Origin of the sequence: Mesorhizobium sp. M1295, assembly GCF_040318135.1 — a bacterium.
Classification (GTDB): Bacteria; Pseudomonadota; Alphaproteobacteria; order Rhizobiales; family Rhizobiaceae; genus Mesorhizobium.
The window spans coordinates 57,472-113,396 of record NZ_JAMYLU010000003.1; the positions used below are offsets into that span (position 1 = coordinate 57,472).

The following is a 55,925-nucleotide window of genomic DNA, read 5'->3' on the forward strand; positions in this document are numbered from 1 at the left end:
GATTTCCACCGTCACCGCGTGGCTCGGAACACCGAGCGTATGGCTGACCATGTGCTGGATTTCGCTCGGGTGCTGGGTCGAGGAATAGATGGTGACGTCGTGGTCCTCGCCAGGGATGGCCAAGGCGATATGACCCTCGAGATAGAAATGCTCCTGGCCGCCGATGCGCATCTGCCCTTTCAGCCGGCGTGGCGCTGCCTTGATCGCAGCCGCTGCATCACCGCGCTTCAGGGTCAGCGGCGGCGTGACCAGCTTGTCTTTCCGGGGATCGAGCTCGCCAATATCGGCGACGAACGGCAATTCCTTGTATTCGACCTTGGCCAGCCTCGTCGCCCGGCGCGCCTGCTCGCGGGTTTCGGCGATGACGCAGAAGATCGGCTGGCCGAAGAATTGCACCTTGCCGTCGGCAAGCACCGGCTCGTCGTGGCGGCCGGTCGGCGAAATATCGTTTTCGCCGGGCACGTCGCTCGCCGTCAGCACGTCGATGACGCCGGGTGCGGCGCGGACCCCCGACAGGTCCATGCTGGTGACGGTGGCATGCGTCGCCGCCGAAAGCCCAAGACAGCCGTGCAGCGTGCCGGCCGGTTCCGGCATGTCGTCGATATAGACGGCCGTGCCACTGACATGCTTGTGCGCGGAATCATGGCGCTGATCGGTGGCGACGCCGCCGGCGATTTTTTGCGCCTTCAAGTTCGGAGTGGCGTGCTTGTTCATCATGCCGCCTCGTGCCGTGATACCTGGATCGGCGCCCGGGTGCCCATGGTTTCGGCAAAGAAGCGCAGCAGCAGGTTGCGCGCCGCCAGCGCCCGGTATTCGGCGCTTGCCCGCATGTCGGTCAGCGGGGTGAAATCGCCGCCGTACGCGGCCATCGCCGCCTCGACCGTCGCTTCCGTCCAGGGCTTGCCAAGCAATGCCTTTTCTACGCCAAAGGCGCGCTTCGGCGTTGCCGCCATGCCGCCATAGGCGATGCGTATCTCCGCCACCGTGCCGTCCGCGGCCAGCGTCAGGAAAAACGCGCCTAGCGCTGCGGTGATGTCTTCGTCGCGGCGCTTGGTGATCTTGTAGACGGCAAATTTCGTCTCGCTGCCCGGCAGCGGAACATGCACGGCCTCGACGAATTCGCCGGGCTGCCGGTCCTGTCGGCCATAGGCGATGAAAAAATCTTCGAGTGGGATCGTCCGCCGCTTGTGGCCGCGACGCAGCGTCATGCGGGCACCGAGTGCGATCAGCGGCGGCGGCGTGTCGCCAATCGGCGAACCGTTAGCGATATTGCCGCCGATGGTGCCCATGTTGCGCACCTGATCGCCGCCGATGCGGTCGAACAGCGGGCCTAGCGCCGGGATGCATTTTGCCAGCGTCGAGAAGGCTTCGCTATAGGTGACACCGGCGCCGATCGAGATGACGCCCTTGTCCTCGGACATCCCGCACAGACCATCGAGATTGCCGATGAAAACCGCCGGCGAAATATCGCGCATGTGCTTGGTCACCCAAAGGCCGACATCGGTCGAACCGGCGACGATAGTGGCGCCCGGCTCCTCGACCAGCACGCTGGCGAGATCGTCGGCATTGGCCGGCACGATCAGCCGCTTGTTGCCGGAGCCGATCTCAATGCGCGAACCGTCCTTCATCGCGTCGAGCTTGGCCGTGACTGCCTTGCGCTCGGCCGCCAACGGATCCTTTGCCGCCTTGCCGTAGCTGGAGATGGCACGTGCGGCGCGCATGATCGCCTCGTAGCCGGTGCAGCGGCAGAGATTGCCTTGCAGTGCCTTTTCGATGGCGGCGTCCGACGGCTCCGGCGACCGCATCCACAGCGCATAAAGCGACATGACGAAACCCGGCGTGCAGAAGCCGCATTGCGAGCCGTGGAAATCGATCATCGCCTGCTGCACGGGGTGCAGTTTTCCTGCGTCGCCGCGCAGATGCTCGATGGTCACGACATGCGTGCCGTCTAGCGAGCCAAGGAAGCGGATACAGGCATTGACGCTTTCATAGACCAGTGTTCCACCGGAGAGCCTGCCGACCAGCACCGTGCAGGCGCCGCAGTCGCCCTCGGCGCAACCTTCCTTGGTGCCGCGCAGCGAGCGGTCGAGCCGCAGCCAGTCGAGCAGTGTCTGGTCGGGTGCAACCGTGCCGAGCGCGACGTCCTCGCCATTGAGGATGAACCGGATTTCGTTGCGTGTCTTGATCCCGGCCATCTCAGCTTCCCCGGTAGGTCGAATAGCCGTACGGCGACAGAAGCAGCGGCACATGATAGTGCATCGGCTCGGCCATACCGAAGCGGATGGGCACATGGTCGAGGAAGGCCGGTTCCGGCAGTTTTGTCCCCTGCCGGCGCAGATAATCGCCGGCCGCAAAGACCAATTCGTATTCGCCGGTACGGAACTCCGCGCCGGCAAGCAACGGAGCATCGCAACGGCCGTCATCATTGGTGACGACCGTTTTCAGATGCGTCCGGGCCTGGCCGTCAAGATGATAGAGCTCAATCGACAGACCGGCCGCCGGTTTGCCGGCCGCGGTGTCGAGGACATGGGTCGTCAGGCGCCCGCCTTCGGCTTTCGACGTTTCCGCCACTGGCTGCTCCATTCCCTGCACAGTCGAACACTATTCATGAATTGTGCGCCAATTAAAGGCGATGCATAAGTCCCGGTCGAGCGGAGCGCGACAAAAACACTTTCAAAAATTTCGGGGGAATGCGCAGGCACTCCTTTCGACTATCCTGATCACAATTTCCGGCAGGAGCGAGAATGCGTTACGAACGAGACATGCGCGGCTACGGAGCCAATCCGCCGGATCCAAAATGGCCCGGCGGGGCGCATGTCGCGGTCCAGTTCGTCGTCAATTACGAAGAGGGCGGCGAGAATTGCGTCCTGCACGGCGACAAGGCCTCGGAGGCTTTCCTGTCGGAGATCGTCGGCGCCGCGCCCTGGCCCGGCCAGCGCCACTGGAACATGGAATCGATCTACGAATACGGCGCCCGCGCCGGCTTCTGGCGATTGCTGCGCCTGTTCAGCGCGGCACAGGTGCCGGTCACCTGCTACGGCGTCGCCACGGCCCTGGCGCGCTCGCCCGACCAGGTCGCAGCGATGCAGGAGGCCGGCTGGGAGATCGCCTCGCACGGGCTGAAATGGATCGACTACCGCGACCACGCGCCAGAAGACGAGCGCCGCGACATGGAAGCGGCGATACGGCTGCATTATGAGGTGACAGGCGCGCGGCCGACCGGCTGGTACACCGGCCGCACGTCGATCAACACGGTGCGTCTGGCGGCGGAAGAAGGCGGCTTCGACTATGTGTCGGACACCTATGACGACGAACTGCCCTACTGGTTCGAGCATGTGACACCGAACGGGTCGGCGAAGCCGCAGCTGGTCATCCCCTATACGCTCGACGCCAACGACATGCGCTTTGCCACGCCGCAGGGCTTCAACTCCGGCGACCAGTTCTTTGCCTATCTCAGGGATAGTTTCGACACGCTCTATGCCGAGGGCAAGGCAGGGCGGCCGCGCATGATGAATATCGGCCTGCACTGCCGCCTGGTTGGGCGGCCGGGCCGGGTCGCGGCACTGAAGCGCTTCATCGACTACGTCAAATCACACGACAAGGTCTGGCTGGCACGGCGCATCGACATTGCAAAACATTGGCAGGAGACGCATCCGTTCCGGTTGCCGGCATTGCGCCCGTCGAAAATGGAATTCGAGGCCTTCGTCCACGCATTCGGCGGCGTCTTCGAACATTCGCCGTGGATTGCCGAGCGCGCCTACGAGTTGGAACTCGGCCCGGCGCATGACAGTGCCGGCGGCCTGCACAACGCGCTCTGCCGCGTCTTTCGCGCGGCCAGCGAGGCCGAGCGGCTTTCCGTGCTCAATGCCCACCCCGACCTTGCCGGAAAACTGGCGCAGGCCAAGCGGCTAACCGCGGAATCCTCCAGGGAACAGGCTTCGGCCGGGCTAGACGCGCTGACCGACAACGAGCGCGAGCTGTTCGCAAAGCTCAATGCCGCCTACGTCACCGGTTTCGGTTTCCCGTTCATCATTGCGGTGAAGGGCAAGACCAAGGAGGACATCCTGGCCGAGTTCGAAACGCGTATCGGCAACAGCCGCGATGTCGAATTCGAAACCGCCTGCAGACAGGTCGAGCGCATCGCGCTGCTTCGTCTCAAGGACATGCTTCCACAATAGGCTTTGGCTGCCGCGATGGGCCCTGGCTTCCGCAACAGGCTTGAATTTATGGATATGATGAAAATGGCCGAGCGAACCTATTATGCGCCGCAGGGCGGACATCCCGGCCAGAGTGAATTGCTGACCGGACGCGCCGTGTTCACACAGGCCTATGCCGTAATCCCCAAAGGCGTGATGCAGGACATCGTCACCAGCGCCTTGCCGTTCTGGGATGGGACACGGGTCTGGGTGCTGTCGCGGCCGCTGTCGGGTTTTGCCGAGACGTTTTCGCAATACATCGTCGAGCTCGCGCCCGGCGGCGGCAGCGACCGGCCAGAACCGGATGATGATGCCGAGGGCGCGATATTCGTGGTTGAAGGCGAGCTGAGCGTGTCGCTAGCCGGAAAGAAGCATGTGCTCAGGCCGGGCGGGTTCGCGTTTCTGCCGCCAGCGAGCGGGTGGACGGTGCGCAACGAAAGCGGCGCTGCCGTCCGCTTCCACTGGATCCGAAAGGCTTACGATGCGGTCGACGGCATCGAGCTGCCGCAAGCGTTCTTCGCCAACGAACAGGATATCGTACCGACGCCGATGCCAGGTACCGAAGGCCGCTGGGCAACAACGCGCTTCGTCGATCCTGAAGACATCCGCCACGACATGCATGTCACCATCGTGACGCTCGAGCCGGGCGCGGTCATTCCCTTCGCCGAGACGCATGTCATGGAGCACGGGCTTTATGTGCTGGAGGGCAAGGCGGTCTACCGTCTCAACCAGGACTGGGTCGAAGTCGAGGCCGGCGACTATATGTGGCTGCGCGCCTTCTGCCCGCAGGCTTGTTATGCCGGCGGGCCAGGCAAATTCCGCTACCTCCTCTACAAGGACGTGAACCGCCACGCCAAGCTCGGCGGTGTGGGCATCGAGGGTCGCGCGCGGTGATCCGCATCGTCGCGCGGCCGCTGACCCGCGAGAATTTCGCCGAATTCGGCGACGTCATCGATATGGGCGGCGACAACCATTATCCGATCAATGGCGGCAAGGCCGAGCGCTATCACGATCTCGCCACCGCTGAAGCACGAGGGCCGAATGCGCACGTGCTGATCTCGATGGTACGTGGCACGCCCTATGAGCTGCCGTTGAAGCTTACCATGGTCGAGCGCCATCCGTTTGGCAGCCAGGCCTTCATTCCGCTGTCACCACGGCCGTTCCTGGTCATCGTCTGCCATGACGGCGAGGAAGGCCCGGGCGAGCCGCATGCGTTCATCACCGCGCCCGGGCAAGGCGTCAACTATCCGCGCAATTTGTGGCACGGCGTGCTGACGCCGATCGGCGAGCCCCAGGACTTCCTGGTCGTCGACCGGGGCGGCGACGGCTCCAACCTCGAAGAGTGCCACTTCTCGCACGCTTATGAGATTCATCTTCCCGATGGGAGCCGGTGATGGCTGACATTTCGCTGATCGACCGCCTGCTCGACGTCATAGAGCACGACATCGTGCCGAAGACGGCGAAGGGTGTCGCGCATGGCAACAAGTTGTTCGGCGCGGCGATCCTGCGCAAGGACGACAGCTCGCTGGTGCTTGCCGAAACCAACAATGAGACGGAAAACCCGCTGTGGCACGGCGAGGTGCATTGCCTGAAGCGCTTCTACGAAATGCCGAAGGCCGAGCGCGTCGACACCGCGGATGCCATCTTTCTCGCCACGCACGAACCTTGCTCGCTCTGCCTGTCGGCGATCACCTGGACCGGCTTCGACAATTTCTACTATCTGTTCAGCCACGAGGATTCGCGCGACAGTTTCGCTATCCCGCACGATTTGAAGATCCTGAAAGAGGTCTTCACCCTCGATCCCGGCGGCTACAATGCCGAGAATGCCTATTGGAAGAGCTTTTCGATCCGCAGACTGGTACGATCGCTGTCGGGGCCTGAGCGCGAGCGGCTGGAGGCGCGGATCAGCGCCATCTCTGCAATCTACGACGAACTGTCCGGCGCTTACCAGGCGAGCAAGGCCGAAAACGACATCCCGTTGAATTGACGCGGATTGACCAGCCGAATTCGTTGGCTGGCCCACGACGACATCCTGCGGACTCCATCATCTGGCGCTCCTGGAGTCTGCCGGCATGAAAATCGTCACTGAATTCCCACGAAAGATCGTCGAATTTCCGGATATGGGGATCGTCATGCCGGACGGCTGCCGGCTGTCGGCGCGGGTGTGGATGCCGGCCGATGCCGCCGACGATCCGGTGCCGGCAATCCTCGAACATCTGCCCTATCGCAAGCGCGACGGCACGATCTATCGTGATCAGCTGACGCATCCCTATTTCGCAGGCCACGGCTACGCCTCGATCCGCATCGACATGCGCGGCAACGGCGATTCCGAAGGGCTGATGGACGATGAATATTCCGAGCAGGAATTGCAGGACGCTTGCGACGTCATAGCCTGGGCGGCGGCGCAGCCCTGGTGCAACGGCAATGTCGGCATGATGGGCATTTCGTGGGGCGGCTTCAACTGCCTGCAGGTAGCAGCCAAGCAGCCGGCGGCGCTGAAGGCGGTTATCAGTCTCTGTTCGACAGTCGACCGCTACGCCGACGACATCCACTACAAGGGCGGCTGCCTGCTGATCGAGAATTTCGGCTGGGCTTCGACCATGCTGTCCTATTCGTCGCGGCCGCCGGATCCGTTGCTGGCCGGCGACAACAGATGGCGCGAGCTGTGGCTGACCCGGCTGGAGAACCAGCCCTTCCTGGCGCCGCTGTGGTTGAAGCACCAGCATCGCGACGCCTATTGGAAGCGCGGCTCGATCTGCGAGGACTATTCCGCCATTCATGCCGCGGTGCTGTCGATCGGCGGCTGGCATGACGGTTATCGCAATACGATTTCCCATCTCGCCGCCAATATCGAGGCGCCGGTCAAGGGCATCGTCGGCCCGTGGATCCACAAATACCCGCATTACGCCGCGCCCGAACCGCGCATCGGCTTCCTGCAGGAGGCGTTGCGCTGGTGGGACCGCTGGCTGAAGGACCTCGACACCGGCGTAGAGGCCGACCCGGCCTACCGCGCCTATGTGATGGACAGCGTGCGTCCGGCGCGCTGGCATCCCGAGCGGCCGGGCCGCTGGGTCGCTGAAACGGAATGGCCGTCACCCAACATCAAGACGCAAGAGGTTGAGCTTATCGCTGAAGGCAACCACGCTATCGTCACTTCGCCGCAAAGCTGCGGCCTTGCCGGTGGCGAATATTTCCCCTTCACCTTTGGACCGGAACTGCCGGGTGACCAGCGCCCCGACGATGCGCTGTCGGTGTGTTTCGGCCAGCCGGTGCTGAACGAAGCGATCGACATCGTCGGTGCTCCCGAAGTTGCGGTCAGGGGCTCGGCGGACCGGCGCCAGGCGAACATCGCGGTTCGGCTGTGCGACGTCCATCCGGACGGAGCGTCGGAGCTGATCTCCTACGGCGTGCTCAACCTGACGCATCGCAACTCGCACGAATTTCCCGAAGCGCTGGTGCCCGGCGAAATCGTCAACGCCCGGGTGGTGCTCGACCAATGCGCCTATCGCGTGCCGGCCGGTCACCGCTTGCGTGTGGCCATTTCCAACAGCTATTGGCCGATGATCTGGCCGTCGCCGGAGCCGGTCCGGCTGGAATTGTCGGCCGCGACATTGATGCTGCCGCTGCGCCCGCCGGCGACAGGCGACGAGGTCACCTTCCCCGCCCCCGAAGGCGCCACGCCCTGGGCAACCGAAACGGTCCGCGCCGCCAATTCCGAGCGTCATGTCGATCGCGACGAAAAGACCGGAATGATCACGCTTTCCATCGTCGACGATTTCGGTGAGGTGCGCGACCTGGAACACAGCCTTGCCAATGGCAGCATCGCGAGAGAGACGTGGGCGATCCATCCTGACGATCCGCTGTCAGCCTTGGGCAAGACGCATTGGACCCAGACGCTGTCGCGAAATGAATGGTCGGTGCGCACCGAAACCTTCGCCGAAATGCGCTCCGACGCGCAAAGCTTCATGGTTAGCGCCAGAATTGAAGCCTATGAAGGCGAGAAACTGGTCTTCGAGCGCGACTTCGAGGAGAATATCCCGCGGGTACTGCTTTGAGCACTTATAGCGATTGGTCCAATTGCGACGCACGATTTACGCCACGGCATGTCGCATTCGGTCTTGCTTACCCCTTTCCCTTACGGTCATTATTCTCCCGATTGAAATGAGAAAAAACGACCATAAGGTCGGACCAACAGAGTGAGGAACTCAACATGTCGAACGAACTGGAATATCTGAGCCGGCGCGTTGCGTCCGGCAAGCTGAGCCGTCGCGATTTTCTCGGCCGGGCGGCAGCGCTCGGCGTCACCGCAACCTTCGCCAATTCGCTGCTTTCCAGCGCTTCCCGCGCGGCGGGTCCGGTCAAGGGCGGCACGCTCAAGGCCGGCCTCGTCGGTGGCGAATCCACCAACAGCCTCGATCCGGCGCTGTTCATGACGCAGGTGCCGTTCGCCTTCGGCAAGATGTGGGGCGAACTGATCGTCGAGCTGTCTCCCGAAGGCAAGCTCGAGAACCGCATTGCCGAGGAGATCGGCTCGTCGGACGACGCCAAGACCTGGACGCTGAAGATCCGCGACGGCGTCGAGTTCCACAACGGCAAGAAAGTGACTGCAGAGGACGTGGCCGCCACCCTCGAACGCCATTCGGACGAGAAGTCGAAATCCGGCGCGCTCGGCTATATGAAAGGCATCGAGAGCATCAAGGCCAGCGGCAAGGAAGTGGTGTTGACGCTGAAGGAGCCGAATGCCGATCTTCCCTATCTGCTTAGCGACTATCACCTGATCATCCAGCCGAACGGCGGCAAGGACAAGGCCGATGCCGGCATCTCGGCGGGTCCTTACAAGGTCACCACCAACGAGCCCGGCGTGCGCCATGGCGGCGAGCGCTTCGCCAACTACTGGCAGGGCGACAAGATGGGCCATGCCGACCAGATCGAGATCATCGTCATCAACGACGCCACGGCGCGTACGGCGGCCCTGCAGGGCGGCCAGGTCCACATGATCAACCGCGTCGAGCCGAAGATCGTTGACCTGATCAAGCGTGTGCCCGGCGTCACCATCCGCAACCATTCGGGACCCGGCCACTACGTCTTCATCATGCACTGCAACACCGCGCCGTTCGACAACAACGATTTGCGCATGGCGCTGAAGCTGGCGATCGACCGCGAGGAGATGCTGAACAAGGTGCTGCGTGGCTATGGCTCGCTCGGCAACGACTTCCCGATCAATGCATCGTACCCGCTATTCACCGAGATCGAGCAGCGCAAATACGATCCCGACAAGGCCAAGTTCCACTACAAGAAGTCGGGCCATGACGGTGCCGTCCTGCTCCGGACGTCGGACGTCGCCTTCCCCGGTGCCGTCGATGCCGCACAGCTGTTCCAGCAAAGCGCGGCCAAGGCCGGCATCAAGCTGGAGATCAAGCGCGAACCGGGCGACGGCTACTGGTCGGAAGTCTGGAACAAGCAGCCCTTCTGCGCCTCCTACTGGGGCGGCCGGTCGACGCAGGACCAGATGTACTCGACTGCCTATCTGTCGACGGCCGACTGGAACGACACACGGTTCAAGCGTCCGGATTTCGACAAGATGGTGCTGGCGGCTCGCGCCGAGCTCGACGAGGCCAAGCGCAAGGCAATGTACCACGACATGGCTGTGATGGTGCGCGACGAGGGCGGCCTGATCCTGCCGATGTTCAATCAGTTCATCGACGCGACGGGCGCCAAAGTTACCGGCTGGGTGGATGATCCGCATCAGGAGTTGATGAACGGATATGCTCTCGCGAAGTGCTGGCTCGAAGCCTGAGCCCGGCCTTGCGGATATGTCCTCACCCATCGTGAAACTGGTGGCCCAGCGCATTGCGCTGGGCATCATCCTTCTATTGGCCGTTTCGGTCCTGATCTTCGCCGGCACCCAGATCCTGCCCGGCGATGTTGCGCAAGCCATTCTCGGGCAGTCGGCGACACCGGAGTCGCTCGCCAATCTGCGCGAACAGCTCGGGCTCAACGATCCGGCTTACATCCGTTATTTTCGCTGGCTCGGCGGCATTCTGACCGGTGATCTCGGCACGGCTATGTCGAGCGGTCAGGATATCGCAACCTCTATCAAGGGAAGGCTGTGGAACACACTGTTCCTCGCCTTCTGGGCGGCGGTCGTCGCGGTGCCGCTGGCGATCATCCTCGGGCTGATCGCGGTGCGCTACCGCAATGGCTGGGTCGACAAGCTGATCTCGGGACTGGCGCTGGCCTCGACGTCCTTCCCGGAATTCTTCGTCGGCTATGTGCTCGTCTTTTTCTTCGCGGTGCAACATCAATGGTTTCCCGCCATTTCCACCGTCTATGACGGAATGCCGTTCGGCGAGCGCATCCAGGCCATAGCACTGCCGGCGGCGGCGCTGACCTTGGTGGTGCTCGCCCATATGATGCGCATGACGCGCGCCGCGATCCTCAATGTCATGCAGTCGGCCTATGTCGAAACCGCCGAACTAAAGGGGCTTTCCGCCTTCGCGGTCATCCGCAGGCATGCCTTCCCCAATGCTATTGCGCCGATCATCAACGTCGTAATGCTCAACCTGGCCTATCTCATAGTCGGCGTCGTCGTTGTCGAGGTGATCTTCGTCTATCCGGGTATGGGCCAATATCTCGTCGACCACGTCACCAAGCGTGACGTGCCTGTGGTGCAGGCGGTCGGGCTGATCTTCGCCGCCGTCTACATCAGCCTGAACATCATCGCGGACATAGCGGCAATCGTCGCCAATCCGCGCCTTAGACATCCGAAATGAAGGGGTCGGGTATGCTCGTCATCAAACGCATCCCCATCCCGGCATTGATCGGCATCGTGCTGACGGCGCTGTTCGTTCTGGCGGCGATTTTTGCGCCGTGGATCGCGCCGCATGGCAATGCCGAGATCGTCAGCGACGTCCCTTGGGAACCGATGTCGGCGGCGCATTGGCTGGGCACCGACAATCTGGGCCGCGATCTGTTGTCGCGCATGATCTATGGCGCCCGCATCACCCTGTTCATCGCGGTGCTGGCGACCGCGCTATCGTTCTCGCTCGGCGCCATACTCGGCTTCTCGGCGGCGGTTTTCGGCGGCTGGTTCGACACGCTTCTGTCGCGTCTCGTCGATCTCCTGATGTCGATCCCGACGCTGATCATGGCCCTTGTCGTGCTTTCGGTGCTGCCATCCAATCTGGTGACGCTGATCCTGGTCATGGGCGTTCTGGATTCGACCCGCGTCTACCGCCTGTCGAGGGCGGTCGCCGTCGACATCAACGTCATGGATTACGTCGAGGCGGCCAAATTGCGCGGCGAAGGCAGCGGCTGGATCATCTTCCGCGAAATCCTGCCCAATGCGCTGTCGCCGCTGGTTTCGGAACTCGGCCTGCGCTTCATCTATGCCGTGCTGTTCCTGTCGACGCTGTCCTTCCTTGGGCTTGGCGTACAGCCGCCGGACGCCGATTGGGGCGGTATGGTCAAGGAAAACAAGGATGGTATCGTCTTCGGCATAGGCGCCGCCCTCATTCCGGCGGCGGCGATCGCAGCGCTGGCGATTTCCGTCAATCTCGTCGCCGACTGGGTGCTCAACCGCACGACAAGCCTGAAGGGAGGACGCGGGTAATGGCTGACAAGCAACCGAAGCCCGGGCAACCGAAGCCCGGGCAACCGAGGTCCGGCGTGCTGCTCGACATCCGCAATCTGCGCATCGAGGCCACGGTATATCCGCCGGGCGAGGCGCCGAAGAACATCGTGCTGGTGCACGATGTCTCGCTGACGCTCGAAAAGGGCAAGGTGCTCGGATTGATCGGCGAGTCCGGCGCCGGCAAATCGACCATCGGCCTGTCGTCGATGGGCTACGGCCGCGGCGGCGTGCGCATCACCGGCGGTGAGGTCATCCTCAATGGCCGCGACATCCTGAAGGGCGGCAACGAAGGGTTCCGCAAATTGCGCGGCCGCGAGGTCTGCTATGTCGCGCAATCGGCGGCAGCTGCCTTCAACCCGGCGCACAGGCTGATGGACCAGGTGGTCGAGGCAGCACTGCTGCACGGCACGGCGACGCGGGCCGAAGCCGAAAAGCGCGCCGTGGCGCTGTTCAAGAAGCTCAGCCTGCCGAACCCCGAAAGCATCGGCGAGCGCTTCCCCCACCAGGTGTCGGGCGGTCAGCTGCAGCGCGTGATGACGGCAATGGCGCTGTGCTCGGAGCCCGACCTGATCGTCTTCGACGAGCCGACCACGGCGCTCGACGTGACGACGCAGATCGACGTCTTGGCGGCGATCAAGGATGCCATCCGCGACACGCATGTCGCGGCGCTCTACATCACCCACGATCTTGCCGTCGTCGCCCAGGTATCGGACGAGATCATGGTGCTGCGCCACGGCCGGCTGGTCGAATGGGGCGGCACGCGCCAGATCATCAAGGAGCCGCGCCAGGAATACACCAACGCGCTGGTTTCAGTGCATGAGATCGAACATCAGGAGCAGAAGCCCGGCACGAGCCCGTTCCTGTCGGTCAAGAACATCACCGCCGCCTATGGCCGCAGCCACATCAAGGTGTTGAAGAACGTCTCGGTCGATATTTTCCCGGGCCAGACGCTGGCGGTGGTCGGCGAGTCCGGCTCCGGCAAATCGACGCTGGCGCGCGCCATCACCGGCCTCTTGCCGCCCGAACAAGGCACCGTCACCTTCGACGGGCGGCCGCTCGCCAACCGGCTTGCCGACCGGCCGAAAGAGGATCTGCGCCAATTGCAGATGATCTACCAGATGGCCGATGTGGCGATGAACCCGCGCCAGACGGTCGGCACCATCATCGGCCGGCCGCTGGAATTCTATTTTGGGATGCGCGGGCGCGAGCGCGACAAACGCGTCGCCGAACTGCTCGACAAGATTGAAATGGGCAAAGGCTATATCGACCGCTATCCGGCCGAGCTTTCGGGCGGCCAGAAGCAGCGCGTCTGCATCGCCCGCTCGCTCGCCGCCAAGCCGAAGCTGATCATCTGCGACGAGGTGACCTCGGCGCTCGACCCGCTGGTCGCCCATGGCATACTGGAGCTGCTGCTCGGGCTGCAGAAAGAGGAAAACGTCGCCTATCTGTTCATCACCCACGACCTGGCCACGGTCAAGTCGATCGCCGATTCAATCGCGGTGATGTATCGCGGCGAGGTGGTGCGCTACGGCGCCAAGAGCACCGTGCTGACGCCACCCTTCGATGCCTACACCGATCTTTTGCTGTCGTCGGTGCCCGAAATGGAGATCGGCTGGCTGGAAAAGGCGATCAAGGGACGGCGCATGGCCAGCGCGGGAAATTAGACACTCCCGTGGCGCTCAAGACAAAACTTTTGGTCATCATCCTCGACGGCGTGCCTTACCGGAACTGGCGGCGGCTGATGGGCAATCTCGAAGGCTGGGTGCAATCAGGCGAAGCCCGCGTATGGAAAATGCGCTCCGTCCTGCCGTCGACCTCGGCATCCTGCTACGCCTCGATCCACACCGGCGTGCCGCCCCAAGTGCACGGTATCCTGTCGAACGAGAACCGGTTTCGCGTCGAACAGCCTGATATTTTTTCCGAAGTCAGCAGGGCCGGCGGCAAGACGGGTGCGGTCACCCATTCCTACTGGTCCGAATTCTTCCGGGCCTATCCGTTCGACCTGGTCGAGGACATGGAGTTCGACGAGCCGGGCGGGCCGATCGGCCACGGCCGGTTCCACACCATGACCGGCTATAATGCCAGGAACCAGATGACGCCGAGCGACGTCGACCTGTTCGCTACCTTGACCATGCTGACCAGGCGCTACGGCATCGACTACGGCATCCTGCACAGCTGCACGCTGGACTCGATGGGCCACCGCTTCGGCCATGACTGCCATGAGATGGATCATGCCGTCTATGCAATAGACGCCATGCTCGCCGGCTTCCTGCCGCGCTGGCGGGAGGCCGGCTACGAGGTGATCGTCACCGCCGATCATGGCCAGACCGATCGCGGCCATCATGGCGGCCACGACGAGGAGATGCAGGATTTCGCACTTTACTACTTCGGATCCGGCGAGGGTCCGGAAGCCAAGACGCTGCTCGATCAGCTGCAGCTCGCGCCAACGGTGCTTGCGCGCCTCGGCGTGCCGGTGCCGGCGACGATGAAGGCAAAGCCATTTCTCGACTGATTGGTGCCTGGCCTGCTTTGCTTGCGGAGAACATAAAGCCGGTCGAAATGCGCGACGCCAAATGGAGGCCAGATACAGGAGTCAAAGTTCGAGACAGACCTTGCCAAAATGCTTTTGGGACTCGTAGTGCTTGAAGGCATTGGCGATCTCCTGCAGGGGAAAACCGCGGTCGATCGCAGGCTTCAAACGGTTGGCCTCTATGGCACGGATCATGTCGTTCTGGTCTGCCCTGCTGCCAATCGAGATTCCGCTGATCCTGATCTGATTGGAAAACAGGGCCGGGATCGAAACTTGCCCGGCAAAACCAGTCAAGACACCGATCAGTGCGATGTGGCCGCCCATCCTGCAAGCTGTTATCGACTGCGCCAATGTGCCGGGCCCGCCAACCTCGATCACATGATCGACGCCGCGTCCGTCCGTCAATACCCTTGCCTTCTGGCCCCAATCCGGCACCGCCTTGTAATTGACGACAATGTCGGCTCCAAATCGCTTTAACTTTTCCAGCTTCTCCTCCGATGAGGAGGTGGCAATAACCCGAGCGCCTGCAATTTTTGCGAATTGCAGCGCGAACAGCGATACACTTCCCGTGCCAAGGACCAGCACCGTATCACCAGGCTTCACCTGGCCGCACACCATCAGGGCTTTCCAGGCGGTGACGCCGGCACAAGTAAGCGTTGCCGCCTCCACATGCGTGAAGTCTGCCGGTGCCCTTGTGAAGGCATGCCAGGGCATGCACACATACTCGCGGGCATAGCCGTCAACATCATCTCCCAATTCGCCCTTCTTATTGGCTGGCGTCGGTTCGCCTGCCAGCCAATGGGGCCAATAGGTGCTGACGACGGCATCTCCGACCTTGAATTCTTGGACATCGTCTGAGACCGCAACCACCTCTCCGGCGCCATCGGACAGCGGGATACGGCCATCGGCGCACGGTTTCTTTCCCAGCGCCACCATACTGTCGTGGAAATTCAACGAACACGCTCGTATCCTGACAAGCAACTCACCCGGCCCTGGTTCTGGGCAATCTTCCTCGACCAGCTTGAGATTTTCCAAGCCTCCCGGCGCTTTCAGCCTAATCAATCTCATGGAAAGCTCCTTCCGACCGCGCAAGGCTTCATGCGCCCCACCACTCGCGTGGACGCTTGACCGCGGCGAACACCGCCATGGGCGACTGATCCACGAGAATCGCGGCCGCAAAGCTGTTGTTGGTCATAACATTTCGTTTCTTCAGGCTGGATTGCCATTTGCGATCGGGACCTTAGTCGCCCGGCAGCGGACTGTTGAGTTACAAAACTGTCGGGAATCCCTGCACGGCGATGGCGTCCAATTACGCCTCGCCCGAGGCTGAACGACTGCACCTTACCCGATGGTTATGAGCCGCCTTGTGGCCGCCGTCATTGCGAGCCTGACGGCCGAGACAGTATCGCTAAAAAGGGGGAGAACGGTACACTCTGGCAACCTCTCCGCTCTTCGGTTAGCCTCCGCAAATATCCGGCGGAGGCGGTGAACCCTTTTTGGGCCGATCAGCGACAGATGCCCGAAGTGGAGATCGGCGGGCTGGAGAAGGCGAATCAAGGGACGGCGGATGGCAAGCGCGGGAAATTGAGCACCTAGGGATTCCCTCGCGTCACGGGAAATGCCGAGGATCGGTGCGCGGATCACGTGCGAGAACGGGTACTTTCGGGAGGTCACGTCGCGGCGAGCTTTGCGAGCCGGCGATAATCGCAATCCACCAGATTGGGGAGGCGCTGAAGTTCCTCGACATCAAACCACCGGATCTCGGTGTGTTCCTCGCAAATGTTGCTTGGATCCCCGCCTTCCCAGCCGATGACCTTGAAAACGTGGTGCAACGCCTTCCCATAGAGCTCGGGATGGCGCTCTCCAATGCACCGCATCCAACCGAAATCTGTTGGCGTCACTCCAATTTCTTCCTGAATCTCGCGAACGAGTGCCTCTTCCAGCGTCTCTCCGGCTTCAACGCGGCCGCCGATCGTGTCCCAATGCCCAGGCCACGCGCTCTTCCAGGCAGCGCGAAGACCCATCAAGACCTTCCGGTCGTGGTTCACCAGCAATGCACCGACCGTAACTGTGGGATTCCTGATCATTTGCGGAGCGTATTCGCTGCAGCGATGTTTGCAAAGGCGGCGTCTTCCCTCCCCCGCAGGGAGAAGGAGAAAGCGCACCTCTGGCAACCTCTCCGCTCTTCGGTTAGCCTCCGCAAATATCCGGCGGAGGCGGTGAACCTTTTTGGGCCGATCAGCGACAGAGCAGGCAGGAGCCAGGCGGCTCGACCGGCGATGACAGCCGCGGAGACCGATCGCGCGCTCGTCGAGCGGGTCGCGAAGGGCGACCGTGCAGCCGTGCGGCTCCTGTTCATGCGCCACCACGCGCGGGTCTACCGCTTCGTGGCACGCCAGACGGGATCGGAACTGATGGCCGACGATATCGCGAACGAGGTGTTCCTCGAGCTCTGGCGGCAGGCGCCGGCCTTCGAGGGGCGCTCGGAGGTCTCGACATGGCTGCTCGGCATTGCCCGCTTCAAGGCGCTGTCCCTGCTACGCAGGAAGAAGGAAGACTGGATCGACGACGATGACGCGGCCCAGGTCGCCGACGGTGCCGACACGCCGGAAGTCGTGACGATGAAGGAAGACAAGGCCGCTGCCTTGCGACGCTTCATCGATGCCATGCGGGAAGAGCATCGCACGGTGATCGACCTTGCCTATTATCACGGGCAATCGGTGAGCGAGATCGGCGAGGTGCTCGGTATTCCGGTCGCCACGGTCAAGACCAGGATGTTCTACGCCCGCAAGAAACTCGGCGAAGCTCTCAAGGCCGCCGGTTACGACAGGGGGTGGCCATGAGCGCCGCTGAAAAAATGTCACGCCGCGACGAAATGGAAATGCTGCTGCCGTTTTATCTGAACGGCTCGCTGGAAGGCGCCGAGCTGGAAGCCATCGAGGAATGGCTGGAGAGCGATCCGGCGGCGATGGCCGCGCTTGGCGAGGCCGAGGCCGAATTCTCCGGCACTGCTGCCGCAAACGAGGCAATCCGCCCGCCGGCCGATGCGCTCAGCCGCTTTGCCAAGGCGCTCGACGCCGAGGCCGGCCCGGCCCGCGCGCCGGCGGCGTCGCCCTGGCTGGCGCAGGCCTGGAGCCGCTTCATGGCGGTGCCGGCCGGCGTCGCCTGGGCCGCGGCCGCGGTGCTGCTGGCCCTGGTCGTCGCGCAATCCTTTGTCCAGACCGGCAGCAGAGGTGGCGACTTCAAGATTGCCGGATCGGCAGACGATCTGGCCAAAATGCCGTTTGCACTGGTGAAGTTCAAACCGGATGCGAAGCTGTCCGATATCGTCGCTTTTCTCGACCAGAACCAGTTGAAGATCGCCGGCGGGCCGACCGCCGACGGTGTCTTCCGCCTCGGCGTTCCGGCCAAGACCGCCGCCGACTATCAGAAGCTGCTTGGCCTTATTGCCGCCCAGCCTTTCACCGAAGCTGCCCTGGAGGGAAGGAAACCGGCTGATGGCGGCTAAGGCGGTCATTCGATTGACGGCGGCGATGACAATCTTCGCCACGTCCGCGATGGCGCAGACCAACGACCCGAACCTCACCCAGGCGGAGATCGACTGCCTGAACCGGGCAAGTGCCGCCGGCACCGACTGCGCCAAGGACGGCGACGACGGGAAGGATAGCGGCGGCAAAACGCCGGCTAAGGCTTCAACGGTGAGTGCCGTGTTTCTTCCCGCGCTGATCGTCGACTTGTTCCCCAATCCTACCCTAGTCACCGAGGCGCCGATACCTCCCGGCAATACCGCGGCCCCGCCGACCGCTCCGCCTTCGGGCCTGCCGGCAATACCGGCGGCCGCGCCGGGCGGTCCGATCGTAGCACCCACCGATCTTGTCGCAACCGAGCCGCCGCGCGCCGTGATCGGCGATTTCGTGCCCGACGAGGTGCTGGTCACGGTCAATGGCGATGCCGGCGCGGTCCAGCAGATCGCCGCCTCGTTCGGCCTCGAAATACGCTCGCAGCGGCAGTCGCGGCTGCTCGGCAACACGCTGGTGCGCTTCGGCATTCCCGATGGCCGCCCAGTCGGCGTCGTGCTGGCGCAGCTTGCCGCCGACGGCCGCACTTTGCGGCGTGAGGCCAACCACGTCTATTCGCTGCAGCAGGCGGCCAGCATCGTCAATTATGCGTTCGAGCGCATCGCGCTCGACGCCAAGGAAGCCAGCGGCGAGAATGTCCGCGTCGGCGTCATCGACACCGGCATCGACGACAGCAATCCCGCGCTCTCCGGTGTCATCGCCGAGCAGTTCGATGCCATGCCCGACGTGCCGATCAAGGCACGCGACCACGGTACTTCGGTCGATGGACTGATCGCCGGCACCGGCGCGTTCAAAGGCATGGCGCCGGGCGCCAGGATCTATCACGCCCGCGCCTTCGAGGGCGGCAAGTCGACCATGGACGTCATCCTTTCGGCGCTCGACTGGGCGGCGGAGCAGGATGTCCGTATCATCAATATGAGCTTCGTCGGCCCGAAGAACGACCTGCTCGGCATCGCCTGCCGCAATGCGCGCGCGCTCGGCATCGTGCTGGTCGCCGCCGCCGGCAATAACGGGCCGAAGGCGCCCTATGGTTATCCGGCCGCCTTCGACGGCGTGATCGCGGTGACGGCCACCGATGCCAAGGACGGGCTGATGCCGCAGGCCAATCGCGGCGCCTACGTCTTCATCTCCGCTCCCGGCGTCGAGATGGTGGCGCCAAGCGGCGCCGGCTCGGATGTGGTGACCGGGACGTCCTTTGCAGCGGCGATCGTGACCGGCGCGGTCGCCAACCTGTTGCATGCCGCGCCCGACCGTTCGGCCGACTGGGTCGAGAAAGCACTGGCCGCCACGGCAAAGGATCTCGGCCCCAAGGGGCGGGACAATGATTTCGGCTTTGGGCTGCTGGACACCAAGGCGGCCGAGGCGGCCAAGGACTAAGTCTCGTGTTTGAACCGAGCCGTCTCATAACGCTGTCGCGAAACTTGTCTCACGCCGTGCTATAATGACCAAGCCAACCTGCACTACGCCGCCGTAGGGAAAATGCTTCACCGCTGCGGGCGCACAGAATGTAGACCTGTGGTCGCCAGTCCGGATCAGAAATAAAAACGACAGGGAGGATGACGTGTCCCTCGACGCCAGTGGCTTCGATCAAGCAGTTGAAGAATACCACCTGGCTCTGGATGAGTTCATGAAAGGAAACCCCGCGCCAGCGAAGAAGCTCTTTTCCCAACGAGACGATGTAACACTGGGCAATCCCTTTGGCCCTTTCGCTCATGGATGGAAGCAGGTCGTTGAGACGATGGAGCAGGCGGCATCGAACTACAGGGACGGCGACGCTAGCGGCTTCGAGAACATAGCGAAGTGTGTGACGTCTGAGCTGGCATACATCGTCGAAGTGGAGCGGCTCAGGTCCAAGGTTGGCGGTCGGAGCGATGTCACGCCTCTTGCGTTACGCGCGACGAGCGTCTTTCGCCCAGAAGATGGTCTGTGGAAGATTGTGCATCGTCATGCCGATCCGATAACGACGGCTCAGCCGGCCGATTCGGTACTCCGATAGCGGTTGTGGTATTGGGGAAGCGATCGATCTCCTTTGCTGCTGCAGCGCGGCTATTCTTCAGTCCGTTTTCTGCTAAGGGTTGGCCAGCGTCATCGGGCTCGCAGGGTCGGACGGCCGCTCTGGGTCGAACTCGGTCGCCGGGAGTGATCGAGTTTTGACCTTTACATCGGCGCGCCGGCCCTGGATGCCCTGACCACTGGTCGAACGGCCAGACCTCGCCGCGCGCGGCCTGCTCCGGCCGGAGATTCGCGACGCCAGCCGGTCGGCAATGCGCGCCGGCCAGGCGGATCGACTACGATGGCTTAAGTCGCGTTTTGCCGAGGACGCGCCAGAAAATAGAATGCGGCGATGTGCGTTATCATCAGCAGCGGTACGTAGATGATCGGGATCGCGTAGGTTGCGCCCAGTTCCCCCGCGCGTGCAGGAAGGCCGATCTGAATGGCGTGGTAATAGTCGACGATGAGGTCGACCGTCCCTACGACGTTGAAGGCGACGACCAACGGCCAGAAGAGCGGGCGTATCCTCACTGTGAGCAGCGCCAGCATGGCCAGCACGCCAGTCGCGAAATCGCCGTAGGCGGCAAACACGGCGAAATCGGCGGGCAGATTGGGGCTTACGACGCCCGGAACGATGAAGACGAGCCCGAAGAAGCGGAAGCTGTGCAGCGTAGCGATAGCACGTTGCGCTGCGACCCGGTCCATCGACCTGAGCCACGGCAAACCGTATGCGCCGAAGCAAAGCAGCCACGCGACATAGCCGAGAACAAGATGGGTTTGGAACACTATTTCCGTGGACATTTGGCCTTCTCTCAACAGTTGATTCACGCGGCTTTAAGCCCGCTACCGCAATTCGACTATCCGGTGTAATCACAACAACCTATGAAGCAGAACTACACAGTCCGACATGGTGCGCTGGAGGGCGTCGAGGCGTTCCTGGCCGTCGCCAGGCGCCGCAACTTCCGCCGTGCTGCCGCCGATCTCGGCGTGACGCCGTCCGCTGTGAGCCAAGCGGTGCGCGCGCTGGAAGCTCGCCTGGGTACGGCGCTGTTCGTCCGCACGACGCGGAGCGTCGGTTTAACCGAGCCTGGCCAGCGGTTCCTCGACCGTGCCGGCCCTGCATTCGAAGAGCTCGTCGCGGCCGGCGAGGCTGCCCGCGATATCGGCCAACGGCCGACCGGTCTGCTGCGTCTGTCTGTGCCCCGCGCCATCGTGCCATTGATGTTGGAGCCGGTGCTCGCGTCGTTCTGCCAAGCCTATCCTGAGATCGAACTGGAGATCGCCGTGAGTGACCAGATGGTTGATCTGGCGACCGGCGGGTTCGATGCCGGCATCCGCCTCGGCCAGTTCATCGCCGCCGACATGGTCGCGGTGCGGCTGACTCCGCCGTTCTCGTTCGTGGTCGTCGGCAGCCCTGATTATCTCGAGCGCCACGGCCGTCCCGAGCGTGTCGAGGACTTGCGCCGCCACGCCTGCTTACGCTTGCGCCGCTCGAATGGCGCGATCGCGCCCTGGTCCTTCGTCGACGGCAATGGCGCGATCGAAGCGATCGTCTCAGGCCCGCTGATCGCGCACGACTATTCGACATTGGTCGGGGCTGCGACGCGGGGCGTTGGGCTGGCGCAGACACCACGACCACTCGCCGAAGGTCTGATAGAAGAAGGAAAACTCAAGTCGGTGCTGGACAGCATCGCCACGACGACGCCGGGTGTCTTCCTCTATCATCCAGGCAAGCGCCAAGTCCTGCCGAAGCTGCGCGCCTTCATCGATCACCTCAAATCTGCGGCCTGACACCAGGACGCACTCGCTGGTGCTGGCCAACAGCCGCCAAGAGTCGACCTCGGCCGTTCAGAGTGATTGCCTCTAGGCCGGTGCGCCGGCGACCGATCCCCTGACCACCAGGTCGACCGGCCAGACCTCGCCGCGAGCCCCCTCCTCCAGGCCGGAAATCCGCGCCGCCAGCCGTTCGGCGATGCGCGCGCCGGCCAGGCGGATCGACGAACGCGTCGTCGACAGCGGCACCGAAAAATTCTCCGGCTTCAGCCAGGGAAAGACGTCGTCATGGGCGATCAGCGACAGGTCGCCCGGAATGGTCAGGCCGAGATCGCGCACCGCGCGCACCACGCCGAGCGCCATGATCAGGCTGGAGCAGGCGATCGCCGTCGGCGCGTCGCTTTGTTCCAGCAAGCGCCGGGCAGCGCGGTAGCCATTCTCCTCGGTCATGGTGAGGGAACAGACATGCTGATCACCAAGCACCAGGCCGCTTGCCGCTAGCGCGCGCCGAACGCCGCGCTCGCGGTGGATGGCGAAGGTCTCGCGATCGTCGCCATTGATCAGCGCCAGACGCCTGTGACCGAGCTGGACGAGAAGCCGCGCCGCCTCGTGGAAGGCGCCCTCATTGTCGATGTCGGTGAAGGGAAAGTGGAAATCGAAGCCTTCGCTGCGGCCATGGACGATGAAAGGAATGCCGAGCGTATTGACCAGCGCCACCCGGCGGTCGGCCGGCCTCGGCGACGAGATATAGACCGCGTCGACCTGCCGGTTGGCGACAATACGGCGGTAGGTCGTCTCCTGGTCGTCGGCATCGGCCGGTGACAGCACCAGGTCGAGCTCGTGCGAACGCGCATAGTCGCCGAGGCCGGACAGGAACTCGACGAAATGCGGGTCGATGTCGACGGTCGTCCCCGTCGGCAGCACATAGCCGATCATGCCGGTCTTGCCGGTCGCCAGCCGGCGCGCGCTCGGATTGGGGCGATAGCCGTGACGCTTGGCGGCATCGACCACCCGCCGGCGCGTTTCCTCGTTGACTTCCGGGTAGCCGTTCAATGCGCGGCTGACCGTGGTCTGCGAAAGCGCCAGCATGTGGGAGAGCTGCTTGAGGTTCACCGGAGGCCTCCAAAACCTCAAAGCGCTTTTAATCTGAATCGAGCTGGCCGCTACGAACCGCCTTGCCGAGCGCAATGACCATACGCACGGTTCAGACCGGTTTGAAGCCGAATTTGCTGCTGCACCGCCAGAAAACTGTGCTGCAGCGCACTTTCGCTGGCACTCGGCCGCAGAAATCAAATCGATTAGCGTGGCTTTCTCTTGACTCCGGATCAATTCAGTGGCGTGATCAAAATCACCAAAGCGCTTTGGAAGACTCTACGAAAGCTTGCAGTTCCTTTCCGACTGAGTCACAGTCCTGCAGCGCCGCCGGACGGAATGGAGGTTTCGTTCGGTGTTTGTCACCACTGGGAGGGAATACCGATGAAGAAAATGCTTCTGCTGGGCGCTGCGTTTGCCACGCTCGCCCTGGCCATGCCGGCGCAAGCCGAACTGAAGTTCAAGCCGGGCGAAGATCCCCGTTTCAACTGGGCCAACTACGAGGAGCTCAAGAAGGTCGACCTCAAGGGCGAGACGCTGACGATCTTCGGACCGTGGCGCGGCGAGGACGAAGGGCTTGTCCGCACCGTTCTCGATTATTTCTCCGAAGCCACCGGCGCCGAGATCAAGTACTCCTCGTCGGAGAATTACGAGCAGCAGATCGTCATCGACACGCAGGCCGGCAGCCCGCCCAACATCGCCGTGCTGCCGCAGCCGGGTCTGATCCAGGATCTGGCATCGAAGGGGCTTTTGACGCCGCTCGGCGACGACACCGCCACCTGGGTCAAGGACAATTACGGCGCCGGCCAATCCTGGGTCGACCTCGGCACCTTCAAGGACAAGGACGGCAAGCCCGGTTTCTTCGCGTTCCCCTACAAGGCCGACGTGAAATCGCTAGTCTGGTACTCGCCGGATAATTTCGAGGAAGCCGGCTACAAGGTGCCGAAGACGCAGGAAGAGCTTGCCGAGCTCGAAAAGAAGATCATCGCCGACGGCGGCACGCCATGGTGCATCGGGCTTGGTTCGGGCGGCGCCACCGGCTGGCCTGCGACCGACTGGGTCGAAGACATCATGCTGCGCACCCAGACGCCCGAGACCTACGACAAATGGGTGAAGAACGAAATTCCGTTCAACGATCCGGCCGTGGTCAACGCCATCGACATTTTCGGCAAGATCGCGACCGACGACAAAATGGTCGAGGGCGGTGCAAAGGCGGTTGCGGCGACCGATTTCCGCGACAGCCCGAAGGGCCTCTTCTCGGTGCCGCCAAAATGCTATCTGCACCACCAGGCATCATTCATCCCGACCTTCTTCCCGCAAGGCACCAAGATCGGCGAGGATGCCGACTTCTTCTATTACCCGCCCTACGCCTCCAAGCCCGATCTCGGCACTCCGGTGCTGGGCGCCGGCACGCTCGCCATGATCACCAAGGATAGCAAGAGTGCCCGCGCGTTCATCGAATTCCTGAAGCTGCCGCTCGCTCATGAGATCTGGATGGCGCAGGGTGGCTTCGTGACGCCGTTCAAGTCGGTCAACAAGGACGCCTATGCCAGCGACGCGCTGAAGAAGCAGGGCGAAATCCTGGCCAACGCCTCGACCTTCCGCTTCGATGGGTCCGACCTGATGCCGGGCAAGATCGGCGCCGGCGCCTTCTGGACCGGCATGATCGACCTGGTCGGCGGCAAGTCCGCCCAGGACGTCGCCACCGATATCCAGAAAAGCTGGGACGCGATCAAGTAAGCGGCCGGCTTGCGTTCCCAATGTGATGCGGTCCGGGCCTCAAACGGCCCGGACCTTATCCGGTGCTTGGCGTCGCGTCGATTGTCGTGAGCACAACGCATTCCGGCATGATGCGCGCCCAGTGACCTGCTTTTCGGCTGGTCGCGCTCCAGACAACTGAATCGGCGCATGATCCCGTCGCCAAAGCCATTCTCGACTGGCGGATCCGTGCGCAGGGGGAGGGACCCATGGCGGCTCAGATTTTTTCGGCGATATTCGTCATCATCATCGGCGTGGGCGGCGGCGTCGCCTATTTCTGGGGCGCCAACAAGGCACTCGATACGATCTTTCCGGCACGCGGCGTTTCCGGCAAGGCGGCGATTAACAATCTGCGGCGGCAGGGGGTGATCCGGCCGTGGCTGTTCGTCGGGCCGGCGATGATCATCCTCACCATCTACCTGATCTACCCGGTGGTGGAGACGCTGAGGCTGTCGTTCCTCGATCGCGGCGGTGGCCATTTCGTCGGCTTGGCCAACTATCAATGGGCGTTCGGCGACCGCGAGTTCCGCAACTCGATCCTCAACAACATCATCTGGCTGGCAGTGGTGCCGGCCGCCTGCACCTTCCTCGGGCTGATCATCGCCGTGCTCACCGACAAGATCTGGTGGGGCACCATCGCCAAGAGCCTGATCTTCCTGCCGCTGGCCATCTCCTTCGTCGGCGCCAGCGTCATCTGGAAATTCATCTACGAGTACCGCGGCGACGGCCAGACGCAGATCGGCCTGCTCAACGCCATCATCCAGTATTTCGGCGGCCAGCCGCAGGTCTGGATATCGCTGCCGTTCTGGAACAACTTCTTCCTGATGATCATCCTGATCTGGATCCAGACCGGCTTTGCCATGGTCATCCTGTCGTCGGCCTTGCGCGGCATTCCGGAAGAGACGCTGGAAGCCGCCGTCATCGACGGCGCCAATCCTTTCCAGATCTTCTGGAAGATCATGGTGCCGCAGATCTGGGGCACCATCGCCGTCGTCTGGACCACCATCACCATCCTGGTGCTGAAGGTTTTCGACATCGTGCTGACCATGACCAACGGCCAGTGGAACAGCCAGGTGCTGGCCAATCTGATGTTCGACTGGATGTTCCGCGGCGGCGGCGATTTCGGCCGCGGCGCCACCATCGCCATCATCATCATGATCGCGGTCATTCCGATCATGGTCTGGAACATCCGCCAGGCGAACAAAGAGACGGAGGGACATTGAGATGGCCGTGGCGACCGGAAAGTCCTTTGTCAGCCGTTTCGGCGTCCATATCGCCGTCTTCATCTTCGTTGCGATCTGGACGATCCCGACGCTCGGCATCCTGGTCTCGTCGCTGCGCGACAAGGACCAGATCATCGCTTCGGGCTGGTGGAACTCGTTCACCAGTTCCAGCCAGACGGAAGCCGGACGGCTGCCGCCCGCTTCGGCGCAGGTCGAGAAGGACGGCAAGTTCGTCCTGCAAGGCAATATCTTCGGCGACGGTCCTGCCCGCAACATCAGCGCCTTCGGCGTCAAGTCGGCCGCACCGACGCAATATCCCGCCGGCACGACAGCCGATCTCGGCGACGGCGTGACCCTGCAGCTCAATGCCGACGGCAGTTTCGTCATGACCTCGCCGAAGGCTTTCGAAAGCGAACGCGGCCAGCGCGTCTATTACGCCTCGTCGGCGCCGCCGAAATTCACCACCGACAACTACGACACGGTGCTGTTTTCGGAAGGCATCGGCCGCTCCTTCATGAATTCGCTGACCGTCACCATTCCGGCGACCGTGATCCCGATCCTGATCGCCGCGTTCGCCGCCTACGCTTTGGCGTGGATGCGCTTTCCCGGCCGGGCGCTGCTCATCGCCGTCATCATCGGCCTCCTGGTCGTGCCGCTGCAGATGTCGCTGATCCCGCTGTTGAAGCTCTACAACGGCGTCGGCAGTTTCTTCGGCGTGCCGTCGAAAACCTATCTCGGCATCTGGCTGGCACATACCGGCTTCGGCCTGCCCTTCGCCATCTATCTGTTGAGGAGCTATATCGCCGGCCTGCCACGCGAGATCATGGAATCGGCGCGCATCGATGGCGCCAGCGATTTCGAGATCTTCGTCAAGATCGTGCTGCCATTGTCGTTCCCGGTGCTGGCCTCGTTCGCCATCTTCCAGTTTCTCTGGGTGTGGAACGATCTGCTGGTGGCGATGGTTTTCCTCGGTACCGAGGGCGACCAGATCGTGCTGACCGCCAAGCTCAATGCGTTGCTCGGTTCGCGCGGCGGCGACTGGGAGATCCTGACGACATCGGCCTTCGTCACCATCATCGTGCCGCTGATCGTGTTCTTCTCGCTGCAGCGTTATTTCGTCCGCGGGCTGCTTGCCGGCTCGGTGAAAGGAGGTTGAGATCATGCAATCCGCTTTGAAGGCGACCCCGAAGCCCGATCTCGCGATCGATCGCGACTGGTGGCGAGGTGCCGTGATCTACCAGATCTACCCGCGCAGCTACCAGGATTCGAACGGCGACGGCATCGGCGACCTCAGGGGCATCATCGGCCGGCTGCCCTATATCGCCTCGCTCGGTGTCGACGCCATCTGGATCTCGCCATTCTTCAAATCGCCGATGAAGGATTTTGGCTACGACGTGTCGGATTATTGCGACGTCGATCCGATGTTCGGGACGCTCGCCGACTTCGACGCGCTGACCGCCGAGGCGCATCGGCTTGGCCTCAAGGTGATGATCGACGAGGTGCTGTCGCACACCGCCGACATCCATCCATGGTTCAAGGAAAGCCGTTCGAGCCGCAGCAATCCAAAAGCCGACTGGTATGTCTGGGCGGATGCCAAACCGGACGGCACGCCGCCCAACAACTGGCTGTCGATCTTCGGCGGCTCGGCCTGGCAGTGGGACACCAGCCGCCAGCAATATTACCTGCATAATTTCCTGGCCGAGCAGCCCGACCTCAATTTCCACAGCCGCGCGGTCCAGGACGCGCTGCTCGATGTCACCCGCTTCTGGCTGGAGCGCGGCGTCGATGGCTTTCGCCTCGATACCATCAATTTCTACTTCCACAGCCAAGGGCTGGAAGACAATCCGCCGCTGCCGCCCGAGCAGCGCAACGACCAGACGGCGCCGGCCGTCAACCCCTACAACTACCAGGACCATCTCTACGACAAGAGCCGGCCTGAAAACCTCGGCTTCCTCGAACGCTTCCGCGCCCTGCTCGACGAATATCCGGCGACGGCCGCGGTTGGCGAAGTCGGCGATTCGCAGCGTGGGCTGGAAGTAGTGGCGGCCTATACGGCCGGCGGCAAGCGCGTGCACATGTGCTACTCCTTCGACTTCCTGGCGCCGGAGAAGATCAGCGCGGCAAAGGTGCGCTCGGTGCTGGAAACCTTCGGCAAGGTGGCCAGCGACGGCTGGTCGTGCTGGGCCTTCTCCAACCATGACGTGATGCGCCCTGCCTCGCGCTGGGCTGCCGGCGAGCCCGACCCGACCGCCTACCTCAAGGTCATCTCGGCGCTGCTGATGTCGTTGCGTGGCTCGGTCTGCATCTATCAGGGCGAGGAACTCGGGCTTAGCGAGGCCGAGCTCAGCTTTGAATATCTGCAGGACCCATACGGCATCCGCTTCTGGCCGGAATTCAAGGGCCGCGATGGCTGCCGCACGCCGATGGTTTGGGACGGCGCTGCCCGCAATGGCGGCTTCTCGACGGCAAAGCCCTGGCTGCCGGTGCCCAGCAAGCATCTTGCGCAAGCGGTCAATGTGCAGCAGGGCGACGACGGCTCGCTGCTCGAGCACTACCGGCGCTTCCTGGCTTTCCGCCGCGCTCATCCGGCACTGGCCAAGGGTGATATCGAGTTCATCGAAAGCGACGACGACACCGTCGCCTTCACGCGCCGCGAAGGCAACGAGCAGATCGTCTGCGCCTTCAATCTCGGCGCAAAGCCGGCCGAGGTCGATCTTGGCGGCCGCTCACTGCAGCCCTTGCCGGGGCACGGGTTTTCGGGACAGACTGACGCCGGCACTATCCGCCTGGGCGGCTACGGCGCCTGGTTCGGGCGTATCGACTGAATTCAAGGAAGAACTGGAGGGTACCATGGCCGATGTCACGCTAAGGCAAGTGAAGAAATCATACGGCAATCTCAACATTCTGCACGGCGTCGACCTCGACATAAAGTCGGGCGAATTCATCGTCTTCGTCGGTCCGTCTGGTTGCGGCAAGTCGACCTTGCTGCGCTGCATCGCCGGGCTGGAGGAGATCACCTCGGGCGAGCTCAAGATAGACGGCGAAATCGTCAACGACGTGCCGCCGTCGAAGCGCGGCATCGCCATGGTGTTCCAGTCCTATGCGCTCTATCCGCACATGACCGTCTACGACAACATGGCGTTCTCGATGAAGATCGGCAAGGAAAGCAAGGCCGAGATCGACAAGCGGGTGCGCCAGGCGGCCGAGATCCTGCAGCTGACCAAATATCTCGACCGTCTGCCCAAGGCGATGTCGGGCGGCCAGCGCCAGCGCGTCGCTATCGGCCGCGCCATCGTGCGCAATCCCAAGGTCTTCCTGTTCGACGAGCCGCTGTCCAACCTCGACGCGGCGCTGCGCGTCGCTACCCGCATCGAGATCGCCAAGCTCAAGGAATCGATGCCGGCCACAACGATGATCTACGTCACCCACGACCAGGTCGAGGCGATGACGCTGGCCGACCGCATCGTGGTTCTGAAGGAAGGCCATATCGAACAGGTCGGCACGCCGATGGAGCTCTACAAGCGGCCCGGCAATCTGTTCGTCGCCCAGTTCATCGGCTCGCCGGCGATGAACATCTTGCCGGCAACGATCGACAAGACCGGCAACCCGACGCTCGTCAGCCATGTCGGCGGCCGCAAGGCAACGGTGCCGATCGCAACGCCTGCCTCGGCGAAAGGCGCTGCGGTGAGCTTCGGGGTGCGGCCGGAGGATCTGATGATTGCCACCGGCGCCGACTATTTGTTCGAAGGGACGGTCGATTATGTCGAGCAGCTCGGCGAGGTCCAACTCGTCTATGTCGACATCGGCCGCGCCGACCTGCCGCTGGTGACCAAGCTGCCGGGCAATGTCGAGGTCAAGCGCGGAGCGACGCTGCGGCTGACGGCGGACGCAGGCGACCTGCATATTTTCGACGCCGACGGGCGCTCTTTCGCGCTCCATGAAGCAGAAGCAAAGGCGGCTTGAAGCAGGCGTTTTTCCGCCATGCAAAGACAAGAGCGGCGGGCATGGCCCGCCGCTCTTGTTTGGAATTCCAGTTCGGCTGTTAGTTGTTACCGAAGAGGTTGCGGTCGGCGCCCTGAGGCGCGGACTTGGGCACATCGCCAGACGAATTCAGCAGTTTGTAGATCGGCGAATTGGTGTCACGTACCGAAAACGTCTGCGTCTTGTCGACGTTGACGGTCGACTGCTTGTTGATGTCGGTCCCGCCAACATTGTCGTTGCGGGCATAGGCGCTGCCGGCGGCAATCAAGAGAGCGGCGGCAGTAAGAACAATCTTTTTCATTTGGGTACTCCTGGATTTTCGAATCAAGCGGCGGGCTCACCCGCCGCTTTGATGCTGGGATCGGCTATTAGTTGTTGCCGAAGAGGTTGCGGTCGGCGCCCTGGACGACCGGCTGCTTTTCAGCATGGTCCGACGTCTTGACGGAAGCCGTGTACGAGCTATCGACGAAAGGCGCAGGCTGGTTGGCACCGTTGGAACCATAATTGTCGCTAGCGGCGAAAGCGCTGCCGGTGATGGCCAGAACGGCGGCGGCAGCAAGAACGATCTTTTTCATTTTAATACTCCTGAATTTCTCGGGTCCCAGGCGGCGGATAATGCCCGCCGCCCTGATGCTGGGATCGGCTGTTAGTTGTTGCCGAAGAGGTTACGGTCGGCGCCCTGGACAGGCTGCTCGTCAGCATGAGCCGGCTTCTGAATGGAAGCCGTGTACGAGCTGTCGACCGAAGCGGCAGGCTGGTTCGCACCCTTGGAACCAAAGTTGTCGCTGCCAGCGAAGGCGCTGCCGGTGATGGCCAAAACGGCGACGGCGGCAAGAGCGATCTTTTTCATTTTAGTACTCCAGTATCTCAGTTTTTCCGTCCGGCGAGCGGCGTGTCTTGGGAGGAATTCGCGTCGTCCGGACAGCCCCGATGTGGGAAAGCCAATGGCCAGTTTCCAATCACGAAGTTGTTTGGTGTGGACCAAGAATCTACACCTTGAAATTGTGCCAGAGATTCCCTCCGCCACAATTTTATTGCTAAATATCAAGTAGATAGCCCATAGCATCGGTCTGGCTGCAAGGTGGCTTGGAGAGGCAGCGTTCACAGCGTCCTGCACGCATTGTCAACAGAAACGAACCGTTCGGTTCGATTTTTTAAACCGATAAAAGTAGCAGCAGGGGTTGTTTGTCGAATCGTTAACCATTTCAGCCAAACGCGACCTTGCCGTTCTACCTGTTTTCGGCCTGTTTATGCCGGGCAGCGAAGACTGCAACGGGCAAGCAGAACCGGGTCAGACCCCGTAGCGTTCGGTGCGGATGAGTGCCGCCGGGACGCCGGCATCGATCAGTGCCTCGGCGGCGGCCGTCACGAATGCGTTCGAGCCGCAGACGAAGGCCAGCTTCGGCGGCGCGGGCAGCCTCGTCATGGCTTGCACCATCATCGCGGCGTCGATCCGCCGCGCATAATCCGCCGGACGGCGGGCCGGCTCGCGCGTCAGCGTCAGCACCAGGTCGAAGCCATCCCGGCGCTCGGCGAGGTCGATCAACTCGTCGCGAAAGATCACCTCGTCCCAGACCCGCGCGGAAAACACCAGCGCGGCGGCGACCAGCGACTCCCGCATCGCCCGGTGACGGACCATTGACATCAGCGGCACCACGCCCGACCCGCCGCCGACGAGCAAGAGCGGTCCGCCATCGCTGTCGGACCAGACGAAATGGCCGCCGAGCGGCCCGCGCAATTCGACGTCGTCGCCCACCGCCGCGATCTCGTGAAAGAACGGCGAGACCTCGCCGTCCTCGAGTTTTTCAATCGCCAGCTCGATGGTCTCGCCGGTCTCCGGTGCCGAGGCGATGGAATAGGAGCGGCGCGCCTGATAGCCGTCAGGCGCTGTCAGCCTGACGTCGACATGCTGTCCGGCACGGTAAGCGAAGGGCCGCGATGGCTGTAGGAAAAAGCTGGTGACGCGCGGCGTGCGCTTTTGGATGCGGGTGATGGTGACTGTCTGCCAGGGCGACTGCGCCGCCGGTGCGTCGCTCATGGATCGTTCGTGTAGCGCTGTTCGCGCCACGGGTCGCCATAGATATGATAGCCTCGCAGCTCCCAGAAACCCGGCTCGTCACGCTCGGTGAACTGCAGCCCGTTCAGCCATTTGGCCGATTTCCAGAAATAGAGATGTGGAACGAGCAGCCGCGCCGGCCCGCCATGATCGGGGGTGATCGGCTTGCCCTCGTAAAGCAGTGCCACCATCGCCTTGCCGCCGGTGAGATCCTTCGTCGGCACGTTGGTGGAATAGCCGTCGAAACCCAGCGCCAGCGTGAAGGCGGTGGGCGGCTCGATGCCGGCGTCGGCAAGGATGTCATCGACCAGCACGCCCTGCCACGCGGTGTCGAACTTGGTCCATGCGGTCACGCAATGGATGTCGCGCGTCATCTTGGTCAAGGACAGCGCATTGAACTCGGCCCAGTTCCACTTCTTGATCGGCCGCGGCCCGTGCTTAAGCGTGAACGACCAATCCTCGGTGCGCACATGCGGCGTCGGGCCGGCCGACAGGACCGGGAAACCTTGCTCGAGATACTGCCCCGGCGGGATACGTGCATTCGTATCCGTCGGGGGCTTTCGTCCGGAAGAGAAGCCTCGGGTAACCATCGAGAATATCCATTTGCGCAAGGTCCAATCGACCCTTGTCAGTTTTCTCGAAGACGCGCCCGCGGGCAACCGAAATCTTGGCTCGGCCTGGCGGCAGTGCTCTACGTCGATCTTGGCAGCGCGGCGCGTGCCTCAGCCACTGGCAAAGGGCACGGCGACAAACATCTGGGCGTCGCCGCGCTCGACAAGCAGCAGCACCGATTTCTTGCCGGATTTGGCAGCCTGAGAAATCGCCTGGTTAGCCTGCCTGGCGCTCCTCACCGGATGCTGGTCGACGGCGACGATGATGTCGCCGGGCTGAATGCCGGAAGCCGATGCCGCCTTGTTCGGGTCGACGCGCTCGACCAGTGCGCCGTGCTGGTTGCCTGCCAGGTTCATTGCCTGGCGCACATCCGGGGTGACGTCCATCAGGCCGAGACCGAGCGTCGGTGCGCGAAGGCCCTGCCCCGTCGACGGCTGACCCTGATCGCCGGCCACCGATCCCGTCGCCATATCGTCTTCGTTGCGCCCGATCTCGACGGAGATCTGCAGGCCCTTCCCCTTGCGCCAGACATTGAGCGCTTCCCTCGTGCCGGGCGCAATGTCGGCGACGGCGCGTGACAGGTCCCTTGGATCCTTTATGTCCTGGCCGGCGAAGCTGGTAATGACATCGCCGGTCTCGATGCCGGCCTTGGCGGCCGGCGATCCGTCGCTGACCTGCGCGACCAGCACGCCGGCGGGGTGATCGAGGCCGATGGCGCTCGCCATATCAGGCGTCACCGGCTGGATCTGGACGCCGAGATAGCCGTACTGGATGGAGCCGCCCTTCATCAGCTTGGCGACGACCTTTTGCGCCTGGTCCGAGGGGATGGCGAAGCCGACGCCGACGCTGCCGCCATTCGGCGAAAAGATCGCCGTGTTGATGCCGACGACATTGCCGTTCACATCCGTCAGCGGGCCGCCGGAATTGCCCCGGTTGATCGGTGCGTCGATCTGGATGAAATCGTCAAACGGCCCGCTGTGCAGGTCGCGGCCGCGCGCCGAGACGATGCCGGCCGTGACGGTGGTGCCAAGGCCGAAAGGATTGCCGAAGGCGAGCACCTGATCGCCCGGCATGAGCTTGTCGGAATCGCCCCATTTGACGGTCGGCAAGGGCTTGCCGGCTTTGACCTCGAGCACGGCAAGATCGTTCTTGGCGTCATGGCCGATCAATTTGGCGGGAAGCTCGGTGCCGTCGTCGAGCGTCACCTTGATCGACTGGGCGCCGTCGACGACGTGATTGTTGGTGACGATGGTGCCGTTGGCGCCGACGATGAAGCCTGAGCCGAGGGCCTCGGTGCGCGGCGCCTGTTCCGGCGGCGTCTTGGGGGCGGGCTGTCCCTGGTCATCGAAGAAATGGCGGAAATAATCGTCGAAAGGCGAGGTTCCGCCAAAGGGAGAGCCATCGCTCGTGGTGTCCGGCTGTTGGGCTTTCATGACCGTCGTGATGGTCACCACTGCCGGTTTGTCGGCCGCCACGACCGGAGCGAACGAACCGCTGGGAGCGGTCATGCCGGTGACAGGTGGCGTCACTGTTGCCGCCAGGACATCATTCAGCCTGGGAGCGAGAGGCAGGGCGAAGGGGCTGACGATCAGCGCGGCGCCCAGCAAAGCGGCGACGCGATGTCTGCGAAGGGTCTGGATTGGTGACATGGCCGTTGTCCGGGCGAGAGATTGATCGGGCGCCGCAGCGTTCCGTCACCGGAACGCTCCATCGGCGTGTCGGCCTTGCCTGTCTCGCCTGGCACGGCGGCCGACCGAATCGACAGCCCCGCATCTAGGGCGCCGATCGTGGTTTCCAGATAATATTACGAAGATTTAATTTCCGGCTGGCAGCCGCCTTGCCGGGCTGGCGCCGAAAGCCGAAAACAAAAACCCGCCTTGCGGCGGGTCGTTGGGGCAAATCAGCACCATACCCAAATTACTAGCATAGCTGCCGGCACAAAGCAAGAACAAAATAGCTACCCAAGAAAAATCGCCTCAGGTTGTGCCGCCCCTCACCGCCCCTGCCGAGGCTTCCTATGCCGCTGTCCCGTCCGTTCGCCTGAGATACGCCGAGGCGATCTCGCGCATCCGCCTGCCGTCGAAGCTCGGTCCATGACCGCCATGGCCGATGCGGATCGGCAGCTCGAGCAGCCGCTGCATCGTGTGGCGGTAGGCGGCACGATCCGAATCCGGCAGGTCGTCGATCAGCGTGGCGTCGTAGATGGCGTCGCCGGCGAAGAACAGGCCGTCGGCCTCGTCGAACAGCGCGATCGAATCAGGAGAGTGGCCGGGCAGATGCAGGACGCGGAATTGGCGGTCGCCGAGGTCGACCCTATCGCCCTCGTCCAGGGTCCTAGTCAGCGGCGCCGGCGGAATCCTGTAATCGGCGGCTTTCCAGCCCTCCGCCGGCAGCCTGGAGACAGCCCCTTCCAGGTCATGGAACATGTAGGCGTAGGTAATCGCTTCATCCATGCTGCCGAACTGCGCGGCGCTGTGGCGCGGCCCTGCCCGCAACGGAAACTCGTGCAGCGAGCCGACATGATCGAGATGGATATGCGTGGCGACGACGAGCAGCGCCTTGCCGGCCGGCGTGTCGATCTGCGGCGCCAGTGGGCAGATCCCCATGCCGGTGTCGACCAGCAGGTCGACGTCGCGGCCGCGCAAATGCCAGATGTTGGCGCGCACGAATTCATGCACGAAGGGCTCGGTCAGCATGGTCGTCTCTGCGTCGACGATGGTTTTGCTGAACCAGTTGTCCATCAGATCAAGGCCGGCATCAGACGAACGGCTTGCCGACCTTGTATTTTTGCGGGACCAGCCGCTTCAGATAGGCCATCCCCGCATCGGACAGCCGGTTGACATCGGGCAGCATGAAATCATCCGGCATATGGCGCGTCTTGCCGGCGACGTTCTTCAGCGGCACCTTCTTCAGCACGGTTTTCTTGCCGTCATATTGCAGCGCCACCGAACCGCCGCCCTCGTCGGCGACCGTGACCGCGAAGGCGCCGGCGTCGAAGGCCTCCTGCGCGTCCACCGCGCTGATGGCGCCGACATAGCCGCGCGGCATGTAGCCGAGCGCATCGACGCGCGCCCGCTTGCCCGGCAATCCCTCGGCCAGCGCGCGCTCCAAGGCTGCCGGCAGGTCGCTGCCCGACAGCTTGACGTTGCCGTGCTGGTCGCGCTCCAGCCTTTCCGGCGGCACCAGGCTTTCGACCAGCGCCTTGCCGTCGGCGGTGCTGACGCCTTCGGAGACGGCAACGATGCAGCGCTTGTGGCGGTCGAGCGTGGCGCGCACGTCGTCGATGAAGCCGGCCGCCGAGAACGGCCGCTCCGGCACGTAGACGAGATGCGGGCCGCTGTCCTGATCGAGCTGCCATGCCGCGGACGCGGCCGTCAGGAAACCGGCGTGCCGCCCCATGACGATGCCGACATAGATGCCCGGCAAAGCACGGAAATCGAGATCGACCGAAAGAAACGCCCCGGCGACGAACTCGGCCGCCGACATGAAGCCGGGCGTGTGGTCGTTCTCCTCGAGATCGTTGTCGATGGTTTTCGGCGCATGCACGAAGGCGATCTTGCCGCCGGCGGCGTCGGTCAGGATCTGCTGCGTGCCCGACGTGTCGTTGCCGCCGATGTAGATGAAGGCGTCGGCGCCGGCTTTCTTCAAGCCGTTGAGGATGAGGTCGCAATAGGCGGCATCCGGCTTGTCGCGCGTCGAACCAAGCGCGGCGCTCGGCGTCGCCGCGATCAGCCGCAAACGGTCCTCGGGGATGGCGGAAAGATCGACGTAATTGCCGTCACGAATGCCACGCACGCCGTGGATGGATCCCAGCACCTTGGCGCCGGGATGCCGCTTGCGGATTTCGAGCGCGGCGCCGACCACCGTCTGGTTGATGACGGCGGTTGGGCCGCCGCCTTGCGCGATGACAAAAGTTCCGGCCATTGTTCACGTCTCCCGGGCGATGAAAATCGCAGGCACATTCGCCTGTCTTGCGGCATCGCGCAACGGCAGAGTGATCGCTGAAAGCGAAGCCGCCGGTCAGACGACGACGACCGGATTCTTCTTGGAGACGCGGCTGTAGAGATCGATGATGTCCTGGTTGATCAGGCGTACGCAGCCCGACGACATCGCCTGGCCGATGCTACGCCATTCGGGCGAGCCGTGGATGCGATAGCCGGTGTCGCTGCCGTTCTGATAGATGTAGAGGGCACGCGCGCCGAGCGGATTGTCGAGGCCGCCCGGCTGTCCGCTTTGCCATTTCACCAGTTCCGGCTTGCGGGCGATCATCTCGGGCGGTGGGGTCCAGACCGGCCATTCCTTGCCGTACTGGATGTTGGCGCGGCCCGACCAGCGGAATCCGTCCTTGCCGATGCCGACGCCGTAACGGATCGCTTCGCCGCCGGGCTGCACCAGATAGAGCAGCCGCTCTTGCGAATGCACGACGATCGTGCCGGGTTGCTCGCCGGTCGGATCGACGACAATCTGGCGGCGGAACTCCGGCTTGACCTTGAGGTAGGGCACCTCCGGCACATTGAAGCCACCGTCGGTGAGCGAAGCGTACATCACGTCGGGGCTGGTGATGTTCTTGTCGACGCTGATCCTCGGACGCACGGGCCGGATCGAGCCGGTGGTGACGTCGTCGAGCTGGAGCGACGGCAGATCCAGCGTCTGGCTGCAGCCGGCGACGCCGAGCAGCGCCAGCGCACCGGCGCCGGACAGCACCGTGCGGCGGGAAAGCTGTATTTCGGTTTCGATTGCGTCGCCATTATGCGGCAGCGACAGACCGTGCGGCAACTCACGCATTTACCCAAACCCTACGCTATCGGCGGGAAACACGGTCCGGCCGGATAGCAGGCATTTTCACCAATCATGGTTGAAAAAGCGTGAAGGCCAGCCATCTGCCGTTAACGAGGGGCTTTTTCGGTTTTTGCCTCTTTACATCTTCGCGAGGCCAAGGATTTATCCTCTTCTTTGAGCTCAAGGAGAAGAAAATGTCCTTCGAAAACTGGGCCGCATTTGCCGCCGCCTCGGCAGTCCTTCTGGTCATTCCGGGCCCGACCATCCTGCTGGTGGTGTCCTATGCGCTCGGCCAGGGCTGGCGCACCGCGCTGCCGATGGCAGTCGGCGTGGCGCTCGGCGACTTCACCGCAATGACACTGTCGATGCTGGGCATCGGCGCGCTGCTGGCGGCGTCGGCGACCGTATTCACCGTGCTGAAGGTGATCGGCGCCGGCTATCTGATCTATCTCGGCATAAAGCTGTTTCGCGCCGGCGGCGCGCTGCGGGCCGAACCGCGCACCGATGCGGTGTCATCGGCCAAGATGACGGCACATGCCTGGCTGGTTACCGCGCTCAATCCGAAAAGCATCACCTTTTTCGTCGCCTTCCTGCCGCAGTTCCTCGACCGGCATGCGGATTTCTGGACACAGATGCTGATCTTCGAGACGACCTTCCTGGCGCTCGCCTTCGCCAATGCCTTCGGTTATGCGCTGATCGCCGCAAGGGCGCGCAACGTCGTGCGCAATCCAAAGGCGATCCGCATCTTCAACCGCACCGGCGGCACGCTGCTGGTCGGCGCCGGCATCGCCACGGTGGCGATGCGCTCGGGCAACTGAGGACAAGCCATGGCGGTCAGGGATGCATTTGGCCTAGCGCTGTCTGGCGCGACGGAGGCCGGGTTTTCGTCCTACAGCCAGGCTGTGCGCGAATTGCAGTGCTTCATCGGCGATCCTGTCGGTTCCGTTGACCGGGCAATCGCCGAAGATCCCGGCTTCGTCATGGCGCATGTGTTCAAGGGTTATCTCTTTGGCCTCGCCACCGAGCGTGAAGCGACGGCGGTGGCCAAGGCATGTCACGAGGCAGCGCTGCCGCTTGCCGCGACGACGCGCGAGCAGGCGCATGTCGCCGCGCTTGGCCACCTTGCGGAGGGCCGCTGGCACGAGGCCGCCCGCGTGCTGGAGGATATCGCCATCGAGTTCCCGCTCGATGCGCTGGCGCTGCAGACCGGCCACCAGATCGACTTCTTCACCGGCAACGCCCGCATGCTGCGCGACCGCATCGGCCGCGCGCTGCCGTCCTGGCAGAGCGGCATGCCGGGCTACCACGCCATACTCGGCATGCAGGCCTTTGGGCTGGAGGAAATGGGCGACTACGCGCGCGCCGAAAAACTTGGCCGCACGGCGGTCGATATCGAGCCGCGCGACGGCTGGGCCCAGCATGCCGTCGCCCACGTCATGGAGATGCAGAGCCGGCAGAAGGACGGCATTCTGTGGATGCGCGCCAACCCCGAAGCGTGGACGCGGGAAAGCTTTCTGCAGGTGCACAATTGGTGGCATCTGGCGCTGTTCCATTACGACCTCGGCGAGACCGACGACGTGCTGGCGCTCTACGACGGGCCGATCTATGGCGAGCGCTCGACGCTGGCGCTCAACATGGTCGATGCCTCGGCGATCCTGTGGCGCCTGCATCTCGGCGGCGTCGATGTCGGCGACCGCTGGACGGCGCTGGCCGCCAACTGGTTGCCCAAGGCCAGCGCCGGCCATTATGCCTTCAACGACGCCCACGCAATGATGGCGTTTGTCGGCGCCGGCCTCGAAGCGCCGGCCCGCGGCTTGCTCGAGGCGCAGCGCGAGGCGATGCAGGGCAAAGACGACAACGCTGGTTTCACCAGGGATGTCGGCCATCCCCTGACGCTCGCCATCAAGGCATTCGGCGACGGTAATTATGCCGGGACGATCCGCCTGATCCGGCCGATCCGGGCGATCGCCCATCGCTTCGGCGGCAGCCACGCCCAACGCGACGTCATCGACCTGACGCTGATCGAAGCGGCATTGCGTTCCGGTGATGGCGCGCTGGCGCGGGCGCTTGCGGCGGAACGCGCGCTGGCACGGCCGGACAGCCCGCTATCGGCACTGTTTTCACGGCGCGCAACCGCTCTCGCGGCGAATTGACCAAGACTAAATCTTGCCTTAAAAACTGCCCCGGCAAGATTTTTTCGAGTGTCGAAAAAATCTTCGCGTGTTGACCGGAGCGCTTGTCCGGCGGCACGATTGCCGGGATATCTTCGCCGCCTCTGTCGCAGGCAGAGGCGGGGAGCAAGAAAGACCGTCGCCGCCAGGCCTGACGGACATGGGAGGAAACATGTATCTCGGCCTCGATCTCGGCACGTCGGGCGTCAAGGCGCTGCTGATCGATGCAAGGCAGAGCATCGTCGGTTCCGGCCATGCGCCGCTCGACGTGTCGCGCCCGCATCCCGGCTGGTCCGAGCAGAACCCGGCTGAGTGGATCCGCGCCTGCGAAGCGGCGATCGCCGAGCTGCGATCCGCGCATGCGAAGGAGCTCGCGGCGGTCAAAGGCATCGGCCTTTCCGGCCATATGCATGGCGCCACCCTGCTCGACGCCGCCGACCAGGTGCTGCGCCCCTGCATCCTGTGGAACGACACACGCAGCCACGCCGAGGCGGCCGCACTCGACGCCGACCCGCGCTTTCGCAAGCTGACCGGCAACATCGTCTTTCCCGGCTTCACCGCGCCAAAGCTCGCCTGGGTGAAAAACAACGAACCGGCTGTTTTCGCCAAGGTGGCAAAGGTCCTGCTGCCGAAGGACTTTTTGCGGCTCTGGCTCGCCGGCGAGCATATTTCGGAAATGTCGGATTCGGCTGGCACGTCGTGGCTCGACGTCGGCAAACGAGCCTGGTCCGCCGAACTGCTCGCCGCCACGTCGCTCGACGAAAGGCAGATGCCGTCATTGGTCGAAGGCACGGCAAAGGCCGGTACCTTGCGCAGCGAACTGGCTACGAAATGGGGTATGCAGGCGGGCATCCCGATCGCCGGCGGCGCCGGCGACAACGCAGCCTCGGCCTGCGGCATGGGCACGGTCGGCGCCAGCCAGGCTTTCGTCTCACTCGGCACATCCGGCGTGCTTTTTGCCGCCAACGCGGCCTATCTGCCCAACCCGGAAAGCGCCGTGCATACATTCTGCCATGCCCTGCCCGGCACCTGGCATCAGATGGGCGTCATCCTGTCGGCAACCGATTCGCTCAACTGGCTATCGGCAATCGCGGGCAAAGGTGCTGGCGAGTTGACCGCCGAACTCGGCGATGCGCTGCAGGCGCCGACCGGTGTCTCCTTCCTGCCCTATCTCTCAGGCGAACGGACGCCGCACAATGATTCCGCCATTCGCGGCGCGTTTACGGGGCTTGCACACGAATCCGGCCGCGCGGCGCTGACCCAGGCCGTGCTCGAAGGCGTCGCTTTCGCTTTCCGCGACAGCCTGGAAGCTCTGGCCAAGGCCGGCACGACGCTGACCCGGGTGACGGCGATCGGCGGCGGCTCGCGTTCGCGCTACTGGTTGAAGGCCATCGCCACCGCGCTTGGCCTGCCCATCGATATTCCCGCCGAGGGCGATTTCGGCGCCGCGTTCGGTGCGGCCCGGCTTGGCCTGATCGCGGCGACCGCTGCCGATCCGCGCGCCGTGTGCACGGCGCCGGCGACGGACGCCACGGTCGAGCCGGTCGCCGCCCTCGGCGACGCCTATGCGCAGGCCTATCAGCGCTACCGCCAGCTTTACCCGGCGATCAGGGCTGTAACCGCGTGAGCTGGCGCTTACCCCCCTCTGGCCTGCCCTCTTTGCCACCACTTGGCATCTCCCCCTCAAGGGGGGAGATCGGCAGCGTCGACGGCTATGCCAGTCTTGCAAGATCGGTGATTGGCGAAGGCGGAAAGGCCAGCCAATCTCCCCCCTTGAGGGGGAGATGCCCGGTAGGGCAGAGGGGGGTGCTTGGCCCCCACTTTGCCGAGATTTCCTCACTGCGCCGGCACCTTGTCGAGAAAGCCGGTGACGCTTTTCAGCCGGCCATTTTCGATGATGCCGATATCGGTGCCTTCGATGACGGGCTCGGTGCCGTCCGGCCCAAGGTTCCACGAAAAGCGGATGGCGTCAGCGAAGCCGTCCGGCTCGCCTTTCAGCGAGAACCTGAAGCCGGCAAAGCGCTGCTGCACGCCTTCGATCAGCGCGGCGATGCCGTCATGGCCGTCGCCCTGCATGATCGGATCGCGGTAGCCGACATCCTCGGTGAAGGTCGTCTTGAGCAAGGCTTTCCTGCGCGCGGCGTCACTCTCGTTCCAGGCGGCGATGTAGTTTTCGGCAATGGTGTTGAGGTCGGTCATGGTCTGTCTCCTTCGTTGGATGCTCTTGACATGAGCCTTTTCGACCAACGCCAGCGCGAAACCAATTACGCTTGAGGTAATCAGGCCGAACCATGCGAGAGGAAAAGAACATGACCAGCGGTTTTTTCGGCGACATCCAACAGATCAAATATGAGGGACCGGATTCGACCAATCCGCTGGCCTACCGGTTCTACAATCCCGACGAGATCGTCGCCGGCAAGCGGCTGGAAGACCATCTGCGCTTTGCCGTCGCCTACTGGCATTCCTTTGCCTGGCCAGGCGGCGATCCGTTCGGCGGCCAGACGTTTGACCGGCCGTGGTTCCCCAAGGCCGGCGGTACCGACACGATGGAGCTGGCCAAGCTCAAGGCCGACGTCGCCTTCGAGATGTTTTCGCTGCTGGGCGCGCCTTATTTCTGCTTCCACGATGCCGATGTGCGGCCGGAGGGCCGGGACTTTTCCGAAAGTGCGGCGCGGCTCGACGAGATCGCCGATTATTTCTCGGGAAAGATGAAGCAGACTGGCGTCAAGCTGTTGTGGGGCACGGCCAACCTGTTCTCCAACCGCCGCTTCATGTCGGGCGCCGCCACCAATCCCGATCCGGACGTCTTTGCCTATTCGGCCGCGACGGTGAAACACTGCATCGACATCACCAAGCGGCTGAACGGCGAGAACTACGTGCTGTGGGGCGGCCGCGAGGGCTATGAGACGCTGCTCAACACCGACCTTGCCCGCGAGCAGGAACAGGCCGGCCGCTTTCTCAATCTGGTCGTCGACTACAAGCACAGGATCGGCTTCGAAGGCACCATCCTGATCGAGCCGAAGCCTCAGGAACCGACCAAGCACCAGTATGATTACGACGTCGCCACCGTCTATGGCTTCCTCAAGCGTTTCGGACTGGAGAACGAGGTCAAGCTCAACATCGAGCAAGGCCACGCCATCCTGGCCGGCCATTCGTTCGAGCATGAACTGGCGCTGGCCAATGCGCTCGGCATTTTCGGCTCGATCGACATGAACCGCAACGACTACCAATCGGGCTGGGACACCGACCAGTTCCCAAACAATGTACCGGAGATGGCGCTCGCCTATTATCACGTACTGCAGGCGGGCGGCTTCAAGACCGGCGGCACCAATTTCGACGCCAAGCTCAGGCGCCAGTCGCTCGATCCGCAGGATCTGCTGATCGGTCATATCGGCGGCATGGATTGCTGCGCTCGAGGCCTCAAGGCAGCGGCACGCATGGTCGAGGACAAGGCGCTGTCGGCGCCGCTCGCCGAGCGCTATGCCGGCTGGGATTCGGCCGAGGCCAAGGCGATGCTTGCCGGCAAGCGCACGCTGGAGGAAATTACTGATCGCGTCGTCAAGGAGAAGATCGAGCCGCAGCCCCGATCCGGCCGCCAGGAACTGCTCGAGAACATCGTCAACCGGTACGTCTGAGGCGTGCCGTTTCGCGGCCGCATTTTCAGCGGCCGCGGATAAAGGCGGCTTCCGCGGGGCTGAAACCGACAAGGTTTGCCCCCTGCGAAACTTTCGGTCTGCTTGCTGACCGGGCCTGGCATTTGCCCTAGCCGTGATCGAGGCCTCTTAGGTAGGCGCAGAACATGTCGGCCATGGCGTCGGCGTAGGCTTCGATCTCCGCCGGGGTTCGGGGCGCCTCCGAGAACTGCTTCCCCACCGTGCTCAGCGCCGTCATGACGAGGTCGCCGGCCAATTCGCGCGTCGCTTGCGCGGCGTTGGGCAACGCCTCCTGCATGAAGAGCTGGATGGTGCGGTCTCCGGACGCCCTTGCCGCCCGCGCCTCAGGCGCGTCGCGGTAAAGCGGTGCGGCGTCGTCGAGCGCCACACGCACCGCGGCCTCGTCACACTCCGAGCGGAGGAAGGCGTGGACTAGGCCGCGCAGCCTTTCAAGCGGCGGTTTCCTGATATCCTCGAGGATGTCGCGCAGCAAATCGGTCGTCTGCCGCCATTCGTCACTCTGGAGCCGGAACAGGATCGCCGCCTTGTTCGGAAAATACTGATACAGCGATCCGACGCTGACACCGGCCTTCTCGGCCACCCGCGCCGTGGTGAAGCGCTGCGCGCCTTCCCTCGCCAAAACCTGAACAGCAGCCTCCAAAATCGCAGCAACGAGCTCCGCCGAGCGGGCCTGCTTGGGCTGTTTTCGCGAGGAAATCCGCGGACTTCGGTGATCGCTCATTGAGAGGCGCGCCAATGCGATTAGTGAATGCGAATGATTAGTCGTATTTTGAATGCCGCACAAGAACGCATTCAATTTTGACTGGAGACCAATATGACCACACTGACGACAACGCCGCTGGCGCCCCTGCTGGACCGCCTGTTCGAGGAAGCCGCTGCGGCAACGAGCCCTGCCGTGGCGGAGCTCTCCGCCGAGGAGCGGAGCCGCTTCATTCGGAGCAAGACCGAATACCTCGATTTCTACGGGCGGCTAAAGGATCTCTGGCTTCCCGTTTCGCGAGAGACCGGCACGCTGCTCTACATGCTGGCACGGAGCAGCGGCGCCCGGACGATCGTCGAATTTGGAACCTCGTTCGGCATCTCGACCCTGCACCTTGCCGCAGCCTTGCGGGACAATGGCGGCGGCCGCCTGATCACCAGCGAGTTCGAGCCATCCAAGGTGGTGCGCGCGAGGAGCAATCTGACAGCAGGCGGTCTCATCGACATGGTGGAAATCCGAGAAGGAGACGCGCTGCAAACATTAAGCGTCGATCTTCCCGAAGCCGTCGACCTGCTGCTGCTCGACGGCGCCAAAGCGCTCTATCCCGAGGTCTTGACCCTAGTTGAAAGTCGCCTCAGGCCGGGCGCCTTGGTCGTTGCCGACAATGCCGATCTTTGCCTCGAATACCTCGAGCGGGTGCGCTCGACTGGGAGTGGCTACATGTCCACGCCGTTCGGCGAGGATGTCGAACTGTCCATGCGGCTCGGCTGACGCACCGCCTGATCTGTCGGAAAGATCGTGCCCAAGATGGGCGGCGGCGGACAAAACTTTGCCCGGCATCGCCCATCAATCGTCTCGCTCTTGCCTTCAAACAGCCGTCACGGAGTTCCTATAGTGTGGTTCGTGGCGGGAATCAGAAAGAAGGAGGCGAAACGATATGCAGCACGAACGCGAAATCGACGCCCTGCTCTCATCTGGCGAGGCCGGATCGATCATCGACCGGCTGATGGCGCTGCCGCACCCCAAGCATGGTGCGCTGAGTGCAAACGAATGGGATCGCGCGGTCGCCAGCCGCTTCGAGACCCATCTGGCGAGACAGATGCGCTCGCAGATCGACGGCAACAGCGTCCGCCAAGACGCTGCCTGATCCCCACTATCTCAGGCGCAGCCTGACCGGCGCTTCGCCGAACGCTCTTGAAAACGCTCTGGAAAATGCCGCGGCGGACGAAAAGCCCGTTCGCCCGGCAATGTCCGCCATGGCGATGCGCGTATCGACCACCAGCCGGCGCGCGGCGCCGAGGCGCAGCCTGAGATAATAGGCGCCCGGCGTTTCGCCGATCGACTTGCGAAAGATACTTTCCAGCGTCCGCGCCGTCACCCCGGCGCGCTTGGCCACGGCGGCGACAGTCAGGGGCTGGTCGACATGCGCTTCCATCAGCCGGATGGCTTGCGCCAGCCTGGGATCGTAGCCGTCAAGACGGCCGAGCGAGACCAGCGGCTGCGCGTCCGTCGCGGCGCGCGCCTGGTCGTAGATGAAGACGCTCGCGACATCGAGCGCCACGGCCATGCCGAGCCGCGTGCGGATCAGATGCAGCATCAGGTCGAAGGTCGGCGAGGCGCCGCCAGAGGTGAATACGGGACCGTCGATGACGTAGCGGTCGGGGCGCACGTCGACGCCGGGGAAGGCCGAAGAAAAATCCTCCATATCCTCCCAGTGGGTGGTGGCGCTGCGCCCCTCCAGCAAGCCCGCGCGCGCCACCAGCCAGGTGCCGGCCTCGACGCCGCCGCAGGCGCGTGCCGCGCGCGCCGCCCGGCGCAGTCCGGAAAGCAAGGCTGAAGTGGCGTAGTTCTGCGTGCCGAAGCCGGCGACGACGACCAGCATGTCGGTTGTGTCAGCCGCATCGAAGCGGCCGCTGACCGCCACCGGCAGGCCGCATGTGGTGACCGGCGCCTCGCCTGTGACCGAGACCAGCCTGAAATCGAACAGGGTCTCACCGGCAATACGGTTGGCGGCGCGCAACGGATCGACAGCCGACGCAACACACATGATCGACGAGCCGGAGAATACCAGCAGCGTCACCTTGAGCGGCAAACGTTCGGCACGAAAGATCGTCGGTTTTTCGGTTTTGGTCACATGATCTTCGTAAAACGCAAAACAGTTTCCGGCAAGTCAGGCATTCTTGCCCTATGTTCTATTGGGAGAGAGTCCGATGCCGTTAGCGATGAACCGTGAGGTCTTCATTACCTGTGCCGTGACCGGGTCCGGCAGTTCGCAGGACCGCAGCCCGCACGTGCCGCGCTCGCCCAAGCAGATCGCCGATTCGGCCATCGAGGCGGCAAAGGCAGGGGCTGCGATCGTGCACTGCCATGTGCGCGATCCCGAGACCGGCAAGCCTAGGCGCGACGTGCATCTCTACCGCGAGGTAACCGAGCGCATCCGCGCGGCAAACGTTGATGTCGTTTTGAACCTGACCGCCGGCATGGGCGGCGACATGGTATTCGGCCCGCCGGAAACCCCCCTGCCGCTGAACGAAAAAGGCACGGATATGGGCGGTGCGACCAACCGCGTGGAACATGTTCGCCAGTGCTTGCCGGAAATCTGTACGCTCGACTGCGGCACCATGAATTTCGCCGAAGCCGACTATGTCATGACCAACACGCCCGGCATGCTGCGCGCCATGGGCGGCATGATGACGGCGCTCGGCGTCAAGCCGGAGATCGAGGCCTTCGACACCGGGCATCTGTGGTTTGCCAAGCAGCTGGTCGAGGAAAAGGTGCTGGATCCGGATGCTCTCGTGCAATTGTGCATGGGCGTGCCGTGGGGGGCGCCAGATGATCTCAACACCTTCATGGCGATGGTCAACAACGTGCCGTCGAGCTGGACCTGGTCGGCCTTTTCCATCGGCCGCAACCAGATGGCCTATGCCGCTGCCGCGGTGCTGGCCGGCGGCAATGTCCGTGTCGGGCTCGAGGATAATCTCTGGCTCGACAAGGGTGTGCTGGCGACCAATGCGCAGTTGGTCGAGCGGGCGGTCAGCATCGTGTCGAACATGGGCGCAAGGGTCATCGGCCCGGATGAGGTGCGAAAGAAGCTGAACCTGACGAAGCGCGCACCGCTTTGAGCAAGGGCGGGAAGAACCCGGTTGGGAGGAGCCGCCGATGAAGACCGTGAAGTTCACCGCCATGAAGGACGGCGACCGCGAGGATTATGCCTTCCTCACCGAGCATGAAATCGACCATGCGGCAAAGACCGGCGAGCGTCTGCTCGACGCGCTTGTCCAGCTCGACGAAGGGCTGTCGGGCTACAAGATCACCCGGCTCGGCCATTCGCTGCAGGCGGCGACGCGGGCCTGGCGCGACGGCGCCGACACCGACTGGATTGCCTGCGCCTTGCTGCACGACATCGGCGACATCTACGCGCCCTATAATCACGACGAGTATGCGGCGTCGATCCTGAAGCCCTTTGTACGCGAGCAATGCACCTGGGTGGTGGAAAAGCACGGCGACTTCCAGCGCCTCTATTACGCACATCACCTCGGCGGCAACCCGCACGCCCGCGACCGTTTCGCCGGGCACATCTACTTCGACGATTGCGATGAGTTTTGCGAGCGCTGGGACCAGTCGAGCTTCGACCCGGATTACGAGACATTGCCGATCGATTTCTTCCGGCCCTTCGTGCTCGAAGTGTTCGCGCGCAAGGCCTATGACGCGTCCGTGATCCGTGCCGGCGAGCGTGTCGCCCTCACCGACCCCGCAACAGCCAGCACAAGAACCGGAGCCTCCGCATGAGCATCATCAACAAGGCGGCAGCCATCGGCGGCGGCGTCATCGGCGCCGGCTGGGTCGCGCGGCTGCTGCTCAACGGCATCGACGTGTCGATCTTCGATCCCGACCCCGAGGCGTCACGCAAGGTCGGCGAGGTGATGAAGGGAGCGCGACGCGCCTACAAGCAGATGCTGCCCGGCGGCCTGCCGAAAGAGGGCAAGCTCACTTTCGCCAAGACGATCGCCGAGGCGGTCGCCGATGCCGACTTCATCCAGGAAAGCGTGCCGGAGCGGCTCGACCTCAAGCACCGCGTGCTGGCCGAGATCGACCTTTATGCGCCGGCCAACGCCATTGTCGGCTCCTCCACCTCCGGCATCAAGCCGACCGACATGCAGGTGGCGATGAAGAAGCATCCGGAGCGGTTGGTGGTCGGCCATCCGTTCAACCCCGTCTATCTCTTGCCACTGGTCGAAATCGTCGGCGGCGAACAGACCTTTCCCGAGGCGATCGAAGTCGCCAAGGAGATGTATGCCTCGATCGGCATGAAGCCGGTGGTGATCCGCAAGGAGATCGAAGCCTTTGTCGGCGACCGCCTGCTCGAAGCGGCCTGGCGCGAGGCGCTGTGGCTGGTCAAGGACGGCATCTGCACGGTCGAGGAGCTTGACGACATCATGCGCTATGGCTTCGGCCTGCGCTGGGCGCAGATGGGCATGTTCCAGGTCTATCGTGTCGCCGGCGGCGAGGCCGGCATGCGCCACTTCATGGCGCAGTTCGGCCCGTGCCTGAAATGGCCATGGACCAAGCTGATGGATGTGCCGGAGTTCAACGACGAATTGGTCGAGCTGATCGCGACCCAGTCGGACGACCAGGCGCACGGTCTGTCGATCCGCGAACTCGAAAAGATCCGCGACGACAATCTGGTCGCGATCATGGAGGCACTGTCGAAGCAGAACAAAGGCAAAGGCTGGGGCGCCGGCGCCCTGCATAAGGACTATACCAGGCAGCTGGCCAAGCTTGCGGCGAAGAAGCCCACCGCCTCCAAGGCTGCCGAGAAGGCCAAGGCTGAAAAGCCGAAGAAAAAGAAGAAAGGCTGAGACCATGGATTTTGGTCTTTCGGAGGAACAGAAGCTCATCGTCGAGACGACGCGGGCCTTCGTCGAGAACGAGCTCTACCCGCATGAGCGCGAAGTGGAGCGCACCGGCGTGCTGCGCCGTGAGCTGATCGAGGAGATCAAGGCCAAGGCGATCGAAGCTGGTCTCTATGCCGCCAACATGCCGGCCGATGTCGGCGGCGCCGGGCTCGATACGGTGACCTGGCTGCTCTATGAAAAGGAGCTCGGCCGCGCCAATTACGCGCTGCACTGGACCTGCGTGGCGCGGCCTTCCAACATCCTCCTTGCCGGCACGCCGGAGCAGCGCGAGAAGTATCTGTTCCCGTGCATTCGCGGCGAAAAATGGGATTGCCTGGCAATGACCGAGCCGGGCGCCGGCTCCGATTTGCGCGGCATGAAGGCAACCGCCGTGCAGGACGGCGACGACTGGGTGCTGAACGGCACCAAGCATTTCATAAGCCACGCCGACCTCGCCGATTTCGCCATCGTCTTCATGGCCTCGGGGGAGGAAGAGTCTTCGCGTGGAAAACGCAAGAAGATCACCGCCTTCTTCGTCGACAAGGGCACCAAGGGCTTTACCGTGCGCGACGGCTACCGCAACGTCTCGCATCGCGGCTACACCAATGCCATCCTCGAATTCGACGATTGCCGTCTGCCGGCCACTCAGGTTCTGGGCGAGGTGCACAAGGGCTTCGACGTCGCCAATTCATGGCTTGGCGCGACGCGCCTGCAGGTCGGCGCCACCTGCCTCGGCCGCGCCGAACGGGCGCTTGGCCACGCCATCGAATACGCCGCGCAGCGCCAGCAATTCGGCCAGCCGATCGGCAAGTTCCAGGGCGTGTCGTTCAAGCTCGCCGACATGGCGACCGAGCTGAAGGCCGCCGACCTGATGGTGTTCGAAGCCGGCTGGAAGTACGATCAGGGCACCGTTACCGACCAGGACATGGCCATGGCCAAGCTGAAGGCCACCGAGATGCTCGCCTTCGTCGCCGACGAGGCGATCCAGATCCATGGCGGCATGGGGCTGATGGACGATCTGCCGCTGGAACGCATCTGGCGCGACGCCCGCGTCGAGCGCATCTGGGAAGGCACCTCGGAAATCCAGCGCCACATCATCTCGCGGGCGCTGCTGCGCCCGTTCGGGGGCTAGAGCATGATCCCAAAAAGTGGAATCCGGTTTTTGGAAAAGATCATGCTCAAACGAAAAGATGACGATGCACAAACTTGAGCGGCTTTTGCGCCCACGAACGATCGCAGTCTTCGGTGGCGTGCAGGCTGCTGCCGTCGTCGCGCAGTCGATCAAGATGGGCTTTGCCGGCGAGATCTGGCCCGTGCATCCGAGCAAGGACGAGGTCGCCGGCCGCAAGGCGTATCGCTCGGTGGCCGAATTGCCCGGTGCGCCGGATGCCGCTTTCATCGGCGTCAACCGGCACTTGACCATCGAAGTGGTCAAGGCGCTGGCCGAGCGCGGCGCCGGCGGTGCGGTCTGCTTCGCCGCCGGCTTCCTCGAAACCGAGGCCTATGACGAGGACGGCGAGCGGCTGCAGGCCGAGCTGGTCGCGGCGGCGGGTCCCATGCCGATCATCGGGCCGAACTGCTATGGGCTGATCAATTACGCCGACGGCGCGCTTTTGTGGCCCGACCAGCATGGCGGCATCAGGCTGCCTGAAGGCGGTCGCGGCGTTGCCATCATCACCCAGTCGTCGAACATCGCCATCAACATGACGATGCAGAAGCGCGGCCTGCCGATCGCCTTTCTGATGACCGCCGGCAACCAGGCGCAGACCGGGCTTTCCGAAATGGCGCTCGGCCTGATCGAGGACGACCGCGTCACCGCGCTCGGCCTGCATATCGAGGCCTTCGACTCGGTAGCCGGCTTCGAAAGGCTGGCGGCACGGGCACGAGAGCTGAAGAAGCCTGTTATCGCCATGAAGGTCGGCCGCTCCGAGCAGGCGCGGCAGGCGACCGTCTCGCATACCGCGTCGCTGGCCGGCTCGGACGCAGCGTCCGGCGCGTTCCTGAAGCGGCTCGGCATCGCCCGCATCGATTCGATCCCGGCCTTCATCGAGGCGCTGAAGCTGCTGCACGTCACCGGTCCCCTGCCCGGCTACCGGCTGTCGTCGATGAGCTGTTCGGGCGGCGAGGCGTCCGTCATGGCCGACAGCGCCGAAGGCCGCTGGGTGACCTTTCCGCCTCTCACCGCCGAGCATCGCATTCAGGTCAAATCGACGCTCGGCCCGCTGGTCGCGGTGGCCAACCCGCTCGACTACCATACCTTCATCTGGAACAACGAGCCGGCGATGACCGCCACCTTCACCGCCATGGTGTCTGGCGGCTTCGACCTCAACATGCTGGTGCTCGACTTTCCGCGCCCCGACCGCTGCTCCGACACCGACTGGTGGGCGACGCTGCGCGCCTTCGAAGCGGCGCTGAAGACCAACAGCGCGCAAGGCGCGATCGTCTCCTCGCTGCCGGAGAACCTGCCCGAGGAATACACTGCAGGGCTGATGGCGCGGGGCATGGTGCCGCTGTTCGGCATTTCCGAGGCCATGGACGCCGCCCAGGCGGCAGCCTTCATCGGCTGGGCGTGGCGCGAGCCGCTGGCGCAGCCGATCGACACCTCGGCGTCTGGCGCGCCGGCCGGCGACCATATCACCCCGGACGAGGCGGAGGCGAAAGCGCGGCTCATCGAGGCCGGGCTCCCGGTGCCGAAGGGCGAGCGCGCCGGCAACGCGGTCGAGGCTGTGATCTCCTCGATGGCGCTCGGCTTCCCGGTAGCGCTGAAGGCTCTTGGCGTCATCCACAAATCCGAGCTCGACGCGGTCCGGCTCAATTTGAGGGATGCCGAATCCGTCAGCACCGCCGCCCATGATCTCGGCCCGCTCGGCACCGGCCTTTATGTCGAGCGCATGGTGCGCGATGGCGTCGCCGAGCTGCTGGTCGGCTTCACCCGCGACCCGATGTTCGGCGCGGTGATGACGCTCGGCACCGGCGGCGTGCTGGTCGAGCTGTTGCGCGACAGCGTCACGCTGATGCTGCCGGCGACCCGTGACGACATCGAGGCCGCTTTGCGCGGGCTGAAACTGTTCCCGCTGCTCGACGGCTATCGCGGCCGGCCGAAGGCCGATGTCACGGCGGCAATACAGGCGATATCGGGCATTGCCGGCTTCGTGCAGCAAAATGCCGGCGAGATCGAGGAACTCGACATCAATCCGCTGATCGTCTGCGCCGAGGGCAAGGGCGCCTGGATCGCCGATGCGCTGCTGGTGCTGGGAGGCAAGAAGAATGGCTGAAATCATCACCACCCGCCGCGAGGGCACGATCCTCGAAGTCACGCTCGACCGGCCCAAGGCCAACGCCATCGACCTGAAGACGTCGCGGCTGATGGGCGAGACGTTCAAGGCGTTCCGCGACGATCCCGAGCTGCGCGTCGCCATCGTCAAGACCGCCGGCGACAAGTTCTTCTGCGCCGGCTGGGACCTGAAGGCCGCGGCCGGCGGCGACGCGGTCGACGGCGACTATGGCGTCGGCGGCTTCGGCGGGCTGCAGGAACTGCGCGACCTCAACAAGCCGGTGATAGCCTGCGTCAACGGCATGGCGGTCGGCGGCGGCTTCGAGCTGGCGCTGTCCTGCGACCTCATCTATGCGTCGGACCACTCCTCCTTCGCGCTGCCCGAAATCCGCGCCGGCACGCTGGCCGATGCGGCGACGATCAAGCTGCCGAAGCGCATCCCTTATCATGTCGCAATGGACCTTCTGCTCACCGGCCGCTGGATGGATGTCGCCGAGGCGCATCGCTGGGGCCTGGTCAACGAGGTGCTGCCCAAGGAAAGACTGGAGGACCACGTCTGGGAGATCGCGCGGCTGCTCGCCAGCGGCCCGCCGCTGGTCTTCGCCGCGATCAAGGAGACGGCTCGGGTCGCTGAATCGCTGACGTTCCAGGACGCGATGAACCGGGTGACGCGCCGGCAGCTGCCAACGGTTGACGCACTCTACGGCTCGGAGGACAATCTCGAGGGTTTTCGCGCCTTCGCCGAGAAGCGCGACCCGGTGTGGAAGGGGAAGTGACGCTGCGGAGATGATGGCGATCCTTCACACCCCCCTCTGCCCTGCCGGGCATCTCCCCCGCAAGTGGGGAGATCGGATGTCGCATCGGATTTCGCCAATTTCCAGCGTTGCAGGACAAGCGGCAAGGCCAAAGCTGCCGATCTCCCCCCTTGCGGGGGAGATGGCCGGCAGGCCAGAGGGGGGTGTCCAAGCTCAACCTTGGCGGCCCATTCGGCGCCCATGACCAACTACAAAACCCTCATCGACGCCGAGACCTGGGCCTTCATCGAGCGGACCAATTCCTATTATCCACCCGATACGATCGACTACACCATCGCCGAGCAGCGCGAGATCTATAACCGGATGTGCCGCGAGTTCTTTGCCGGCTATCCCCAAGGCGTCACGGCGGAAACCACCGCCATTGCCACACCCTGGCACATCCCGATCCGCGTCTACCGCCCCCCGGCGCCGGAAACAGCGGCGATGGTGCTTTATTTCCATGGCGGCGGTTTTGTCCTCGGCGGGCTCGACAGCCATGACGACCTCTGCGCCGAGCTTTGCAGCCGCACCGGCTACGAAGTGGTTTCGGTCGACTACCGGCTGGCGCCGGAACACCTTCATCCGGCCGCCTTCGACGATGCCATCAGCGCCTTCGAATGGGCGTCGACCACCTACGAGCGTCTTATCCTGCTGTGCGGCGATAGCGCCGGCGGCAATCTCGCCGCCGCCGTCAGCCACGCGACGCGCGGCCATGCGCGCAAGCCGATCGGCCAGATTCTGGTCTATCCCGGCCTTGGCGGCGACAGCTCCGCCGGCTCCTACGTCACCCACGCGGAAGCGCCGATGCTTAACGTGCGCGACCTCGTTTTCTACAGGGACATCAGGACCGGGGGCGAGGACCGCACCGGCGATCTCACCTTGTCGCCGCTCGCCGACGCCGACTTTGCCAATCTGCCGCCCACCGTCGTGATCACCGCCGAATGCGACCCGCTGTCGTCGGACGGCGAAGCCTATCGCGACCGCATCGTTGCCGCGGGCGGACGTGCCTGGTGGCTCGAGGAGCCGGGGCTGGTGCATGGCTATTTGCGCGCCAGGCACACGGTCGGCCGCGCCCGCTCGAGCTTTACCCGGATTGTCGATGCAGTGACGGTTCTGGGGAAGGGCGAATGGATCTGGTGAGGGATGTCCTCCTCACCCCGACGGGCTTTTATCCGCCGGGATAGCTCTACTTGCGGCTGCGTCGCCGCCCGGAAACCCGCCTCAGCCAAGGCCCCAAATGAAAGCCGCTCATCAGCAGGTACATCGGGACCATGCCGCCCAGCGGTGAGGTCTCTTGCCCGGTCGAGCACATCATATCCGGCGCGCCGCCGAGCAGTGTCAACAACGCCATGGTTGCGAAGGTCGGCGCGGCGGCGAAGGACAGCCAGTCGGCTGCGCCAAGGGCGGCCGGGCTCGCATCGCCGCCGGATCCGCCTGCATGAATCTCGCTCATGTCCGTTGTCCCTGGTAGTGAGCGGGATGCGTTCGAATGAACAGCGCATCCCGCTCCTCCATTTGTCTTAGCCGCATTTCTGCGACGCCAAAGATGTTCTATTCGGTGCGATTCCGGAACGCGGCCTCTCCGGCGTCCGATATCTCGACCCATTTTTTGTCGGGGACGGCTTCGGCGCCGTAATTGTCGTGCCAGTTCCACCACTTGTATGTCGGCGTCTGCGGATAGCCCTCGGGCGAATCCTCCCAAACCTCCTGGCGGCCGAGCGGCGTCAGGTCGAGGTAGCTCCATACGGTCCCCATCGCCTCGTCGCCGCGGTTGTTGATGAAGTAGGTGCGGAACACGCGATCGCCGTCGCGGATGAACACGTTGTGGCCGTGCCACTCGTCAACGCCGAAATCAGCATCGAAGCTGTCGGTGATGGTGTACCAGGGCATCTTCCAGTCCATCCGCGCCTTTAGCCGCGCAATGTCGGCCTGCGGTGCGCGCGAGGCGTAGGCAAGCGTGGTGTCGCGCGCGTTCAAATGGGCGAGATTGCCGACCTGATCCGCCCCCAGCGAACAGCCGCGGCAGGCGTGATCGGGCCAGCCAAATACGCCGGGCTCGAAGAAGGCACGGTAGACGACCAGCTGGCGGCGGCCCTCGAACAGGTCGAGCAGGCTCACCTTTCCGTCAGGCCCTTCGAACATATAGGACTTCTCCACCGCCACCCATGGCATCCGCCGGCGCTCGGCGGCCAGTGCGTCGCGAGCCCGGGTCATGGTCTTCTCCTTCACGAGCAGCTGCTGGCGCGCGGCCTCCCATGCGTCAGGCGAAACGACCGGTGGTGTCTTCATCGCGAGCCGCGTCGCCTGCTCGCCTGTGCCATTCTGATGTGCCGTCATTGTGCATCTCCCTTGCTGGTTTGTCGCCGCACCGGCGCGACGTGTTGGGTCGTGAGATAGGATAGGGGTGATAGCGGATTGGCGAGAGTGACAAGTGTGACGCGATTCCGACGGGTTCGCTGATCACGGCCAATTTCGCCGCCCGCGACGCCTCTGCGCTCATTCGCGCCCGGACTGCTGAATGGGCCGTGCGCCGGCCAGGTAGCGGTCATTGTCAAACGGCTCGGCCTGGTTGCTTTCCGGGCTCCACAGCTGCCGGTGGGTTCGTGTGAGATCGCCGAGGTAGACATGCAGCGCACCCGATCGCGCGCTGCCGGTATTCGCAACCGCATGCACGGTATTTGAGGCCATGTGCACCACGGCAGGCGCTGCGATGTCCTGCCTTTCCGGGACATCGAGTTCGCTGCCGGCAACAGGATAGATGAAGTTCGTCTCGCTGCCCTTGTAGATGCCGATCAAGGCATCCATCAGGTGGTTATGAGGCGGGTACTGCAGGCCGGGCGACAGCGTGATGTGATAGATCGTCAGGTTAGGGCTCGCATGCAGAAGCACCTCGTCGTCGTCTTCTTCGTGAGCGAGTGTTCCCGATGCGTGAAAACGGTTCGTGTAGTCGCCCAGGACCGTCCTTACCGCTTCGAGGGGATCTGGGCCTCTCGCGGCATTGACGATATCATCGGCAACGGCGTAGAGAGGTGAGTTGGCGGCTAAAGGCATATCAGTTATCCTCCCTGAGATGCTCAGATTATCAATCTGAGGTGCTCACGCTAGCGAATGCTGAGGCCAGCGTCAACGGGACAGCCAGACGGATAGAATATGAAAACGACGAAGTTGACCGCCGAACCGGCAAGACCGGCCACGGTCGAGGCGACAGCACTGT

Annotated in this window: 56 protein-coding genes (2 of these 56 only partly in view); 34 read left to right on the forward strand and 22 right to left on the reverse strand. The window is 63.4% G+C overall.

The genetic code is table 11. From position 1 onward, the window contains the following. The 3 genes in view from xdhB to uraH are tightly spaced (at most 1 nt apart) and all read right to left on the reverse strand, a layout consistent with a single transcriptional unit that may run on beyond the window. Positions 1–714, reverse strand: the start of a protein-coding gene (gene xdhB, locus NKH29_RS05555; RefSeq protein ID WP_352548005.1) for a xanthine dehydrogenase molybdopterin binding subunit. Its footprint begins 1,638 nt before the window's first position; only the first 714 of its 2,352 coding nucleotides appear in the window; the start codon lies at positions 712–714; its stop codon lies off the left edge, out of view. Beyond that, entirely contained in the window at positions 714–2,195 is a 1,482-nt protein-coding gene (xdhA, locus tag NKH29_RS05560; protein WP_352999174.1) for a xanthine dehydrogenase small subunit, read from the reverse strand. Before xdhA ends, xdhB begins: the two co-directional genes overlap by 1 nt. A gap of 1 nt (position 2,196) precedes the next feature. After that, a complete protein-coding gene (gene uraH / locus NKH29_RS05565; protein WP_023676223.1) occupies positions 2,197–2,571 on the reverse strand; it encodes a hydroxyisourate hydrolase in 375 nt (124 codons plus the stop codon). Between the two features lie 173 nt (positions 2,572–2,744). Between uraH and puuE the strand changes: the two genes are divergently transcribed. The 10 genes from puuE to NKH29_RS05615 all read left to right on the forward strand — a co-directional run bounded on the left by puuE (position 2,745) and on the right by NKH29_RS05615 (position 14,341). After that, a complete protein-coding gene (gene puuE, locus NKH29_RS05570) occupies positions 2,745–4,178 on the forward strand; it encodes an allantoinase PuuE (RefSeq protein WP_023718080.1) in 1,434 nt (477 codons plus the stop codon). Between the two features lie 63 nt (positions 4,179–4,241). Then, on the forward strand, positions 4,242–5,090 hold the full coding sequence (locus NKH29_RS05575) for a bifunctional allantoicase/(S)-ureidoglycine aminohydrolase (protein WP_023718081.1): 849 nt from the start codon (positions 4,242–4,244) through the stop codon (positions 5,088–5,090). Next, a complete protein-coding gene (locus tag NKH29_RS05580; RefSeq protein ID WP_023718082.1) occupies positions 5,087–5,590 on the forward strand; it encodes an ureidoglycolate lyase in 504 nt (167 codons plus the stop codon). The genes NKH29_RS05575 and NKH29_RS05580 overlap by 4 nt, the downstream gene beginning before the upstream one ends. Next, positions 5,590–6,183, forward strand: a complete 594-nt coding sequence (locus tag NKH29_RS05585; protein ID WP_023718083.1) for a nucleoside deaminase — start codon at positions 5,590–5,592, stop codon at positions 6,181–6,183. Before NKH29_RS05580 ends, NKH29_RS05585 begins: the two co-directional genes overlap by 1 nt. Before the next feature lie 85 nt (positions 6,184–6,268). Beyond that, positions 6,269–8,251 (forward strand): CocE/NonD family hydrolase, encoded by a 1,983-nt coding sequence (locus NKH29_RS05590; protein WP_352999177.1) that lies wholly within the window; start codon positions 6,269–6,271, stop codon positions 8,249–8,251. A gap of 155 nt (positions 8,252–8,406) precedes the next feature. Beyond that, positions 8,407–9,993, forward strand: coding sequence for an ABC transporter substrate-binding protein (locus tag NKH29_RS05595; RefSeq protein ID WP_352484366.1), 1,587 nt, complete (start codon positions 8,407–8,409; stop codon positions 9,991–9,993). 16 nt (positions 9,994–10,009) lie between these two features. Then, a complete protein-coding gene (locus NKH29_RS05600) occupies positions 10,010–10,969 on the forward strand; it encodes an ABC transporter permease (protein ID WP_023718086.1) in 960 nt (319 codons plus the stop codon). An 11-nt stretch (positions 10,970–10,980) separates the two neighbouring features. Beyond that, positions 10,981–11,808, forward strand: a complete 828-nt coding sequence (locus NKH29_RS05605) for an ABC transporter permease (RefSeq protein WP_023718087.1) — start codon at positions 10,981–10,983, stop codon at positions 11,806–11,808. After that, complete coding sequence (locus NKH29_RS05610) at positions 11,808–13,493, forward strand: ABC transporter ATP-binding protein (protein WP_023718088.1); 1,686 nt, start codon at positions 11,808–11,810, stop codon at positions 13,491–13,493. Before NKH29_RS05605 ends, NKH29_RS05610 begins: the two co-directional genes overlap by 1 nt. Positions 13,494–13,501: 8 nt before the next feature. Beyond that, positions 13,502–14,341, forward strand: a complete 840-nt coding sequence (locus NKH29_RS05615; protein ID WP_352999179.1) for an alkaline phosphatase family protein — start codon at positions 13,502–13,504, stop codon at positions 14,339–14,341. Positions 14,342–14,422: 81 nt separating this feature from the next. Here the strand turns inward: NKH29_RS05615 and NKH29_RS05620 are convergent, their stop codons facing one another. Further along, positions 14,423–15,427 (reverse strand): zinc-dependent alcohol dehydrogenase family protein, encoded by a 1,005-nt coding sequence (locus NKH29_RS05620; protein ID WP_352547952.1) that lies wholly within the window; start codon positions 15,425–15,427, stop codon positions 14,423–14,425. 602 nt (positions 15,428–16,029) lie between these two features. Continuing rightward, positions 16,030–16,446, reverse strand: a complete 417-nt coding sequence (locus NKH29_RS05625) for an NUDIX hydrolase (protein WP_031193706.1) — start codon at positions 16,444–16,446, stop codon at positions 16,030–16,032. Positions 16,447–16,638: 192 nt separating this feature from the next. Between NKH29_RS05625 and NKH29_RS05630 the strand changes: the two genes are divergently transcribed. The 4 genes from NKH29_RS05630 (at position 16,639) to NKH29_RS05645 (ending at position 19,933) form a co-directional block, all read left to right on the forward strand. Continuing rightward, positions 16,639–17,202, forward strand: a complete 564-nt coding sequence (locus NKH29_RS05630) for a sigma-70 family RNA polymerase sigma factor (RefSeq protein ID WP_352999181.1) — start codon at positions 16,639–16,641, stop codon at positions 17,200–17,202. Further along, complete coding sequence (locus NKH29_RS05635; RefSeq protein WP_352484363.1) at positions 17,199–17,867, forward strand: anti-sigma factor; 669 nt, start codon at positions 17,199–17,201, stop codon at positions 17,865–17,867. Before NKH29_RS05630 ends, NKH29_RS05635 begins: the two co-directional genes overlap by 4 nt. Continuing rightward, a complete protein-coding gene (locus tag NKH29_RS05640) occupies positions 17,857–19,314 on the forward strand; it encodes a S8 family serine peptidase (RefSeq protein WP_023718346.1) in 1,458 nt (485 codons plus the stop codon). The genes NKH29_RS05635 and NKH29_RS05640 overlap by 11 nt, the downstream gene beginning before the upstream one ends. Positions 19,315–19,498: 184 nt before the next feature. Continuing rightward, complete coding sequence (locus NKH29_RS05645) at positions 19,499–19,933, forward strand: YybH family protein (RefSeq protein WP_023718345.1); 435 nt, start codon at positions 19,499–19,501, stop codon at positions 19,931–19,933. Positions 19,934–20,235: 302 nt separating this feature from the next. On the opposite strand, the gene NKH29_RS05650 is transcribed toward NKH29_RS05645, so the two are convergent. Next, positions 20,236–20,730, reverse strand: a complete 495-nt coding sequence (locus tag NKH29_RS05650) for a DUF8737 domain-containing protein (protein ID WP_352484362.1) — start codon at positions 20,728–20,730, stop codon at positions 20,236–20,238. A gap of 81 nt (positions 20,731–20,811) precedes the next feature. Between NKH29_RS05650 and NKH29_RS05655 the strand changes: the two genes are divergently transcribed. Further along, positions 20,812–21,720: a LysR family transcriptional regulator gene (locus NKH29_RS05655; RefSeq protein WP_023718344.1), complete on the forward strand. Its 909-nt coding sequence runs from the start codon at positions 20,812–20,814 to the stop codon at positions 21,718–21,720. A gap of 72 nt (positions 21,721–21,792) precedes the next feature. Here NKH29_RS05655 and NKH29_RS05660 read toward each other — a convergent pair whose 3' ends face one another. Then, positions 21,793–22,815 (reverse strand): substrate-binding domain-containing protein, encoded by a 1,023-nt coding sequence (locus NKH29_RS05660; protein ID WP_352999182.1) that lies wholly within the window; start codon positions 22,813–22,815, stop codon positions 21,793–21,795. Positions 22,816–23,178: 363 nt separating this feature from the next. On the opposite strand from NKH29_RS05660, the gene NKH29_RS05665 reads away from it, so the two are divergent. The 5 genes from NKH29_RS05665 (at position 23,179) to NKH29_RS05685 (ending at position 29,738) form a co-directional block, all read left to right on the forward strand. Further along, on the forward strand, positions 23,179–24,534 hold the full coding sequence (locus NKH29_RS05665; protein WP_352495220.1) for an ABC transporter substrate-binding protein: 1,356 nt from the start codon (positions 23,179–23,181) through the stop codon (positions 24,532–24,534). A gap of 227 nt (positions 24,535–24,761) precedes the next feature. Further along, positions 24,762–25,775 carry a carbohydrate ABC transporter permease gene (locus tag NKH29_RS05670; RefSeq protein ID WP_352999183.1) on the forward strand — a complete coding sequence of 338 codons (1,014 nt, stop codon included), beginning with the start codon at positions 24,762–24,764 and terminating at the stop codon, positions 25,773–25,775. A gap of 1 nt (position 25,776) precedes the next feature. After that, a complete protein-coding gene (locus tag NKH29_RS05675; protein WP_023718340.1) occupies positions 25,777–26,931 on the forward strand; it encodes a carbohydrate ABC transporter permease in 1,155 nt (384 codons plus the stop codon). A 4-nt stretch (positions 26,932–26,935) separates the two neighbouring features. Further along, positions 26,936–28,600, forward strand: a complete 1,665-nt coding sequence (gene bglA / locus NKH29_RS05680; RefSeq protein WP_352999185.1) for a beta-galactosidase BglA — start codon at positions 26,936–26,938, stop codon at positions 28,598–28,600. A 25-nt stretch (positions 28,601–28,625) separates the two neighbouring features. Then, on the forward strand, positions 28,626–29,738 hold the full coding sequence (locus NKH29_RS05685) for an ABC transporter ATP-binding protein (protein WP_023718338.1): 1,113 nt from the start codon (positions 28,626–28,628) through the stop codon (positions 29,736–29,738). A 79-nt stretch (positions 29,739–29,817) separates the two neighbouring features. Here the strand turns inward: NKH29_RS05685 and NKH29_RS05690 are convergent, their stop codons facing one another. The 9 genes from NKH29_RS05690 to NKH29_RS05730 form a co-directional block, all read right to left on the reverse strand. Further along, a complete protein-coding gene (locus NKH29_RS05690; RefSeq protein WP_352495222.1) occupies positions 29,818–30,057 on the reverse strand; it encodes a DUF680 domain-containing protein in 240 nt (79 codons plus the stop codon). A gap of 67 nt (positions 30,058–30,124) precedes the next feature. Then, positions 30,125–30,331 carry a DUF680 domain-containing protein gene (locus NKH29_RS05695; protein ID WP_352495223.1) on the reverse strand — a complete coding sequence of 69 codons (207 nt, stop codon included), beginning with the start codon at positions 30,329–30,331 and terminating at the stop codon, positions 30,125–30,127. Positions 30,332–30,402: 71 nt separating this feature from the next. Next, entirely contained in the window at positions 30,403–30,606 is a 204-nt protein-coding gene (locus NKH29_RS05700) for a DUF680 domain-containing protein (RefSeq protein ID WP_023718335.1), read from the reverse strand. 441 nt (positions 30,607–31,047) lie between these two features. Further along, the gene (locus NKH29_RS05705; RefSeq protein ID WP_352495224.1) at positions 31,048–31,794 is read right to left on the reverse strand and encodes an FAD-binding oxidoreductase; all 747 of its coding nucleotides are present in this window, start codon (positions 31,792–31,794) and stop codon (positions 31,048–31,050) included. Then, positions 31,791–32,402 carry a molybdopterin-dependent oxidoreductase gene (locus tag NKH29_RS05710; RefSeq protein WP_352817125.1) on the reverse strand — a complete coding sequence of 204 codons (612 nt, stop codon included), beginning with the start codon at positions 32,400–32,402 and terminating at the stop codon, positions 31,791–31,793. The genes NKH29_RS05705 and NKH29_RS05710 overlap by 4 nt, the downstream gene beginning before the upstream one ends. Positions 32,403–32,534: 132 nt before the next feature. Beyond that, positions 32,535–34,073 (reverse strand): DegQ family serine endoprotease, encoded by a 1,539-nt coding sequence (locus NKH29_RS05715; RefSeq protein WP_023718332.1) that lies wholly within the window; start codon positions 34,071–34,073, stop codon positions 32,535–32,537. A gap of 366 nt (positions 34,074–34,439) precedes the next feature. Then, positions 34,440–35,165 (reverse strand): MBL fold metallo-hydrolase, encoded by a 726-nt coding sequence (locus NKH29_RS05720; RefSeq protein WP_352999187.1) that lies wholly within the window; start codon positions 35,163–35,165, stop codon positions 34,440–34,442. Positions 35,166–35,181: 16 nt separating this feature from the next. Continuing rightward, positions 35,182–36,348 carry a diphosphate--fructose-6-phosphate 1-phosphotransferase gene (locus NKH29_RS05725; protein ID WP_352451606.1) on the reverse strand — a complete coding sequence of 389 codons (1,167 nt, stop codon included), beginning with the start codon at positions 36,346–36,348 and terminating at the stop codon, positions 35,182–35,184. Between the two features lie 96 nt (positions 36,349–36,444). Beyond that, on the reverse strand, positions 36,445–37,209 hold the full coding sequence (locus tag NKH29_RS05730) for a L,D-transpeptidase (protein ID WP_352999188.1): 765 nt from the start codon (positions 37,207–37,209) through the stop codon (positions 36,445–36,447). A 188-nt stretch (positions 37,210–37,397) separates the two neighbouring features. Between NKH29_RS05730 and NKH29_RS05735 the strand changes: the two genes are divergently transcribed. The 3 genes from NKH29_RS05735 (at position 37,398) to xylB (ending at position 41,001) form a co-directional block, all read left to right on the forward strand. Next, the gene (locus NKH29_RS05735; RefSeq protein ID WP_023718327.1) at positions 37,398–38,021 is read left to right on the forward strand and encodes a LysE family translocator; all 624 of its coding nucleotides are present in this window, start codon (positions 37,398–37,400) and stop codon (positions 38,019–38,021) included. A 9-nt stretch (positions 38,022–38,030) separates the two neighbouring features. Next, complete coding sequence (locus NKH29_RS05740; RefSeq protein ID WP_352817113.1) at positions 38,031–39,356, forward strand: tetratricopeptide repeat protein; 1,326 nt, start codon at positions 38,031–38,033, stop codon at positions 39,354–39,356. 190 nt (positions 39,357–39,546) lie between these two features. Beyond that, complete coding sequence (gene xylB, locus NKH29_RS05745) at positions 39,547–41,001, forward strand: xylulokinase (protein WP_352817110.1); 1,455 nt, start codon at positions 39,547–39,549, stop codon at positions 40,999–41,001. Between the two features lie 209 nt (positions 41,002–41,210). On the opposite strand, the gene NKH29_RS05750 is transcribed toward xylB, so the two are convergent. Then, entirely contained in the window at positions 41,211–41,573 is a 363-nt protein-coding gene (locus NKH29_RS05750) for a nuclear transport factor 2 family protein (RefSeq protein WP_352484709.1), read from the reverse strand. A gap of 110 nt (positions 41,574–41,683) precedes the next feature. Between NKH29_RS05750 and xylA the strand changes: the two genes are divergently transcribed. Beyond that, a complete protein-coding gene (gene xylA, locus NKH29_RS05755) occupies positions 41,684–43,009 on the forward strand; it encodes a xylose isomerase (protein WP_352817107.1) in 1,326 nt (441 codons plus the stop codon). A gap of 127 nt (positions 43,010–43,136) precedes the next feature. On the opposite strand, the gene NKH29_RS05760 is transcribed toward xylA, so the two are convergent. Beyond that, complete coding sequence (locus NKH29_RS05760) at positions 43,137–43,769, reverse strand: TetR/AcrR family transcriptional regulator (RefSeq protein ID WP_023718322.1); 633 nt, start codon at positions 43,767–43,769, stop codon at positions 43,137–43,139. Between the two features lie 93 nt (positions 43,770–43,862). On the opposite strand from NKH29_RS05760, the gene NKH29_RS05765 reads away from it, so the two are divergent. Both NKH29_RS05765 and NKH29_RS05770 read left to right on the forward strand, forming a co-directional pair. Beyond that, positions 43,863–44,519, forward strand: a complete 657-nt coding sequence (locus tag NKH29_RS05765) for an O-methyltransferase (RefSeq protein WP_352817104.1) — start codon at positions 43,863–43,865, stop codon at positions 44,517–44,519. 166 nt (positions 44,520–44,685) lie between these two features. Next, entirely contained in the window at positions 44,686–44,895 is a 210-nt protein-coding gene (locus tag NKH29_RS05770) for a hypothetical protein (RefSeq protein WP_023718320.1), read from the forward strand. Between the two features lie 6 nt (positions 44,896–44,901). Here NKH29_RS05770 and NKH29_RS05775 read toward each other — a convergent pair whose 3' ends face one another. Beyond that, positions 44,902–45,882, reverse strand: coding sequence for a GlxA family transcriptional regulator (locus NKH29_RS05775; RefSeq protein WP_352591840.1), 981 nt, complete (start codon positions 45,880–45,882; stop codon positions 44,902–44,904). Positions 45,883–45,958: 76 nt separating this feature from the next. Here NKH29_RS05775 and bcoG point away from each other — a divergent pair, with 76 nt between their 5' ends. The 7 genes from bcoG (at position 45,959) to NKH29_RS05810 (ending at position 53,851) form a co-directional block, all read left to right on the forward strand. Beyond that, entirely contained in the window at positions 45,959–46,870 is a 912-nt protein-coding gene (bcoG, locus tag NKH29_RS05780) for a 3-dehydrocarnitine:acetyl-CoA trimethylamine transferase BcoG (RefSeq protein ID WP_352716478.1), read from the forward strand. A gap of 37 nt (positions 46,871–46,907) precedes the next feature. Then, complete coding sequence (locus tag NKH29_RS05785) at positions 46,908–47,537, forward strand: HD domain-containing protein (RefSeq protein ID WP_352484703.1); 630 nt, start codon at positions 46,908–46,910, stop codon at positions 47,535–47,537. After that, a complete protein-coding gene (locus tag NKH29_RS05790) occupies positions 47,534–48,607 on the forward strand; it encodes a carnitine 3-dehydrogenase (RefSeq protein ID WP_352716482.1) in 1,074 nt (357 codons plus the stop codon). The genes NKH29_RS05785 and NKH29_RS05790 overlap by 4 nt, the downstream gene beginning before the upstream one ends. A gap of 4 nt (positions 48,608–48,611) precedes the next feature. Next, the gene (locus tag NKH29_RS05795) at positions 48,612–49,775 is read left to right on the forward strand and encodes an acyl-CoA dehydrogenase family protein (RefSeq protein WP_023718315.1); all 1,164 of its coding nucleotides are present in this window, start codon (positions 48,612–48,614) and stop codon (positions 49,773–49,775) included. 64 nt (positions 49,776–49,839) lie between these two features. Beyond that, positions 49,840–51,918: an acetate--CoA ligase family protein gene (locus tag NKH29_RS05800; RefSeq protein WP_352716574.1), complete on the forward strand. Its 2,079-nt coding sequence runs from the start codon at positions 49,840–49,842 to the stop codon at positions 51,916–51,918. Further along, positions 51,911–52,693: a carnitinyl-CoA dehydratase gene (locus NKH29_RS05805; protein ID WP_352484699.1), complete on the forward strand. Its 783-nt coding sequence runs from the start codon at positions 51,911–51,913 to the stop codon at positions 52,691–52,693. Before NKH29_RS05800 ends, NKH29_RS05805 begins: the two co-directional genes overlap by 8 nt. Before the next feature lie 219 nt (positions 52,694–52,912). Further along, a complete protein-coding gene (locus tag NKH29_RS05810; RefSeq protein WP_352484698.1) occupies positions 52,913–53,851 on the forward strand; it encodes an alpha/beta hydrolase in 939 nt (312 codons plus the stop codon). A 46-nt stretch (positions 53,852–53,897) separates the two neighbouring features. On the opposite strand, the gene NKH29_RS05815 is transcribed toward NKH29_RS05810, so the two are convergent. The 3 genes from NKH29_RS05815 to NKH29_RS05825 form a co-directional block, all read right to left on the reverse strand. After that, positions 53,898–54,164: a hypothetical protein gene (locus NKH29_RS05815; RefSeq protein WP_352484696.1), complete on the reverse strand. Its 267-nt coding sequence runs from the start codon at positions 54,162–54,164 to the stop codon at positions 53,898–53,900. Between the two features lie 98 nt (positions 54,165–54,262). Continuing rightward, the gene (locus tag NKH29_RS05820) at positions 54,263–55,048 is read right to left on the reverse strand and encodes a DUF899 domain-containing protein (protein ID WP_352484694.1); all 786 of its coding nucleotides are present in this window, start codon (positions 55,046–55,048) and stop codon (positions 54,263–54,265) included. Between the two features lie 159 nt (positions 55,049–55,207). Further along, positions 55,208–55,762: an autotransporter gene (locus NKH29_RS05825; RefSeq protein ID WP_023718309.1), complete on the reverse strand. Its 555-nt coding sequence runs from the start codon at positions 55,760–55,762 to the stop codon at positions 55,208–55,210. Positions 55,763–55,861: 99 nt separating this feature from the next. On the opposite strand from NKH29_RS05825, the gene NKH29_RS05830 reads away from it, so the two are divergent. Further along, positions 55,862–55,925, forward strand: partial view of a GntR family transcriptional regulator gene (locus NKH29_RS05830; protein ID WP_352591855.1) — the start only. It continues 683 nt past the right edge of the window; only the first 64 of its 747 coding nucleotides appear in the window; it begins with the start codon at positions 55,862–55,864; the stop codon falls past the right edge of the window.

Excerpts from the sequence above, each read along its gene's own strand:
- xdhA (WP_352999174.1), bottom strand. The coding sequence starts at position 2,195 with ATGGCCGGGATCAAGACACGCAACGAAATCCGGTTCATCCTCAATGGC.
- puuE (WP_023718080.1), top strand. The coding sequence starts at position 2,745 with ATGCGTTACGAACGAGACATGCGCGGCTACGGAGCCAATCCGCCGGAT.
- NKH29_RS05575 (WP_023718081.1), top strand. The coding sequence starts at position 4,242 with ATGGCCGAGCGAACCTATTATGCGCCGCAGGGCGGACATCCCGGCCAG.
- NKH29_RS05585 (WP_023718083.1), top strand. The coding sequence starts at position 5,590 with ATGGCTGACATTTCGCTGATCGACCGCCTGCTCGACGTCATAGAGCAC.
- NKH29_RS05590 (WP_352999177.1), top strand. The coding sequence starts at position 6,269 with ATGAAAATCGTCACTGAATTCCCACGAAAGATCGTCGAATTTCCGGAT.
- NKH29_RS05595 (WP_352484366.1), top strand. The coding sequence starts at position 8,407 with ATGTCGAACGAACTGGAATATCTGAGCCGGCGCGTTGCGTCCGGCAAG.
- NKH29_RS05600 (WP_023718086.1), top strand. The coding sequence starts at position 10,010 with ATGTCCTCACCCATCGTGAAACTGGTGGCCCAGCGCATTGCGCTGGGC.
- NKH29_RS05605 (WP_023718087.1), top strand. The coding sequence starts at position 10,981 with ATGCTCGTCATCAAACGCATCCCCATCCCGGCATTGATCGGCATCGTG.
- NKH29_RS05610 (WP_023718088.1), top strand. The coding sequence starts at position 11,808 with ATGGCTGACAAGCAACCGAAGCCCGGGCAACCGAAGCCCGGGCAACCG.
- NKH29_RS05620 (WP_352547952.1), bottom strand. The coding sequence starts at position 15,427 with ATGAGATTGATTAGGCTGAAAGCGCCGGGAGGCTTGGAAAATCTCAAG.
- NKH29_RS05625 (WP_031193706.1), bottom strand. The coding sequence starts at position 16,446 with ATGATCAGGAATCCCACAGTTACGGTCGGTGCATTGCTGGTGAACCAC.
- NKH29_RS05630 (WP_352999181.1), top strand. The coding sequence starts at position 16,639 with ATGACAGCCGCGGAGACCGATCGCGCGCTCGTCGAGCGGGTCGCGAAG.
- NKH29_RS05635 (WP_352484363.1), top strand. The coding sequence starts at position 17,199 with ATGAGCGCCGCTGAAAAAATGTCACGCCGCGACGAAATGGAAATGCTG.
- NKH29_RS05640 (WP_023718346.1), top strand. The coding sequence starts at position 17,857 with ATGGCGGCTAAGGCGGTCATTCGATTGACGGCGGCGATGACAATCTTC.
- NKH29_RS05650 (WP_352484362.1), bottom strand. The coding sequence starts at position 20,730 with ATGTCCACGGAAATAGTGTTCCAAACCCATCTTGTTCTCGGCTATGTC.
- NKH29_RS05655 (WP_023718344.1), top strand. The coding sequence starts at position 20,812 with ATGAAGCAGAACTACACAGTCCGACATGGTGCGCTGGAGGGCGTCGAG.
- NKH29_RS05665 (WP_352495220.1), top strand. The coding sequence starts at position 23,179 with ATGAAGAAAATGCTTCTGCTGGGCGCTGCGTTTGCCACGCTCGCCCTG.
- NKH29_RS05670 (WP_352999183.1), top strand. The coding sequence starts at position 24,762 with ATGGCGGCTCAGATTTTTTCGGCGATATTCGTCATCATCATCGGCGTG.
- NKH29_RS05675 (WP_023718340.1), top strand. The coding sequence starts at position 25,777 with ATGGCCGTGGCGACCGGAAAGTCCTTTGTCAGCCGTTTCGGCGTCCAT.
- bglA (WP_352999185.1), top strand. The coding sequence starts at position 26,936 with ATGCAATCCGCTTTGAAGGCGACCCCGAAGCCCGATCTCGCGATCGAT.
- NKH29_RS05685 (WP_023718338.1), top strand. The coding sequence starts at position 28,626 with ATGGCCGATGTCACGCTAAGGCAAGTGAAGAAATCATACGGCAATCTC.
- NKH29_RS05690 (WP_352495222.1), bottom strand. The coding sequence starts at position 30,057 with ATGAAAAAGATTGTTCTTACTGCCGCCGCTCTCTTGATTGCCGCCGGC.
- NKH29_RS05695 (WP_352495223.1), bottom strand. The coding sequence starts at position 30,331 with ATGAAAAAGATCGTTCTTGCTGCCGCCGCCGTTCTGGCCATCACCGGC.
- NKH29_RS05700 (WP_023718335.1), bottom strand. The coding sequence starts at position 30,606 with ATGAAAAAGATCGCTCTTGCCGCCGTCGCCGTTTTGGCCATCACCGGC.
- NKH29_RS05705 (WP_352495224.1), bottom strand. The coding sequence starts at position 31,794 with ATGAGCGACGCACCGGCGGCGCAGTCGCCCTGGCAGACAGTCACCATC.
- NKH29_RS05710 (WP_352817125.1), bottom strand. The coding sequence starts at position 32,402 with ATGGTTACCCGAGGCTTCTCTTCCGGACGAAAGCCCCCGACGGATACG.
- NKH29_RS05715 (WP_023718332.1), bottom strand. The coding sequence starts at position 34,073 with ATGTCACCAATCCAGACCCTTCGCAGACATCGCGTCGCCGCTTTGCTG.
- NKH29_RS05720 (WP_352999187.1), bottom strand. The coding sequence starts at position 35,165 with ATGGACAACTGGTTCAGCAAAACCATCGTCGACGCAGAGACGACCATG.
- NKH29_RS05725 (WP_352451606.1), bottom strand. The coding sequence starts at position 36,348 with ATGGCCGGAACTTTTGTCATCGCGCAAGGCGGCGGCCCAACCGCCGTC.
- NKH29_RS05730 (WP_352999188.1), bottom strand. The coding sequence starts at position 37,209 with ATGCGTGAGTTGCCGCACGGTCTGTCGCTGCCGCATAATGGCGACGCA.
- NKH29_RS05735 (WP_023718327.1), top strand. The coding sequence starts at position 37,398 with ATGTCCTTCGAAAACTGGGCCGCATTTGCCGCCGCCTCGGCAGTCCTT.
- NKH29_RS05740 (WP_352817113.1), top strand. The coding sequence starts at position 38,031 with ATGGCGGTCAGGGATGCATTTGGCCTAGCGCTGTCTGGCGCGACGGAG.
- xylB (WP_352817110.1), top strand. The coding sequence starts at position 39,547 with ATGTATCTCGGCCTCGATCTCGGCACGTCGGGCGTCAAGGCGCTGCTG.
- NKH29_RS05750 (WP_352484709.1), bottom strand. The coding sequence starts at position 41,573 with ATGACCGACCTCAACACCATTGCCGAAAACTACATCGCCGCCTGGAAC.
- xylA (WP_352817107.1), top strand. The coding sequence starts at position 41,684 with ATGACCAGCGGTTTTTTCGGCGACATCCAACAGATCAAATATGAGGGA.
- NKH29_RS05760 (WP_023718322.1), bottom strand. The coding sequence starts at position 43,769 with ATGAGCGATCACCGAAGTCCGCGGATTTCCTCGCGAAAACAGCCCAAG.
- NKH29_RS05765 (WP_352817104.1), top strand. The coding sequence starts at position 43,863 with ATGACCACACTGACGACAACGCCGCTGGCGCCCCTGCTGGACCGCCTG.
- NKH29_RS05770 (WP_023718320.1), top strand. The coding sequence starts at position 44,686 with ATGCAGCACGAACGCGAAATCGACGCCCTGCTCTCATCTGGCGAGGCC.
- bcoG (WP_352716478.1), top strand. The coding sequence starts at position 45,959 with ATGCCGTTAGCGATGAACCGTGAGGTCTTCATTACCTGTGCCGTGACC.
- NKH29_RS05785 (WP_352484703.1), top strand. The coding sequence starts at position 46,908 with ATGAAGACCGTGAAGTTCACCGCCATGAAGGACGGCGACCGCGAGGAT.
- NKH29_RS05790 (WP_352716482.1), top strand. The coding sequence starts at position 47,534 with ATGAGCATCATCAACAAGGCGGCAGCCATCGGCGGCGGCGTCATCGGC.
- NKH29_RS05795 (WP_023718315.1), top strand. The coding sequence starts at position 48,612 with ATGGATTTTGGTCTTTCGGAGGAACAGAAGCTCATCGTCGAGACGACG.
- NKH29_RS05800 (WP_352716574.1), top strand. The coding sequence starts at position 49,840 with ATGCACAAACTTGAGCGGCTTTTGCGCCCACGAACGATCGCAGTCTTC.
- NKH29_RS05805 (WP_352484699.1), top strand. The coding sequence starts at position 51,911 with ATGGCTGAAATCATCACCACCCGCCGCGAGGGCACGATCCTCGAAGTC.
- NKH29_RS05810 (WP_352484698.1), top strand. The coding sequence starts at position 52,913 with ATGACCAACTACAAAACCCTCATCGACGCCGAGACCTGGGCCTTCATC.
- NKH29_RS05815 (WP_352484696.1), bottom strand. The coding sequence starts at position 54,164 with ATGAGCGAGATTCATGCAGGCGGATCCGGCGGCGATGCGAGCCCGGCC.
- NKH29_RS05820 (WP_352484694.1), bottom strand. The coding sequence starts at position 55,048 with ATGACGGCACATCAGAATGGCACAGGCGAGCAGGCGACGCGGCTCGCG.
- NKH29_RS05825 (WP_023718309.1), bottom strand. The coding sequence starts at position 55,762 with ATGCCTTTAGCCGCCAACTCACCTCTCTACGCCGTTGCCGATGATATC.